Annotated in this window: 69 protein-coding genes (2 of these 69 running past the window's edge); 59 read left to right on the top strand and 10 right to left on the bottom strand. The window is 43.5% G+C overall.

Translation table 11 applies throughout. The features are described from left to right. Both LCL91_RS07465 and pxpB read right to left on the bottom strand, forming a co-directional pair. Positions 1 to 525, bottom strand: partial view of a LamB/YcsF family protein gene (locus LCL91_RS07465; protein ID WP_224881353.1) — the 5' portion only. Its footprint begins 243 nt before the window's first position; the window shows 525 of its 768 coding nt (coding positions 1–525); its start codon is at positions 523 to 525; its stop codon lies beyond the left edge, outside the window. Next, the gene (pxpB, locus tag LCL91_RS07470; RefSeq protein ID WP_224881356.1) at positions 522 to 1247 is read right to left on the bottom strand and encodes a 5-oxoprolinase subunit PxpB; all 726 of its coding nucleotides are present in this window, start codon (positions 1245 to 1247) and stop codon (positions 522 to 524) included. The genes LCL91_RS07465 and pxpB overlap by 4 nt, the downstream gene beginning before the upstream one ends. A 188-nt stretch (positions 1248 to 1435) precedes the next feature. Here pxpB and fliW point away from each other — a divergent pair, with 188 nt between their 5' ends. The 15 genes from fliW to flgL all read left to right on the top strand — a co-directional run bounded on the left by fliW (position 1436) and on the right by flgL (position 11779). After that, complete coding sequence (gene fliW / locus LCL91_RS07475) at positions 1436 to 1885, top strand: flagellar assembly protein FliW (RefSeq protein WP_224881359.1); 450 nt, start codon at positions 1436 to 1438, stop codon at positions 1883 to 1885. Beyond that, positions 1886 to 2119, top strand: a complete 234-nt coding sequence (gene csrA / locus LCL91_RS07480) for a carbon storage regulator CsrA (protein ID WP_224881361.1) — start codon at positions 1886 to 1888, stop codon at positions 2117 to 2119. Positions 2120 to 2247: 128 nt separating this feature from the next. Further along, positions 2248 to 2523 (top strand): VOC family protein, encoded by a 276-nt coding sequence (locus tag LCL91_RS07485; protein WP_224881363.1) that lies wholly within the window; start codon positions 2248 to 2250, stop codon positions 2521 to 2523. A gap of 166 nt (positions 2524 to 2689) precedes the next feature. Then, positions 2690 to 3529 carry a flagellin gene (locus tag LCL91_RS07490; protein WP_224881365.1) on the top strand — a complete coding sequence of 280 codons (840 nt, stop codon included), beginning with the start codon at positions 2690 to 2692 and terminating at the stop codon, positions 3527 to 3529. 443 nt (positions 3530 to 3972) lie between these two features. Then, complete coding sequence (gene flaG / locus LCL91_RS07495; protein WP_224881367.1) at positions 3973 to 4311, top strand: flagellar protein FlaG; 339 nt, start codon at positions 3973 to 3975, stop codon at positions 4309 to 4311. Between the two features lie 108 nt (positions 4312 to 4419). Further along, positions 4420 to 5892 carry a flagellar filament capping protein FliD gene (gene fliD / locus LCL91_RS07500; RefSeq protein WP_224881369.1) on the top strand — a complete coding sequence of 491 codons (1473 nt, stop codon included), beginning with the start codon at positions 4420 to 4422 and terminating at the stop codon, positions 5890 to 5892. Position 5893: 1 nt separating this feature from the next. Beyond that, positions 5894 to 6277 carry a hypothetical protein gene (locus tag LCL91_RS07505; protein WP_224881371.1) on the top strand — a complete coding sequence of 128 codons (384 nt, stop codon included), beginning with the start codon at positions 5894 to 5896 and terminating at the stop codon, positions 6275 to 6277. A gap of 11 nt (positions 6278 to 6288) precedes the next feature. After that, the gene (gene fliS / locus LCL91_RS07510; RefSeq protein ID WP_224881373.1) at positions 6289 to 6663 is read left to right on the top strand and encodes a flagellar export chaperone FliS; all 375 of its coding nucleotides are present in this window, start codon (positions 6289 to 6291) and stop codon (positions 6661 to 6663) included. A gap of 23 nt (positions 6664 to 6686) precedes the next feature. Further along, a complete protein-coding gene (motA, locus tag LCL91_RS07515) occupies positions 6687 to 7505 on the top strand; it encodes a flagellar motor stator protein MotA (protein WP_224881375.1) in 819 nt (272 codons plus the stop codon). After that, on the top strand, positions 7498 to 8268 hold the full coding sequence (motB, locus tag LCL91_RS07520) for a flagellar motor protein MotB (protein WP_224881377.1): 771 nt from the start codon (positions 7498 to 7500) through the stop codon (positions 8266 to 8268). The genes motA and motB overlap by 8 nt, the downstream gene beginning before the upstream one ends. Before the next feature lie 16 nt (positions 8269 to 8284). Next, a complete protein-coding gene (locus tag LCL91_RS07525) occupies positions 8285 to 8716 on the top strand; it encodes a flagellar basal body-associated FliL family protein (RefSeq protein ID WP_224881380.1) in 432 nt (143 codons plus the stop codon). Positions 8717 to 8828: 112 nt separating this feature from the next. Continuing rightward, positions 8829 to 9089: a flagellar biosynthesis anti-sigma factor FlgM gene (gene flgM / locus LCL91_RS07530; RefSeq protein ID WP_224881381.1), complete on the top strand. Its 261-nt coding sequence runs from the start codon at positions 8829 to 8831 to the stop codon at positions 9087 to 9089. Positions 9090 to 9103: 14 nt separating this feature from the next. Then, positions 9104 to 9574, top strand: a complete 471-nt coding sequence (locus LCL91_RS07535; protein WP_224881382.1) for a flagellar protein FlgN — start codon at positions 9104 to 9106, stop codon at positions 9572 to 9574. A gap of 30 nt (positions 9575 to 9604) precedes the next feature. Further along, positions 9605 to 10885: a flagellar hook-associated protein FlgK gene (gene flgK / locus LCL91_RS07540; RefSeq protein ID WP_224881383.1), complete on the top strand. Its 1281-nt coding sequence runs from the start codon at positions 9605 to 9607 to the stop codon at positions 10883 to 10885. A gap of 18 nt (positions 10886 to 10903) precedes the next feature. Next, on the top strand, positions 10904 to 11779 hold the full coding sequence (flgL, locus tag LCL91_RS07545; protein ID WP_224881384.1) for a flagellar hook-associated protein FlgL: 876 nt from the start codon (positions 10904 to 10906) through the stop codon (positions 11777 to 11779). Between the two features lie 40 nt (positions 11780 to 11819). Here flgL and LCL91_RS07550 read toward each other — a convergent pair whose 3' ends face one another. Together LCL91_RS07550 and LCL91_RS07555 are read right to left on the bottom strand one after the other, a co-directional pair. After that, entirely contained in the window at positions 11820 to 12620 is an 801-nt protein-coding gene (locus LCL91_RS07550) for a flagellar hook-basal body protein (RefSeq protein WP_224881385.1), read from the bottom strand. 11 nt (positions 12621 to 12631) lie between these two features. Further along, positions 12632 to 13450: a flagellar hook-basal body protein gene (locus LCL91_RS07555; protein WP_224881386.1), complete on the bottom strand. Its 819-nt coding sequence runs from the start codon at positions 13448 to 13450 to the stop codon at positions 12632 to 12634. Positions 13451 to 13693: 243 nt separating this feature from the next. On the opposite strand from LCL91_RS07555, the gene flgB reads away from it, so the two are divergent. The 33 genes from flgB (at position 13694) to LCL91_RS07720 (ending at position 39014) form a co-directional block, all read left to right on the top strand. Next, complete coding sequence (flgB, locus tag LCL91_RS07560; RefSeq protein ID WP_224881387.1) at positions 13694 to 14083, top strand: flagellar basal body rod protein FlgB; 390 nt, start codon at positions 13694 to 13696, stop codon at positions 14081 to 14083. 5 nt (positions 14084 to 14088) lie between these two features. Further along, positions 14089 to 14529, top strand: coding sequence for a flagellar basal body rod protein FlgC (gene flgC / locus LCL91_RS07565; RefSeq protein WP_224881389.1), 441 nt, complete (start codon positions 14089 to 14091; stop codon positions 14527 to 14529). A 24-nt stretch (positions 14530 to 14553) separates the two neighbouring features. Beyond that, positions 14554 to 14844 carry a flagellar hook-basal body complex protein FliE gene (fliE, locus tag LCL91_RS07570; RefSeq protein WP_224881391.1) on the top strand — a complete coding sequence of 97 codons (291 nt, stop codon included), beginning with the start codon at positions 14554 to 14556 and terminating at the stop codon, positions 14842 to 14844. 21 nt (positions 14845 to 14865) lie between these two features. Then, entirely contained in the window at positions 14866 to 16500 is a 1635-nt protein-coding gene (gene fliF, locus LCL91_RS07575) for a flagellar basal-body MS-ring/collar protein FliF (RefSeq protein ID WP_224881393.1), read from the top strand. Between the two features lie 10 nt (positions 16501 to 16510). Continuing rightward, entirely contained in the window at positions 16511 to 17524 is a 1014-nt protein-coding gene (gene fliG, locus LCL91_RS07580) for a flagellar motor switch protein FliG (RefSeq protein ID WP_224881395.1), read from the top strand. Beyond that, complete coding sequence (locus tag LCL91_RS07585; RefSeq protein WP_224881397.1) at positions 17517 to 18320, top strand: FliH/SctL family protein; 804 nt, start codon at positions 17517 to 17519, stop codon at positions 18318 to 18320. Before fliG ends, LCL91_RS07585 begins: the two co-directional genes overlap by 8 nt. Then, complete coding sequence (gene fliI, locus LCL91_RS07590) at positions 18304 to 19623, top strand: flagellar protein export ATPase FliI (protein WP_224881399.1); 1320 nt, start codon at positions 18304 to 18306, stop codon at positions 19621 to 19623. The genes LCL91_RS07585 and fliI overlap by 17 nt, the downstream gene beginning before the upstream one ends. A gap of 41 nt (positions 19624 to 19664) precedes the next feature. Next, entirely contained in the window at positions 19665 to 20078 is a 414-nt protein-coding gene (locus LCL91_RS07595; RefSeq protein ID WP_224881401.1) for a flagellar export protein FliJ, read from the top strand. Between the two features lie 14 nt (positions 20079 to 20092). Next, a complete protein-coding gene (locus LCL91_RS07600; protein WP_224881403.1) occupies positions 20093 to 20938 on the top strand; it encodes a hypothetical protein in 846 nt (281 codons plus the stop codon). 14 nt (positions 20939 to 20952) lie between these two features. Then, positions 20953 to 22338, top strand: a complete 1386-nt coding sequence (locus tag LCL91_RS22220) for a flagellar hook-length control protein FliK (protein ID WP_224881405.1) — start codon at positions 20953 to 20955, stop codon at positions 22336 to 22338. A gap of 10 nt (positions 22339 to 22348) precedes the next feature. After that, complete coding sequence (gene flgD / locus LCL91_RS07610; protein ID WP_224881408.1) at positions 22349 to 22765, top strand: flagellar hook assembly protein FlgD; 417 nt, start codon at positions 22349 to 22351, stop codon at positions 22763 to 22765. Position 22766: 1 nt separating this feature from the next. Further along, entirely contained in the window at positions 22767 to 23129 is a 363-nt protein-coding gene (locus LCL91_RS07615; protein WP_224881410.1) for a TIGR02530 family flagellar biosynthesis protein, read from the top strand. Positions 23130 to 23202: 73 nt separating this feature from the next. Continuing rightward, positions 23203 to 23958, top strand: coding sequence for a flagellar hook-basal body complex protein (locus LCL91_RS07620; RefSeq protein ID WP_224881412.1), 756 nt, complete (start codon positions 23203 to 23205; stop codon positions 23956 to 23958). A 41-nt stretch (positions 23959 to 23999) separates the two neighbouring features. Next, positions 24000 to 24194, top strand: a complete 195-nt coding sequence (locus LCL91_RS07625; protein WP_098445462.1) for a flagellar FlbD family protein — start codon at positions 24000 to 24002, stop codon at positions 24192 to 24194. A 19-nt stretch (positions 24195 to 24213) separates the two neighbouring features. Further along, positions 24214 to 25197: a flagellar motor switch protein FliM gene (gene fliM, locus LCL91_RS07630; RefSeq protein ID WP_224881414.1), complete on the top strand. Its 984-nt coding sequence runs from the start codon at positions 24214 to 24216 to the stop codon at positions 25195 to 25197. Further along, positions 25187 to 26296: a flagellar motor switch phosphatase FliY gene (gene fliY / locus LCL91_RS07635; RefSeq protein ID WP_224881417.1), complete on the top strand. Its 1110-nt coding sequence runs from the start codon at positions 25187 to 25189 to the stop codon at positions 26294 to 26296. Before fliM ends, fliY begins: the two co-directional genes overlap by 11 nt. An 18-nt stretch (positions 26297 to 26314) precedes the next feature. Further along, positions 26315 to 26896, top strand: a complete 582-nt coding sequence (locus LCL91_RS07640) for a flagellar biosynthetic protein FliO (protein WP_224881419.1) — start codon at positions 26315 to 26317, stop codon at positions 26894 to 26896. Next, positions 26896 to 27579, top strand: coding sequence for a flagellar type III secretion system pore protein FliP (gene fliP / locus LCL91_RS07645; protein ID WP_224881421.1), 684 nt, complete (start codon positions 26896 to 26898; stop codon positions 27577 to 27579). Before LCL91_RS07640 ends, fliP begins: the two co-directional genes overlap by 1 nt. Positions 27580 to 27590: 11 nt before the next feature. After that, the gene (fliQ, locus tag LCL91_RS07650; protein ID WP_098445458.1) at positions 27591 to 27860 is read left to right on the top strand and encodes a flagellar biosynthesis protein FliQ; all 270 of its coding nucleotides are present in this window, start codon (positions 27591 to 27593) and stop codon (positions 27858 to 27860) included. A gap of 2 nt (positions 27861 to 27862) precedes the next feature. Continuing rightward, entirely contained in the window at positions 27863 to 28639 is a 777-nt protein-coding gene (gene fliR / locus LCL91_RS07655) for a flagellar biosynthetic protein FliR (protein WP_224881424.1), read from the top strand. Between the two features lie 4 nt (positions 28640 to 28643). Then, positions 28644 to 29744, top strand: a complete 1101-nt coding sequence (flhB, locus tag LCL91_RS07660) for a flagellar biosynthesis protein FlhB (RefSeq protein WP_224881427.1) — start codon at positions 28644 to 28646, stop codon at positions 29742 to 29744. A 2-nt stretch (positions 29745 to 29746) separates the two neighbouring features. Further along, a complete protein-coding gene (flhA, locus tag LCL91_RS07665; RefSeq protein WP_224881428.1) occupies positions 29747 to 31780 on the top strand; it encodes a flagellar biosynthesis protein FlhA in 2034 nt (677 codons plus the stop codon). After that, positions 31777 to 32910 (top strand): flagellar biosynthesis protein FlhF, encoded by a 1134-nt coding sequence (gene flhF, locus LCL91_RS07670; RefSeq protein ID WP_224881429.1) that lies wholly within the window; start codon positions 31777 to 31779, stop codon positions 32908 to 32910. The genes flhA and flhF overlap by 4 nt, the downstream gene beginning before the upstream one ends. A gap of 1 nt (position 32911) precedes the next feature. After that, positions 32912 to 33775 (top strand): MinD/ParA family protein, encoded by an 864-nt coding sequence (locus LCL91_RS07675; RefSeq protein ID WP_224881430.1) that lies wholly within the window; start codon positions 32912 to 32914, stop codon positions 33773 to 33775. A 30-nt stretch (positions 33776 to 33805) separates the two neighbouring features. After that, the gene (locus LCL91_RS07680; protein ID WP_224881431.1) at positions 33806 to 34591 is read left to right on the top strand and encodes a FliA/WhiG family RNA polymerase sigma factor; all 786 of its coding nucleotides are present in this window, start codon (positions 33806 to 33808) and stop codon (positions 34589 to 34591) included. 14 nt (positions 34592 to 34605) lie between these two features. Next, on the top strand, positions 34606 to 35034 hold the full coding sequence (locus tag LCL91_RS07685; RefSeq protein ID WP_224881432.1) for a DUF6115 domain-containing protein: 429 nt from the start codon (positions 34606 to 34608) through the stop codon (positions 35032 to 35034). Continuing rightward, positions 35031 to 35468, top strand: a complete 438-nt coding sequence (locus tag LCL91_RS07690) for a YaaR family protein (RefSeq protein WP_224881433.1) — start codon at positions 35031 to 35033, stop codon at positions 35466 to 35468. Before LCL91_RS07685 ends, LCL91_RS07690 begins: the two co-directional genes overlap by 4 nt. 156 nt (positions 35469 to 35624) lie before the next feature. Continuing rightward, positions 35625 to 36182 carry a sigma-70 family RNA polymerase sigma factor gene (locus LCL91_RS07695; RefSeq protein ID WP_224881434.1) on the top strand — a complete coding sequence of 186 codons (558 nt, stop codon included), beginning with the start codon at positions 35625 to 35627 and terminating at the stop codon, positions 36180 to 36182. Further along, a complete protein-coding gene (locus tag LCL91_RS07700) occupies positions 36179 to 36325 on the top strand; it encodes a YvrJ family protein (protein ID WP_098445448.1) in 147 nt (48 codons plus the stop codon). Before LCL91_RS07695 ends, LCL91_RS07700 begins: the two co-directional genes overlap by 4 nt. A gap of 2 nt (positions 36326 to 36327) precedes the next feature. Beyond that, entirely contained in the window at positions 36328 to 36570 is a 243-nt protein-coding gene (locus tag LCL91_RS07705; RefSeq protein WP_224881435.1) for a helix-turn-helix domain-containing protein, read from the top strand. A 48-nt stretch (positions 36571 to 36618) separates the two neighbouring features. Further along, positions 36619 to 37323, top strand: a complete 705-nt coding sequence (locus tag LCL91_RS07710) for an ABC transporter ATP-binding protein (protein ID WP_224881436.1) — start codon at positions 36619 to 36621, stop codon at positions 37321 to 37323. After that, the gene (locus LCL91_RS07715) at positions 37320 to 38564 is read left to right on the top strand and encodes an ABC transporter permease (protein ID WP_224881438.1); all 1245 of its coding nucleotides are present in this window, start codon (positions 37320 to 37322) and stop codon (positions 38562 to 38564) included. Before LCL91_RS07710 ends, LCL91_RS07715 begins: the two co-directional genes overlap by 4 nt. Before the next feature lie 81 nt (positions 38565 to 38645). Next, on the top strand, positions 38646 to 39014 hold the full coding sequence (locus LCL91_RS07720; protein ID WP_224881440.1) for a DUF423 domain-containing protein: 369 nt from the start codon (positions 38646 to 38648) through the stop codon (positions 39012 to 39014). A 150-nt stretch (positions 39015 to 39164) separates the two neighbouring features. Here the strand turns inward: LCL91_RS07720 and gerQ are convergent, their stop codons facing one another. After that, on the bottom strand, positions 39165 to 39605 hold the full coding sequence (gene gerQ, locus LCL91_RS07725) for a spore coat protein GerQ (protein ID WP_369522938.1): 441 nt from the start codon (positions 39603 to 39605) through the stop codon (positions 39165 to 39167). Positions 39606 to 39923: 318 nt separating this feature from the next. Beyond that, positions 39924 to 40670 (bottom strand): hydrogen peroxide-dependent heme synthase, encoded by a 747-nt coding sequence (gene hemQ / locus LCL91_RS07730; RefSeq protein ID WP_098445442.1) that lies wholly within the window; start codon positions 40668 to 40670, stop codon positions 39924 to 39926. A 432-nt stretch (positions 40671 to 41102) separates the two neighbouring features. Here hemQ and pta point away from each other — a divergent pair, with 432 nt between their 5' ends. Next, positions 41103 to 42077, top strand: coding sequence for a phosphate acetyltransferase (gene pta, locus LCL91_RS07735; protein ID WP_098445441.1), 975 nt, complete (start codon positions 41103 to 41105; stop codon positions 42075 to 42077). A gap of 42 nt (positions 42078 to 42119) precedes the next feature. Here pta and LCL91_RS07740 read toward each other — a convergent pair whose 3' ends face one another. After that, positions 42120 to 42956: a lipoate--protein ligase family protein gene (locus tag LCL91_RS07740; RefSeq protein ID WP_224881441.1), complete on the bottom strand. Its 837-nt coding sequence runs from the start codon at positions 42954 to 42956 to the stop codon at positions 42120 to 42122. Positions 42957 to 43367: 411 nt separating this feature from the next. On the opposite strand from LCL91_RS07740, the gene LCL91_RS07745 reads away from it, so the two are divergent. From LCL91_RS07745 to LCL91_RS07755, 3 genes are all read left to right on the top strand, one after another. Continuing rightward, positions 43368 to 44600, top strand: a complete 1233-nt coding sequence (locus LCL91_RS07745; RefSeq protein ID WP_224881442.1) for a dicarboxylate/amino acid:cation symporter — start codon at positions 43368 to 43370, stop codon at positions 44598 to 44600. A gap of 162 nt (positions 44601 to 44762) precedes the next feature. Then, positions 44763 to 46076 (top strand): HD domain-containing protein, encoded by a 1314-nt coding sequence (locus tag LCL91_RS07750; protein ID WP_425589666.1) that lies wholly within the window; start codon positions 44763 to 44765, stop codon positions 46074 to 46076. A 170-nt stretch (positions 46077 to 46246) separates the two neighbouring features. Continuing rightward, positions 46247 to 46741, top strand: a complete 495-nt coding sequence (locus tag LCL91_RS07755; RefSeq protein ID WP_224881444.1) for a YwgA family protein — start codon at positions 46247 to 46249, stop codon at positions 46739 to 46741. A 69-nt stretch (positions 46742 to 46810) separates the two neighbouring features. Here LCL91_RS07755 and LCL91_RS07760 read toward each other — a convergent pair whose 3' ends face one another. After that, positions 46811 to 47239, bottom strand: coding sequence for a hypothetical protein (locus LCL91_RS07760; RefSeq protein WP_224881445.1), 429 nt, complete (start codon positions 47237 to 47239; stop codon positions 46811 to 46813). Between the two features lie 173 nt (positions 47240 to 47412). On the opposite strand from LCL91_RS07760, the gene LCL91_RS07765 reads away from it, so the two are divergent. After that, positions 47413 to 48444: an oxidoreductase gene (locus tag LCL91_RS07765; RefSeq protein WP_224881446.1), complete on the top strand. Its 1032-nt coding sequence runs from the start codon at positions 47413 to 47415 to the stop codon at positions 48442 to 48444. Positions 48445 to 48526: 82 nt separating this feature from the next. Here the strand turns inward: LCL91_RS07765 and LCL91_RS07770 are convergent, their stop codons facing one another. Then, positions 48527 to 49843, bottom strand: coding sequence for an NCS2 family permease (locus LCL91_RS07770; protein WP_224881447.1), 1317 nt, complete (start codon positions 49841 to 49843; stop codon positions 48527 to 48529). A gap of 185 nt (positions 49844 to 50028) precedes the next feature. On the opposite strand from LCL91_RS07770, the gene LCL91_RS07775 reads away from it, so the two are divergent. Further along, positions 50029 to 50556, top strand: a complete 528-nt coding sequence (locus LCL91_RS07775) for a YwhD family protein (protein WP_224881448.1) — start codon at positions 50029 to 50031, stop codon at positions 50554 to 50556. 177 nt (positions 50557 to 50733) lie between these two features. After that, complete coding sequence (locus tag LCL91_RS07780) at positions 50734 to 50985, top strand: DUF2164 domain-containing protein (protein WP_224881449.1); 252 nt, start codon at positions 50734 to 50736, stop codon at positions 50983 to 50985. Positions 50986 to 51010: 25 nt separating this feature from the next. On the opposite strand, the gene LCL91_RS07785 is transcribed toward LCL91_RS07780, so the two are convergent. Then, positions 51011 to 53068, bottom strand: a complete 2058-nt coding sequence (locus LCL91_RS07785) for a transglycosylase domain-containing protein (RefSeq protein WP_224881451.1) — start codon at positions 53066 to 53068, stop codon at positions 51011 to 51013. 188 nt (positions 53069 to 53256) lie between these two features. On the opposite strand from LCL91_RS07785, the gene bacA reads away from it, so the two are divergent. The 4 genes from bacA to LCL91_RS07805 form a co-directional block, all read left to right on the top strand. Continuing rightward, complete coding sequence (gene bacA, locus LCL91_RS07790; protein ID WP_224881453.1) at positions 53257 to 54036, top strand: undecaprenyl-diphosphate phosphatase; 780 nt, start codon at positions 53257 to 53259, stop codon at positions 54034 to 54036. Between the two features lie 272 nt (positions 54037 to 54308). Next, positions 54309 to 55136, top strand: coding sequence for a polyamine aminopropyltransferase (gene speE / locus LCL91_RS07795; protein ID WP_159786415.1), 828 nt, complete (start codon positions 54309 to 54311; stop codon positions 55134 to 55136). 2 nt (positions 55137 to 55138) lie between these two features. Continuing rightward, complete coding sequence (gene speB, locus LCL91_RS07800; RefSeq protein ID WP_224881740.1) at positions 55139 to 56017, top strand: agmatinase; 879 nt, start codon at positions 55139 to 55141, stop codon at positions 56015 to 56017. 206 nt (positions 56018 to 56223) lie between these two features. Beyond that, positions 56224 to 56287, top strand: partial view of a DUF1934 domain-containing protein gene (locus LCL91_RS07805; RefSeq protein WP_224881456.1) — the 5' portion only. It continues 365 nt past the right edge of the window; 64 of the gene's 429 nt are visible here — the first part of the coding sequence; its start codon is at positions 56224 to 56226; its stop codon lies beyond the right edge, outside the window.

Here is a 56287-nt window from a genome sequence, read left to right on the forward strand (position 1 = left end):
GTCAGGCTGGTACGTCCTGTCGGCAAACACTTCAGACGCATAAGGTAGTGCAGCGTCCTGCGCAGCGCGAATCAGTTCTGAATTAGCCAGTCCAAAGAGTATAAGCTCTGAATCAAAATCTTTTACAGCCTGCGCAATGGCATTTGCGAGCTCAGGATCCTTCGACGCCATATTGTAAAGCGCCCCGTGCGGTTTCACATGCTGAAGAGGCACTTCATGCGCCTTGCAGAACCCGTGCAGTGCTCCGATTTGATAAAGAACGAGCGAGTACGTATCCTCTGGTGTAATGTTCATATTGCGACGGCCAAAACCAACTAAATCAGGAAATCCAGGGTGCGCCCCGATGCCAACGTGATGCTCTTTCGCCCATTCGACTGTTTTATTCATAATGTGTGGATCACCAGCATGATAGCCGCATGCAATATTGGCGGAAGATACGAGCTCAAGCACCTGTTCATCCTGACCAACCACATAAGTACCAAAGCTTTCCCCAAGATCGCTGTTTAAATCAATGCGAAACGTCATTGTGATTCCTCCCTGCGTTCAAGTTCGTACGTCCCAACCTCAACTTCACGCTGAATGCGCTTAAATTCATCATCTGTAATCGATGTAAACCGTAAATAATCGCCCTGCTCAAACAAAAACGGCTCTTCTTTTCCTGCATCAAAAAGCTTTAGCGGCGTGCGTCCAATAATATTCCAGCCGCCAGGTGAATCGAGCGGGTAAATCCCAGTCTGACTTTCAGCAATGCCAACGGATCCAGCTGGAACGGCCTGTCTTGGATTTTCAAGGCGCGGCATCGCGATTCGTTCATCTAAGTCACTTAAGTAAGGAAATCCTGGTAAAAAGCCGATCATGTTAATGAGATAATCACGCTTTGTATGTAAGTCGATCACTTCTTTGGTGGAAAGGTTGTTGGCAGTCGCGAGATTTTCAAGGTCCGGACCATAGGTGCCTCCGTAAACAGTTGGAATCGTGATCACCGTTTTCGTCTTTTGGTAATGTGCGTCCATTTCATTCGCGATCGGTTGAAGAACGTTCGTGATTTGCTCATATGAAAGCTTCCATGGCTCATAGTAAACGGCCACAGAATCATAGGCTGGCACCCATTCCGTGATCCCAAGGTGCTTGTGGTGATTGAGCTTATTACAAAATGATTGAATGTTATTCGTAAGAGCAGCTGAAATGTCTTCATCAAAACAGCATTTCACTGCTGCTTCACCGAGCGGATAAAAGGTGATTTTCATGACGCTTTCTCCTTTCCTGTTGACCGTAATGTTAATTAAGAATAGACCTTCGACACGATTCTTCTTTTTCAGCGGTTCTCTATTACGGTAAGTTTACCGAAATTTCAAAAAGACAACAAATTATCCATGGAAAAAAGCACTATAGGCCTTATAATGAGGGTACACACTGATCAAAAAAGGAGATCGCTATGAAATTACATACTGCACGCTTTGGAGAAATGGATATCACCGAAGAACGTCTCGTCACGTTTGAAAGTGGCATCCCTGGCCTTGAGCACTTTACAACTTACTGTCTATTACCCGCCGACGACAAAGATGAGTCTCCTTTCTACTTTTTACAATCCACGGAAGAAAGCGGCCTCTGCTTTTTCCTCGCAGATCCGTTTTCCTTTTATCCGAATTATGAAGTAAACCTTGACGATAGCACGCTCGCTCAGCTTAAGCTAACCGATCCAGCCCACGCGCTCGTGCTCTCGATTCTAACCGTTCAAGGGTCACTGAAAGAAGCGACGATGAATTTAAAAGCACCGCTTATATTTAACACTGAAGAACATACTGGAAAACAGCTTGTCCTAAAACAGGAGTATGGCATCAAAGAACCTCTCTTAAAGCAAGTGAACACAGAGGAGGCGGAGTAAATGCTCGTACTTGGACGTAAAAAAGGCGAATCAATTGTCATTAATGATGAAATTGAACTTAAGATTATTAGCATTGACGGTGATACGGTGAAGCTTGGAGTAGAAGCACCGAAGAACATCGCCATCCACCGAAAAGAAGTATATGAAGCGATTCAATCAGAGAATAAGCTTGCCGCGATGCAGGAATTTAGCTTGGAGGATTTGAAGGAGTTTCAGAAGAAAACGAAATTGTAGTAGGAGCTTGACGAGTTTCTTTGAAGGCGTTTATCAAGTGAACATTCGTGTGCGGGATATAAAGAATGCAGTGAACTGGTATGAAGAAATGCTCGCTTCACGTTATGAAGAATTATGGTGGTACCGTAGTGCTCAGAGTTGGAGAAGGGCAGACGGCGATTTGTTTGATTGAGTTGAAGGAAGGGGAAGAGCTTCCTACGGCTGATACGAGCGGGACTTATCTGGTGCTTCATTTAGCGGTGGAGCATGCGGAAACGTTTAAAAGTGAATTGCGAGAGCGTGGCGTTTCAGTTGATGAAGAAGCTGGAGTGGCACATTTTAAGTTTTATGATCCGGATGGAAATGGGCTTGAGACTTATTTGCCTGGACTATATGAGAAGGAAGAATATGCGCATTCAAGATAAATTCTTATTAGGAGTGGAACCGCTATCTTTAGGATGCGGTTCTTTTTTGAATATTTTTCAAAAAGTATTAAACATCCTAAAACGCCTGCCGATAATAGTGGTGTTAGGAAGTCCAAACGGATGTGGATTTTCTTGATAAAACCAATTACATGGAGGTAGATTTTAAATGATTATTAATCACAACTTAGCAGCAATGAATACTTACAATCAGATGGGTGCGAACCAAGCAAATTCTTCAAAAAACATGGCGAAACTTTCTTCAGGGCTTCGTATTAACAATGCAGCTGATGATGCAGCAGGTCTTTCAATTTCTGAAAAAATGCGCGCTCAAATTCGTGGGCTTGATCAGGCTTCGCGTAATGCACAAGATGGTATCAGCCTTTTGCAAACAGCTGAGGGCGGATTAAATGAAGCTCATTCTATCCTGCAACGTATGCGAGAATTGAGTGTGCAAGCAACAAATGATACTAATATTTCAGAAGACAGAACAGCAATTAAAACTGAACTGGATGAGTTAGCAACAGAATTAGAAACAATTAATACAAGAACAGCTTTCAACAAGCAAACTCTTCTTGATGGTAAGACCGGTGATGGTAGTGGGAGTGTCACCCTTCAAGTAGGGGCTAATTCAAAAGAAACCATGGTAATGGATTTTACTCAAAAAGGGATAGATTTAACCGCTGTAATTACCGATGTAAAAGGAGCGATTGATGTTACTGACGCTACTACAACTGATGTAATGTTGGTTGCAGTAGAGACGGCCATCCAAGATGTAAGTGCCGGTCGTTCACAGATTGGAGCTTACCAAAACCGTCTTGAGCACACAATCAATAACCTTGGGACTTCAGCTCAAAACCTAACTGCCGCAGAATCACGTATCCGCGACGTAGACATGGCAAAAGAAATGATGGATTTCACTAAGAACAACATTCTTAACCAGGCGTCACAAGCAATGTTGGCTCAAGCCAATCAAAGTTCTTCTGCAGTTCTTCAACTGTTAAGATAATTGATTGAACAGGGCGTCTTATTCGGTAACGGGTAAGAGCATAACCGGGTGAATTGCTGGAACTTCCTTAAGCTTGATTCCCCACAACGTGACTGGAAACGGTGAGCGTGATGGGTTGAAAAGAATCAAGATTGGATAATCAGCAGCCAAGCTCCTGTCTCGAAAGAGTGGAGAAGGTTCAACGACTAGGATATACCGTCTAAGGCGAAAGCGATGATGATGAAATCCGTAGGGTGGCAAACGCCATTCGAAGTGCCCGGCCCTTTCGAACACGAGAGGTGAAGATATAGTCTATTCTGTATCCGAAAGGAACAGCGGCAAAGCAAGCCAACCAACAGCCGCAAGCTGTACTACAACTTCTACGTTAATTTACTCACAAGGTGGTCTTCAACTGAAGGCCACCTTTTTTAACAACAAATTGATTAGGAATTGGGGATTAACTGATGGAACTAAGAGACGTTTCAACTGCACCTATTGGATCAACTAAATTAACTCAGACAACTAATACTGAACTGTATAAAAAGACCGAAAAGCATAAGGTACAAGAAAAAGTTTTATCAAAAGAAACCGTCGAGAACCACATACAAACTCTCAATACCTATCTGGAACCATCTCAAACCTCACTAAAATTCCAACTCCACGACAAACTAAACGAATACTACGTCCAAATCATCGACACGCAAACTGACGAAGTGATCAAAGAAATCCCTTCAAAAAAGTTCCTTGATCGCTACGCGGCAACGGCTGAGCTGTTAGGCTTTATGGTCGATCAAAAAATCTGAGCGTTTGAACTCTCGATGGAGGGTTCTTTTTTAGGTCTTTTTACACCTTAAACAATTCCCTCCCCCTGCCGATAGTATCAATAGAAGGTATGAACGGAGGAGATGTTCATGAGAATTTCCGGGTTAGCGACGGGGATGGATACAGATCAGATGGTAAAAGATCTCATGATGGCGGAGCGAATTCCGCTCGATAAATTATCTCAGAAGAAACAAACGATGGAGTGGCAAAAGGAATCGTATCGTGAGTTGAATACGATGATGTCGGATATGCGAAGCACGGCCTCATCGATGCGGTTGCAGTCTGGTTACAATGCTTTTAAAACCGTTTCATCTAACACAGGTGCTGTTACTGCGAAAACGACATCTGCTTCTGTTCCAGGTTCTTATTCGGTTACCGTTAACGAACTCGCCCAAAGCGCCAAGTTCACATCAGGACAAGCGATTCAAAATGAAGCGGGCAGTGCGGCGAAGGGAACAGATAAAGTACTTCAAACAGGTGAAGCGGATACGACGCTTCAGCTTACAAATAGCAAAGGACAAGCAGCTTCCATTACGATCACCGCATCAGATACCTTCAAAAGTCTCGCCGAAAAAATCGCCGGTGCGACTGATGGTACAACAGGTGAATCACTTGGCTTACGAGCAAGCTTCGATGACACAACCTCTCGCTTTTTCATTTCATCGAAAGCGATGGGCGGGGATGAGTCATTCACGCTTGGGTTTACTGAACCAACAGTAGAAAGTCGTATTCTCGGTGGCGCCGCGAATACTGCACAGGGGAAATATGGTTCAGTGACGTTTGATGGGATTGTTGTCGATAACCTCAAAACAAACACTACGACGATTAATAACCTAAAGCTTGATTTAATTCAAAAAGGGACTTCCACCGTTTCGGTCCAAAGTGATGTTCAGGCTCCTTTTGACATGATTAAAAATTTTGTTGAGAAATACAACGAGTTCATTGAGAAAGCACAGGGGATGCTGACTGAAAAGCGAAACCGCGATTTCCCTCCGCTCACAGATGCGCAAAGAGAAGATCTTACCGAAAAAGAGATTGAACTTTGGGAAGAGAAAGCGAAAAGCGGGATGCTGCAAAGTGATGCGACGGTTCGTGGGATTGTGAGTGATCTCCGCAATGCCTGGATGTCACCGGTTAGCGGAATCCCTGCAGGAGAGCTTAGTATGCTTTCGCAAGTTGGGATCAACACCGGTTCTTATCAGGATGGAGGCAAGCTTTTTATCGATGAAGCCAAATTAAAGAGTGCCTTAGAACAAAAGCCAGATCAGGTGATGAATCTGTTTACGAGCGGCACAGAAGGCATTGGCGATCGGCTGTATGACTCCGTTAACAAAGGGATTGACCAGCTAGGAAAAAAAGCAGGGACGCCTGGAACGCTTGTTGATAGTAGCTTTCTTTCTACGAGATTAAAAGATTTAGATGAACAAATGGAAAACTGGGAAGATAAGCTCGTGACGATTGAAGATCGATATTGGAAACAGTTCTCTGCACTTGAAACGGCGATGAGTCAGCTCAATCAGCAAAGTGCTTGGGTACAACAAAACTTACTTGGTGGGATGTAAAATGAGAAGAATTGATGCGTTAAATCAACTGCATGTGGTGACAAACCAAATCGCAAAATCACTTGGTGAAATCAAGCCATCCATGAATGAAGATGGGACAGAAAAGCTTGACGGTATTAATTATATGATCACACGTCGTGAGGAAACAATTAAACTATTAGACGAAGCGATGGAGACAGAAGGCAAAGATTGGACGGAAGATGAGCAAGGACTATTACAACAGCTAAGCGCTCTTGAAGAGATGATTCAACCGAAGCTGTCGGAGCTTTATTCAGCTTTTTCGGATCAAATGAGACGTTTCCAGCAAGGAAAAGCAGCATCGAATAATTATAAGTCTAAGACAGCCACATATTCGGACGGCGCCTTTTTCGATCAGCGCAAATAGGAGGAATTTTTATGGCTATGAAAAATCCATACCAAACGTATCAAACTAATGCAGTCGCAACGTCATCGCCTCAGGAATTAACGTTAATGCTTTATAACGGCTGTATCAAATTTATTCGTCTGTCCTCTATTGCGATGGAAAAAGGCGATATGGAAGTGAAGAACACGAATATCATTAAAGCGCAAAACATCCTATATGAACTGCGTTCGTCCTTAAATATGGAAGTGGATCTCTCCCAAACGATGGATGCGCTCTATGAGTATATGATTTCGCAACTTGTAACGGCGAATATTCAAAACGACGCTAGCATTTTAAAGGAAGTCGAGAACTTAGCTGAAGAGTTCCGGAATACGTGGAAGCAAGCGATGGAACAGGCCAAGAAGTAAGTTAAACAAAGAGGGTGAAAGCAATGGAAAAAACATCTCTGTTCGGTGTGCTCCTCGGTTTTTTCGTCTTAGTTGGCGGATTAATTCTCAAGGGTGCGAATCCGGCTGCTCTATTAAATCCCGCTGCCCTCGTCATTATTTTTGTTGGGACAGCGGCAGCACTACTTATTGCATTTCCATTTAACGAGATTAAGAAATTCCCAACATTATTAAAAATTATCTTTTCTAATCAGAAGCTTCTTAGTGAAAAAGAGCTGATTCCGATGTTTCGCGAGTGGGCGACTGTTGCTCGTCGTGAAGGACTCCTTTCGCTTGAAAATAATCTTGAAGAAATTGATGATGATTTTCTAAAAGGCGGCTTCCAAATGGTGATCGATGGTCATTCACATGAAGCGATTGAGGAAATTTTAGTCGAAGATATTGAAGCGATGAAAGAACGTCACAGGATGGGAGCGGGGATCTTTACTCAGGCTGGTACGTATGCCCCGACGCTCGGCGTTCTTGGCGCGGTCGTTGGGCTTGTCGCAGCGCTTAGTCACCTTGGGGATATGGAGCTCCTTGGGAAGTCGATTGCGGCGGCGTTTATCGCAACGCTTTTTGGGATTTTCACAGGTTACGTTCTTTGGCATCCGTTCGCAAATAAGCTGAAGCGTAAATCTAACGCTGAGGCTCGAATTAAAATGATCATGCTTGAAGGGTTACTGGCAGTTCAGTCAGGCGCATCGCCTCGTATGGTAGAAGACAAGCTTCTCGTCTACTTGCCAAGTAAGGAACGAAACCTTGACGATGAAAAGAAATCAAGTCAATCAGAGATGGGCGAAGGAGTAGGCGCAGATGCGTAAGAAGAGACATGAAGAGCATGAGGATCACGTCGACGAAAGCTGGCTCATTCCATATGCCGATATGTTAACGCTTCTACTAGCGCTTTTTATCGTTCTTTTTGCGGCAAGTACGGTTGATGTGAAAAAGTATGAAGCGATGTCTCAATCTTTTCAGGAAGTGTTAAGTGGAGGAACTGGGATTTTAGAAGGCGAGCCAGCAATGCTCGACCCAGAAGATGGTTCCTTTGTCGGTATGACGGATGAGCCGGAGAAAGAAGAGGCAGACGATCCGGAAGAAAAAGCGGTTGAACAGGATCAAAATAAGCTTGAAAAATTACAGGGGCGTATTGATGAGTATATCGCCGATGAGGATCTTGATTCCTACTTAAAAACGAAGCTAACAGAAGAAGGACTGTTGATTACGATTAAAGAAGCAGCACTCTTTCAAAGCGGGAAAGCGGTGTTAACAGGGGGTGCAAAACCACTGGCCAAGCAAATTTCAGATCTTCTCGTTACAGATCCACCGCGTCGGATTACGGTAACCGGTCATACGGATGATCGCCCGATTAAAACGTCACAGTATCCCTCGAACTGGCATTTAAGTTCTGAACGTGCGCTGAATTTTATGACAGAGTTATTGAATAACAAGAAGCTTAATCCAAAGTTATTTAGTTTTACAGGATACGGAGAATATCGCCCAATCGATTCAAATAAAACGGAAGAAGGTAGAGCAAAGAACCGAAGAGTTGAAGTGCTCATTCTTCCATACAACGTAGAAAACTAGAATAAGAGGTGAAAGAATGAAACGAATTCTAATAATCTTCTTAACAGCTCTTGGTATTGTCGGGGCTGGGGCTGCCGCAGCTGTGTTATTTCTCGATATTGATTTAAAAAAAGTGGTGGCGCAGGAAGAGAAAGAACCAACAGCGGAAGAGCTTGCCGCAAGAAGCTTTACGATGGAACCACTCACAACAAATTTATCATCCGATCATTTTGCGATTGTGCAGCTGAACTTGCTAGCCGATCATGAGAAAAGCTATAAAGAACTTGAAGTTCGTAATCCCGAATTAAAAGCGATCGTGATCTCAACGTTAGCCGGTCTTACAAAAGAAGATTTGAAAGGCTCTGAAGGTCTTAAAACGTTTGAAGAATCGATCAAAAACGAAGTGAATCAAGTGCTGCATGACGGAAAGGTCGAACGTGTTCTCGTCACGGACTTTAAAATTCAGTAAGCGGTTAACTTTTTTCAAGAAATTTCCGATAATAACGGTATAATCCTCAAATTCGGGTACGAATAATAGAATAGGAGTAGTATGTTAAACTATCGGAAAGAGGTGACCGGATATGAATATTAATAAACCATCAGCACCACCAATTGTAAACCCTTACCAGAAGCATAATCCTGTTACGAAAGTAGAGCAGGTGAAAAAAGCTCCTCGAGAAGATGAGCTTCAAATTTCAAACAAAGCGAGAGAACTATACGACATGAAGACCGAACAAGAGCGCGAAGCGAAAGTAACGGCCATCAAGAAGCAGATTGAAGAAGGTACGTATCGTGTCGACAGTCAGAAGACAGCTGAGAAGCTGTTTGATCAGTGGTTTTAACAGGAGGCGGCACGATGGGACAGGAACTTTTAGAGGTTATGGGTGAAATGATTCGTCTTCATGAGAAGTTAATCGTTCTTTCTGAAGAAAAACAAGAAGCGTTAGTAGAACGAGACGTAAAGCGATTGACAGAAGTCATGAACAAAGAAAAGGAGCTTCTTCAAAAACTTCGTAGTAGTGAAGAGAAGCGGCAGCAGATTACACATAAGCTTGCAGGTCAAACAGACCAAACGCTTAAAGACGTTTTAGGGTTGTTAAGTCCCCCAGTTAAACGAATGGTCGAAAATCGAGCGGCTGATTTAAAAGAAAAAGCGGAGAAACTTCAGCGTATGAATGACTTAAACGAAGAGTTGTTAAGGGATGGGATGGCCTTTATTCATCATATGATTGGTCATTTAACGACATCAAATCAATCGATCACTTACGGCAGGCCCAACCAGAAGCCACTGCAAACACCGCGAGGATATTTTGATACGAAAGCCTGAGGGATCAGGTTGAGAAAGGAACGGATTTGAATGACGTCTACGTTTCATGGATTAGAAGTCGGTAAGAGAAGTCTCTACACGCAACAAACGGCTCTTACGACAACAGGTAATAATATCTCAAATGCGAATACTCCCGGATATTCGAGGCAGCGAGTGGATATGCACGCAACGTCTTCCATACCGTATCCTTATCAAACTGGTAGCTCATCCTCACAGCTTGGGACTGGTGTAAGTGTTGAATCGATCGAACGTGTTCGTTCTGAATATCTGGACAGTCAGTATCGCGAGCGAAATGGTCAATTAGGAGCTGATTCGACGAAGCTTGAAACGCTTCAACAAATCGAAGAAATGACGAGGGAACCAGGCAACGGACTAAGTGCGTCCCTCGATCGCTTCTTCTCAGCGTGGGAAGATCTTGCTTCAAACCCAGATAGTCTTGCGGCTCGTGCAGTTCTTGTGGAACGGTCAGACGAACTGCTATCGCAGGGGAAAACGTTAAATGATGGGTTAGCGAGTCTATCAGAAAGTTTGAATGACCAAATGACAGCGGTGAATAATCAGATCAATGCCATCTCCTCACAGATTGATAGCTTAAACAAAGAAATTGCGTTAAAACCTGAAGCGAACGAGTTAAAAGACCGACGTGACCTTTTAATGGATGAAATGTCAGGACTGAACGCACAAAATACAGGGAAACTTGAAGGTCTGAAGCAGTCATTAAGCGAAGTGAATAACTTTCAAAGTGATTTAAATGAAGTGTTTAATCAACTCATTAATGGATCTGGTATGAATAACGTGATGACGTCTGGTTTTTCACTAATCAAAGATGCCAACGGTACGATGCAACAAGGAAAGGCGATGTTTGATACAAGTGGGACTGGCGCTACATTTCTTGAAAAAGTCAGTGTGAATCAAGAAGTAAAGGCCAATCCAGCTACGATCGCTGCTTCTTCTACTAATCTTGCAGTGAGTAATGGGGATATCGCCACTAAAATAAGCGATTTAAAAAACGAAACACTTTCGTTTGATGTGGCAGGTTCAAACGTAAAGGCAGAAGCTAGTGTTAGCGACTTTTACGGTATGCTTATTTCAAAAATTGGCGCAAAGTCCCAGGCTACGGAACGATCTGTGGAAAGTCACCAGGCCGTCTTAAAGTCAATTGATCAAAACCGGATGTCAGTTAGTGGCGTCTCGCTTGATGAAGAGATGTCAAACCTCATTCAATTTCAACATGCTTATAATGCAGCAGCTCGCTATGTAAGCACAACTGATGAGCTTCTTGACGTCATTATTAATCGCATGGGCGTTTAGTAGAAAGGAGATCATCATATGAGAATTACACAGCAAATGCTTAGCTCAAACATTACCTCTCAGCTACAGCAGAACCTCTCACGCTATGAAAAAGCGAATGAACAGGTTTCAACAGGGAAAAGAATCAATACGCCTTCTGATGACCCTATTGGTGTTCAGAAATCTTTGAAACTCGCTTCTCAGCTAGCTGATAACGAGCAGTATGAACGTAATACTGATTATGCTCTTTCGTGGATGGAAACAACCGACCAGGCCCTTAACAGTATCTCTAATGCGCTACAGCGGGCAAATGAGCTAGGCTTACAGGCGTCGAACGGAACGAACTCACCAGAGGATCAGCAAACAATTGCGAAAGAAATTGAACAATTGCGCGCTGAGATTCAGGATATTGCCAATACAAAGTTTGATGGAAAGTACATCTTTAATGGACAGAAAACAGATCAACCGATTCAAATTGCAGCGAATGGCGATCTAACGTATAACAACCAGCCACTGATGCAGCGCATGTCTTCTAGTAATACGATTGAAATGAACGTTACGGGAGAAGTGTTTGATGGGAAGGTGAACCTGTTTAAGACATTTGATCAGCTTTCAGGCGCACTAGCGAGTGGGGATCAGGAAGGTGTTAGCAGTGCCCTAGAACAGATTGAAACTGGTAAAGAGCAAGTGTTAAACAGCTGGACTACCCTAGGCGCAAAACAGTCGAGAGTAGAGGGGATGAGTCAACGTTTGAAGGAAGAAAACCTTTCCTTACAAACGCTCGTTTCTAAAAATGATGATGTCGATTTTGCCGAAGCCATCATGAAACTTAAAACCGAAGAAAGCGTCTACCAGGCTTCTCTTGCCGCAAGCGCGAAAATCATTCAGCCATCTCTATTAGACTTTCTTAGATAAACAAAATCCCTCTCACGTGAGAGGGATTTTGTTTGTTGACTTATCTTTTGATCGTATTCGCAAGCCCCATCATTTCATCGGCCATTTTAATCGCCTGGCTCTGGAATTGGAGGAGTCGCTGGGTAGAGATCATCTCCGTTGTTTCATTCGTTAAATCCACGTTCGACATTTCAAGATAGCCCTGTCTTGTTTTATATTCGTCTCCATCTAGCGCGACAAGCTCAAGCTCATCATTCTCTTGAAGAGAAAATTCATTTCCCCCGACGTTCACGAGCGACTGCGGGCGATCGATTTTAGCGATGCTGAGTTGAAACGTTTGGTTATTGCCGTTCGCATCCGTCGCTACTAGTTCTCCGGCTTCAGTGATGCTGATTTCGGATGGATTACGATCAAACGTAATTGCATTGCCGTTCGTATCAAGAATCGCATTCCCACGGCTTGTTACAAGTGAAAATGCTCCGTTCTGATTCTGAATTTCAAAAGATCCGTCTCTTGTATAATTGACGTCTGCCCCATTTTGAACGCGAAAATAGACATTCTCTCCTTCAAGCATCACATCCAGATCACGACCGGTTTCCTGTGCGGATCCTTGCTCATTTCGTAGAGTCGTTAAACCAACTTTTGATCCAAAACCAACACGAAGGTTTTCGGGCGTTTCTCTTCCGGGCTCTGTTGCTTCACCAGTTTGGTTTGCATATGTTTCGGTTAAGAGATTCTGGAACGTCGCTTCTCGACTTTTATAACCTGCTGTATTTACATTAGCAATATTAGTTGCGATCGTATCCATTTTCTTTTGTGTCTGACTAAGTGAAGAAGATGCGGTAGCCATTTGAATATTCAATCGAAATCCTCCTAGTAGACGCGACCGACATCATTGACGGCTTTGTCGATGCTTTGATCGTACGTTTGTAGTACTTTTTGGTTTGCTTCATATAAGCGATACGTGTTAAGCATATCCGTCATCGTTGTCGTCATATCCACGTTCGAGCCTTCAAGGTAGCCTTGTTTTACAGCATATTCGGTGATATCAGTTGTTTGAATATTGATTGGCGCATCAGCTTCATCGCCTTCCCAGGCAAAAACGCCATTGCCTTGCTGTGTGAGGTTAGTAGGGTCATCAGTATAGCCAATCCACATCTGTTGTTCATCTCCATTTTCCTCGATAATCGTGCCACTATCTGTCACAGTGAACGAGTCGCTCGTTAGTTGAATGGGCTGAAGATCTTCGCCAAATACTTGATAACCCTCACTTGTTGAAAGAAAACCCTCCTCATCGACAGAGAAATTTCCATTTCTAGTGTAGCGAATCGCGTTATCTTCAAGACGAACACCAAATAGAAGTAGTCCTTTTTTACTAGTTTCTGCTTCGATTGGAAGATTCTCATCGATAAGAGCCAAATCTGTTTGTTTACGAGTTTCTTTAAGAGATCCGCTTGAAAAATTAGGAATGCCTTCCTGCGTGTAGACGCCAGTTTGGAGGGTGCCAATGGTAGAGTTAGGGGGCGTGTTCGTATTTCTTTCTTTCATTAAGTATTCAGGGAAGGAACGGAAAGTTGCTTCATCCTGCTTAAAGCCTGGTGTTTCAGCATTTGAGAGATTATTCGTTAAGAACTGCTGCTTTCGCTCACTTGCCATCATGCCGGACGTAGCCGTATACATGCCTTTAAACATTTTTTCGCTCCCATCGTAGTACGATCGTACGTGTACTTAGAAAATTATACCTCTATTATACCGCTTAGATGTGGGAAATTTAAGTGAAAAAAGTCGTTTTTTAGGTGAAAACACTCATTTACTATTATTTTTGACAATGCTATGCTAACAATATCGAAAAAAATGTCGAATGAGTATACTTTTGGATTCAAAACCAATATTTACCTCTATAAACACATTTATACAAGGAGTGTGAAAAGCTTCGTGAATGTTTTTCAATCGATCAAACCGCTTGAACAAGCATTAAATGCGTCAATGGTTCAACAGCGAACCATTACGTCAAATATATCAAATGTTGACACCCCTAATTACAAACGACAAACCGTTTCATTTCAAGATAATCTGCAGGAAGCTACGAGGAACCTGCAGAGCTACAAATCAAACCCCAAACATGTCCCATTTAGTAACGAAAAAAATTCATTAAATCCTGTTGTTAAGACGGATCAACGTACGGTAAATCAATCGAATGGAAACAACGTTGACATGGATGTTGAAATGGCAGAACTCGCAAAAAACCAGCTTTGGTACAATGCGATGGTTGAAAAGACAAATAGCCAATTCCGTGATTTACAAACAGCAATTCGAGGGAGCTAATGAAAATGAATTTATTTAATGGATTCAATGCGAGCGCTTCAGCGTTAACAGCAAACCGCCTCCGAATGGACGTCGTTTCCTCCAATATTGCGAATGCCGAAACAACGCGTTCAGAACTTGTGGATGGTGAATGGCAACCGTACAAGCGAAAAGTAGTAGAGCTAGAGGAAAACTCGTTTGAAAGCAAGCTTCAAGCTGCAATGGGGAATGAGTCGCCTTCTGGAGTAAAAGTATCGAACATACAAGAAGATAATGCGCCAAATAAGCTCGTTTATAATCCCGCTCATCCCGATGCGAATGAAGAGGGGTACGTAGAGATGCCGAATGTCGATATGGTGAAGGAAATGGTTGATCTTATGTCAGCCTCACGTTCATATGAAGCAAACGTAACGGCGTTAAACGCCACAAAAAGTATGTATATGAAAGCGCTCGAGCTTGGGAAGTAGAGATGTCGAGGATAGGAGGATTATATGAACACAATTAGTGCACTTCAGCAGCTTCCGGCTCAGGCAAAGTCTCAAGTTTCTTCAGGAGAGGCAACAGCTGATTTTGGTCAAATGCTACAGGATGCGATTAAACAAGTGAATGATAATCAGGTCTCATCAGAAGACATGACAAATAAGCTCGTAACTGGAGAAGTTCAGGATGTTCATGGAGTCATGCTTGCAGCACAAAAAGCCTCACTTTCTCTTAATCTAACAGTAGAAGTGAGAAATAAGGTTATTGAATCATACCAGGAAATCATGCGCATGCAAATGTAGCCAATCAGGGATGGATAAAAGATGAACCAACAACTACTGAACTTTAAAAGTCGCTGGCAGGAAACGTGGGGAAGCTATTCCACAAAAACGAAATGGCTGATTGGAGGAACGTTTCTCGTCACTCTTCTTCTCCTTCTATTCCTTGTTTTTTGGATGTCTAAACCTAATTTAACACCGATTTATTCTAATTTAACGCCTACCGAAGCTGGTGAAATCAAAGGGGCAATCGAGCAGAAAGGGATTCCCGTGGAAGTTTCAACTGATGGAACAACGATCAGTGTGCCAAAGGATCAGGCGTCTGATTTAAAAGTAAGTCTAGCGGCTGAAGGTATTCCAAAAAGCGGTAACGTGAACTACAGCATCTTTAGTGAAAATATGGGAATGGGAATGACAGATCGCCAATTCGATGTTGTAGAACGAGATGCCATGCAAAATGAATTGAGTTATTTAATTGAGCAAATTGGCGGTATTCAGGAATCAAAAGTGATGATTACGCTACCAGCTGAAAGTGTTTGGCTTGATGAAACAGGTGAGACAGCTTCTGCTTCGATCGTCCTGACGAGGGATCCTGGTGCTCAGCTTGACCAGGGTCAAATAACAGGCCTTTATCATCTTATAAGTAAAAGTGTTCCGAATCTCCCTGTTGAGAACATTGTCATCATGGACCAGAACGGAACTGCTTTTGATTACGGAGAAAGTGGCGGTGTTGATACAACTTTATCCGCTTACCAGCAGCAAGAAGATATTCGTAACGGCATTGAAAAAGACATGCAGCAGGAACTCCAACAAATGCTTGGCATGATTCTCGGTCAAGATAAAGTGGTAGTCTCCGTCATGGCTAGCGTTGATTTTACAAAAGAAAAACGCACGGAAGATCTTGTTGAACCTGTCGATGAAGAAACAGGTGAAGGCATTGATATTAGCGTTGAGAAAATCATGGAATCGTACTCTGGCGATCAAGCCGCTGCTCAGGATGGAACGGGCACAGATGAAGGCGAAATTCCAAACTATAACGCAGATGATCCAGATGCCCAGGGTGACGGTTCTTATGAAAAAGTAGAAGACCGCATCAACCGTGAAGTGAACCGCATTCATAAAGAGATCGAAGAAAGTCCTTATCTCATTGATGATATTACGATAAACGTTGGTGTAGAGCCACCTGTGGCTGATGATATCACGACGTTAACTGCAGCTGATATAGAAGATATTCGCACGGTCCTTAAAAATGTTGTCCGTACGTCGTTAAGTGAAAGTGAAGTTCCACTTGATGATGCGGCTCTTGAAGAGCGGATCTCGGTATTTGCGAATGAATTTAAGGGACGGGCCGACTATGAAGAACCAACAGAAGGCATATTTTCAACGATGATGGATAGCGTTCCGGCCTGGGTACTTTATACCGTTGCAGGTGGAGTAGGGATTCTCGTTATAGGAGGAATTTTCCTATTATTCCGACGTCGTGGAGGGAAAGAGGAAGATGACTTTATGGAGTTTGAGGAGTCTTACAGCGCTCCCGAAGACCATTATTTACCGCGTGAAGAGCGTGAAGTCGATCTGACGCCAGAGACACTTGTCGGAAAAGACGAGATTGAGAGTCTTGCAAAAAATGATCCAGAAGAATTTGTGAAACTATTAAGACTATGGATGAAAGAAGAATAGGAGGGGTTGGATGGTGAGCACGACAGAAGAATTAACGGGAACTCAGAAAGCGGCAATCCTTCTTACTTCTTTAGGACCAGACTTATCCGTACAAACCTTTAAACATTTATCGGAAAAAGAAATTGATCAGCTGGCGCTTGGGATCTCAGAACTTCGAAAAGTAGAACCTGATGAGCGTGAAGCCGTTGTAGACGAGTTTATTCAAATGGTTAAAGCAAAAGACTACATCGCGGTCGGTGGCATTGAATATGCACGTCATGTTCTTGAACAGGCTCTTGGGCCGAAGAAGGCAGAAGAGATTTTGACGCGCTTAAAAGCGAACCTAAAAGTAAAACCTTTTGCGTTTGCACGAAAAGCGGATCCCGATCAAATATTAAATATTTTACAGCAGGAGCATCCGCAGACGATTGCGCTTGTTCTTTCCTATTTGGATGCAAAGCAATCGTCTCAAATTCTTTCCTCGCTCCCGCAAGAAAGTCAGGCGGATGTTGCACGCCGCATCGCACTAATGGATAGCACATCACCAGAAGTCATTAGTCAGCTTGAGACAATTATTGAAGGAAAGCTTAACGCAACAGGCTCTCAAGACTATACATTCACAGGTGGAGTGGAAGCGATTGTTCAGGTATTGAGCAGCGTTGATCGAAGCACAGAACGAACGATTTTAAGTTCACTTGAAAAAGATGATCCAACTCTAGCAGAAGAAATTAAGAAGCGGATGTTTGTGTTCGAAGATATCGTGACGCTTGATGATCGCTCCATTCGCCTTGTGATTAGCGAAGTGAAGGATGAAGATCTCTCCATTGCGCTGAAAGTCGCAAGTGATGATGTGAAGGATACGATTTTCAGAAATATGTCCAATCGACGGGTCGATACGGTAAAAGAAGAAATCGAATTAATGGGGCCGCTTCGACTTCGTGAAGTGGAAGAAGCCCAGACGCGCATCGTTTCCGTCATCCGCTACCTTGAAGAAACAGGTGATGTGATGATTGCGCGCGGTGGAGGAGATGATTTGATTGTCTAATGTCATCCGAAAAACCTCTGGCGAAAAGCGAGCCGTTCCAAAGGTGCTTGAACAGAGAACAGTTAAAGAACCAAAACGTAGCCGTATTCTTCCAACGAGGACAATGACGATTGAAGAGAAGAAATCTCAACTTCTTGAAATGATGATTCGTCTTGAAGATCTCTATCATACAATTCGAACGAAGCTTGGAGAAGAAGAAGCGAATGTGCATCATCATTTAGAGAAAAAACAGCAGGAAAAAGAACTCGAGTGGCAGGAAATGACGAAAAAAACTGTGCGAGAAGCGGAAGAAAGCGGGTATGCGGCAGGATATGAAGCAGGCATGCAGCAAATTCATTTCGAGTTCGATCAGCAAAAGAAAGAGATGGAACAAATGGTGAAGGCCGCTTATGACAAGAAAGAAGAGCTCATTCAAAGCGCTGAGCCGTTTCTTCTCTCACTAAGCACGGCCATTGCAAAGAAAATTATTTTAAAAGAATTGGAACAACATCCTGAAGTGCTGCTTGGCATTGTTCAGGATACGCTGAAAAAAGTGCAGGATCGTGGTGAAGTCGTTTTTCAAGTGTCGACAGAAGACTACCAACACGTCTTGCCGATGGTGGACGAGCTAGAAAAACAGCTAGATGTAAACGCAAGTCTTAAACTCGTTCCGATGAATGATTTGGATGTCGGCTCTGGACTTATTCATACGCCAAGTGGATCGTATGATATTTCGATTCATAGCCAGCTTTCTGAAATGAAAAAGCAGCTACTAGCAATGTTTGAGGAGCGTACGATCGATGAGCTTGAACGTTGAACCTTATCTGTCACAAATTCAGGCAATCGAAACCGTTCAGAAATATGGAAAAGTAACACAGGTCATTGGACTGACAATTGAATCGCTTGGACCAGAAGTGAAGATCGGTGAGCTTTGCTACTTGTACCCAGCACCATTAAAGGAGCCAATCGAGGCGGAAGTAGTTGGCTTTCGTGAAAATCGTGTTCTCCTTATGCCGATGCATGATTTATCGGAGATTGGTCCTGGGTGCCTTGTTGTGGCAACAGGACAGCCGCTTGAAGTGAAGGTCGGTTATTCGCTACTAGGTACGATTCTTGATGGACGCGGTAGGCCGCTTGATCAAACAGATCTGCCAGGCGGATTAAAGGCCGTTTCCACAAATCGAAAGCCGCCTAATCCGATGACGAGACCGCGAATTACGACGCCTTTTCAACTTGGCGTTCGCGCCATTGATGGTCTGCTAACAGTTGGGCAAGGGCAGCGGATCGGTATTTTTGCCGGAAGTGGTGTTGGAAAAAGTACGTTAATGGGCATGGCTGCACGAAACTCAGAAGCCGATGTGAACGTGATTGCGCTTATAGGTGAGCGTGGGCGTGAAGTAAGAGATTTTATTGAACGCGATCTTGGTGAAGAGGGCTTAAAGAAATCCGTTGTTGTTGTAGCAACATCGGATCAGCCGCCGCTACAGCGGATTAAGGGTGCATTAACGGCAACGTCAATTGCAGAATTTTTCCGGGATCAAGGAAAAAACGTCATGCTGATGATGGACTCGGTGACCCGATTTGCGATGGCACAGCGAGAAGTAGGACTTGCGATTGGCGAACCGCCTACGAGTAAAGGCTACACGCCAAGCGTCTTTGCTCTGTTGCCAAAACTATTAGAGCGATCAGGGACGGCAGAGGCGGGATCGATTACCGCTTTCTACACGGTTCTCGTTGATGGTGATGATATGAATGAGCCAATTGCCGATGCGGTACGAGGTATTTTGGATGGGCATATCGTTCTGGATCGAAAACTCGCGCAAAAAGGGCAGTATCCAGCTATTAACGTTCCGCAAAGCGTCAGTCGCGTGATGAAAGAAATCGTAACGCCCACACATATGAAATCAGCAGAAGAGTTTAAGCGGCTCCTTTCTGTCTATGTGTCATCGGAAGATTTAATTAACATAGGCGCCTATAAAGCTGGTACAAACAGCAACATCGATAAAGCAATCTCGATTCATCCAGAGATTGAAAAGTATATAAAGCAGGGCATTGATGATCAAGCTTCATTTGAAGAAAGTAAGGAATGGCTACTATCTCGATTTGGAAAGGATGACTAACCATCGCAGCTTTTCAATTCCCATTTCAACGAATTTTGGATGTGAAAGAAAACGAGAAGTCTCAGGCTCAGCTCGAGATGGCGGAGTCGCTCAAAGTACAGGTTGATCTCGAGTACGAAACGCACCAACTTGAAGAAAATATTTATGCGATGCGTGAGAGACTTGAACAGCGACAGTTAGAGGGTCTTCCGATTCTCGAGCTTTTAAAAGTAGAAGAGCATATTGCGTATCTCGAAAAGCAGCTTGAGCGAAAACAACAACAACTGAATCAGGTCGAACACAAGGTAAGCGAGCAACAGGATACGCTTGCTTCAAAAGTAAGAGAAGAAAAAACGTGGCAATCGATTAAAGAAACGCGAAAAGAAGAGTTTTATCATGATCAGAAAATGATTGAACAAAACGAACTGGACGATTTAAACACAGTGCGAGCGTATATGCTGACAAGAAACGGCTAAGAGGAGTGAGAGAGATGCGAAAGCGACAGAAAAGTTCATGGAAAGAACGGATCATTCACGGTTTTCTTTTGCCGCTTGCCTTTATGGCGACCGTACTGCTCGTCGTTCTGCCGTTTCTTGGCTATGATCTGTTCGCAGTGGCAACTTCACTCACAAAAAAGCCCATCGCCTATGTTGAGAACAATTTAACGGCTGAAGCTACTGATCAAAATGAAGAAGAGCTGCTTAAAAAAGAAATCGATGAGAAGGATACCGAAATATCTGGATTAAAAAAGCAGTTGGACGAAAAAGAAATTGAACTAGGGAAGAAGCAGTCTGAGCTTGAATCGCTATCGGAAGAAATGAAAAGCGAATTAGCTGACAAAGAGGAGCGCGAGAAGAAGCTTCAGCAATTAGCAAATACGTATGAAGGCATGTCAGCTTCAAAGTCAGCTTCCATTATGGAAAACCTCACGTTAAATGAAGCTGCTCTCTTACTCGATGCGATGGGAAGTGCAGAGCAAGCGGCTGTGCTCGGTAAAATGAATGCAGCTGTTGCGGCGGATCTTACTATCGCTTTAAGAGATCTTGAAAAAGCAGACGATCCCGAGATTGCGGCAATGCAAGAAAGAATGACGCTTCTCATGAATGCGATTGACCGTGAAGACAGTTCGCTCTCTACATCAGATGTTGCAAAAGACTTATCCGAAATGCCTGAAGAAGAAGCGGCCGGTATCCTTTCGAAGATGGCTCAGACTGAAGAAGAGATAGAAGTAGGACTCTCCATTCTTAAAGAACTAGGAGATGACAAGCGGAAGGCTTTACTCGCAGAAATGGAAGAATCGGTTTCATCTAGTTACGTCGCTAATCTAACGAACTGAGAGGAGGTGAAAAAGTGAACGCCATCCAGTCACTTGGAAAAAACGTGATCGTGCAGCCTAAGCCAACAGCCAATTCAACTAACTTTTCAACTTTGTTAAATGCTTTAGGAGTAAAGGTGGATGAGCAAGAAGCGAGTAGAGAACAAGGAACTGCAGGCGAGAGTGAATTGGAGCAAGGTGATGGAAAAATTCCATACAGTGAAGTTGAAATACCGCTCAGTCTTCTGATGGTAAATAATGCAGTACATTCGTTAGACATTCAAGGTAGCCAAGCGTCCAGTTCGCCTAAGATTCAGGAATCTCGTGAACACGCTGAGACCATACAGGTGAAAAGTGGACGTCAGCAAGGATTCATCTTAACGGGTTTTACGAAGCAGGAGTTAGAGACCATGGAGCAGGTTGGAAAGCAAACACCTCTTGAGTCTGTCGCATCTAAGTTTCCTCTAAGTAATGAAACAAGTGCGCAGTTACAAGAAAAAGCCTTTTTTCATAAGGGAGTAGAAATCGTCCCTGGAGTTTCGAAGCAAGAATGGTTGAAGATGCAGCAAGTTGCAACAAACGTTCTCGATGATCCGTTAGGGGAGAAGGAACTCGAAGCAATGAAGCTAGTTGAAGCTGCGAAGGTCCAAGAGTCAGGCGAGCCACTCGAGATGATCAAGCCAATGACAGCTGAACAACCTTCCACACAAAAAGCTCTTGATCTAAAAGTCGACCAAATCCCTCAGCTAGAAGAGCAAGAAGCTATAGTCGAGGGCGAGCAAAGACCTGTCTTGGAAGAAGGGGAAAAAGCAAGGTACCAAGTTGATCAAACGGAAACTAAACAACTAGAGAATTTGGAGCAACCGTCTGCTGAACCATCACTGATCGATGATGTTCAAACGGATGAAAAGCCAGATGGCTTCCCGCTAGTAAAACAAAGTAATGAAGCAGCCGTTAAAGAAGCACCTGTGCAAGCTCGTTACTTGAACACGGAACTAAGTGAAATGATCACGGAACGCATGCAACTTTCCAAAAATGGTGATGAAACGAACATCAGAATTAAGCTTTCTCCAGAAAATTTAGGACAGCTTGATATTCGATTAACAACATCGGATGGAAAAGTGACCGCGCATATCGTGACCGCGACTGCAGGCGCAAAAGAATTGATCGAATCACAGCTTCATCAGCTTCGTCATACGCTCGTCCAGCAGGGCATTCAGCTTGATAAAGTCGAAGTAGTTCAGCAGTCGCAGGGATCCCAACAATCTTTCATGCAGGATGGACGGGGAGAACAGGGCCAGCAGTTTCAGCAAGGAAAGCAACGCCAGGGAAGAAAAGGCGAATATGAATTAGAAGACAATCCGCTCGTAACAAACGAAAGAGACGAAAGCACGTCCGGTGGAATTAATTACGCCATTTAGGAGGGATAACATGAATACAAGCTCCGTCACAGCCACACAAGCTGTTCAAACGCAAAAGACCGAGCTGCCAGGTCAGCTTGGAAAGGATGATTTTTTAAAAATTCTCGTAGCCCAGCTTTCCAATCAAGATCCGATGCAGCCGATGCAGGACGCTGAATTTATTGGACAGATGGCGCAATTTAGTTCACTCGAGCAAATGACAAACATGAATACGTCGATGAACAAATTTGTTGATCGTCAGTTACAAAGCTCTATGACGGATTATGCGGATTTGATTGGAAAAAGCGTTCAGTGGCAAGAGAATAACGAGGTTAGCTCTGGAAAAGTTCAGGCCGTTTTATACAAAGAAGGCACTGTACTCGCAGAACTTGATAACGGTAAACAAGTAGACGTTTCCCTTTTAGAGCGCATCGAAACGAGGGAATAGCGTGGCAAATATTCAAGTCAATCAGGCATATTATCCGAAGCAACCCATTCAATCGGTTAAAAAGCAGGAAGGCAGTTCTTTTGCAGATCAGCTAAAACAAACGATTGAGTCTCAAGTTTCATTCAGTCATCACGCACAAGTTCGACTCGAGCAAAACGGGATTTCGCTTTCAGATCAGCAGCTCCAACAGTTAAATAACGGAGTGGAGAAAGCGCGAGAAAAAGGATCAAAGGAATCGCTCATGCTGATGAAGGATCTCGCTTTTGTCGTTAGCGTTAAAAACAACAAAGTCATCACCGCCATGAAGCAAGACAACATGGAAAATCAAATCGTAACGAACATTGATTCAGCACTTATTTTATAATGGCCGGACCGAGCAGGAGGCCGATTCGCTGTGGACCGATTGAAGCAGCGACACAATTAGAGGGGGAAACAACTTGTTAAATTCAATGTACTCAGGCGTTTCAGGAATGAGAGGCTTTCAAACGAAGCTAGACGTGATTGGGAATAATATTGCGAACGTGAATACAGTAGGTTACCAGAAAAGTAGAGTGCTGTTTGAAGATATGCTGAGTCAAAGCGTAGCTGGAAACTCCGTTAACTCGATGCAAGTCGGTCTTGGTTCATCTGTTTCTGCCATTAATATGGTCGATAGCCCAGGATCACCGATGACGACAGGTGTTCAGACGGATCTTAGCATTCAAGGAGATGGGTATTTTAGAGTGCAGGCTGAAGGTGGCACTGAATACCTTGCTCGTTCGGGATCTTTTCAGCTAGATCCTGAAGGAAATCTTGTAACAACTCAAGGATACTCTGTGTTAGATAACCTAGGGAATCCAATTGAAAATATTGGCCAGATTTCTAGTATAAATGCAGCTGGACAGATTACATACACAGATAATAATGGCAATCCTCAGCAAACTATCAATTTAGGGATTGGTACAGTTCCAAACCCAGCAGGTCTTAATAAAGTTGGAAATTCCCTCTTTCTTGAAACAGAAAAATCTGGGGTAGCCGCTGAAGGCCTTCCAGAAGGCTCCCGCGTCGTAGCAGGTCAACTCGAAATGTCCAACGTTGATCTAACCGAAGAATTCACGGAAATGATTGTTGCACAGCGTGGCTTCCAGGCGAACTCAAGAGTAATTACAACGTCAGATGAAATCCTTCAAGAAATCGTCAATTTAAAACGATAGGGGGTAAGGGCTGAGGAGTTTCCTCGGCCTGCTCTGTTCATATGATACCGTTAACCAAATTAAATCGAGAAACGATGATGTTAAATGCCATCTATATTGAAACGATCGAATCAACGCCGGATACGATGATTCTATTAACGAATGGAAAACGCTATGTGGTGATGGAGTCAATCGATGAAGTGAAACAGCTCGTGACGGAATTTTACCGTAACATTAACGTACTAGAGAAAAAATAGACGAACGGGGGTGACCATGTTGTCTGATATGCTATCGCCAGCAACTGTCGATGCGCTTCTTGCTGCTATTGATGAACCTGGGCAGAAGAAGCCAATGAAAGAACGTAAAGTACAAACGTATGATTTTAAAAGAGCGCTTCGCTTTTCTCAAGACCATATTCGAATTTTAACGCGTATCCATGAGAATTATGCGCGGCTTATGACGACCTACTCATCCGCTCAGCTTCGGACGATCATTCAAGCCTCCGTTCATTCTGTTGATCAGATGCCATTTGAAGAATTTGTGAAGTCGATCACAGAAAATTCGATTCTTAGCCTCTTTGTTGCTTCCCCATTACAAGGACAGATGGTGCTTGAAGTGGCGCCAGAGCTCGCGTATGCGATGCTTGATCGCATGCTTGGAGGTCAAGGCGTTCAACCGGATAAGCTCTCTCATTTAACTGAAATTGAGACGATGGTGATTGAGCGGATTTTCAGTAAAATTCTTGAAAGCTTTCAAGACGCCTGGACATCCGTTCTTAAGCTGAAAACGGAATTAAAAGAGCTTGAAGTGAATCCGCACTTTCTTCAAATTGTATCACCGAACGAAACAGTCGTAACCGTTACATTACGTGTAACAGTGGGAGAAGTCAGTGGCAATATTCGCCTTTGTCTTCCGCACGTCGTTCTTGAACCGATCATGCCAAGACTTTCCGCTCATCACTGGCTTTCCAATCAAAAAAAGGATCGCGAGCCGCATGAAAGCAAGGAACTTGAGAAGAGACTGAAAAAAACCAATTTAGGCATTGTGGCAGAGCTTGGTCATTCTGAAATAACTATTGAAGAATTTTTGAATTTAGAAGATGGAGACGTCATTCGCTTAAACCAAACGGTGTCTGATCCGCTCATAGTTAAGGTTGATAATCGCGTGAAATTTCACGGACAGCCTGGAACATCAAAAGGCCGAATGGCTGTACAAATCACTGAAGTGAAGGAAGAGGAGGAAATAGGGCATGACGGATGATCGCCTTTCAAAAGAAGAAATCAATGCGTTATTTCATGAAGCAGCCGTAGGGAAGGAGGAAGACGTCGTATCTTTTCATCAGGTTGAAAAGGAAGCGTTGAGCGAGCTGTTTAGCGTCGCAATCGGCAGTCTGACAACTACACTCTCATCTGTTTTTATGCAAGATGTGTTTGTATCGAATGTTGCGATGGAGATTCTTCCTGAAGATCGTTTTCAGCAAGAAGTGTCTCTCCCTTATGTAGAAGCATCAATTCGCTATGAGGGAGCAGCGGCTGGAGAAACGATCATGATGGTGAACCCTCCTGATGCTCAGGATATGGCTGATATTTGGCAAGTAGCCAAAGGCGATGAAGGCGATGAAAGTGTGGATAAAAGCTTAACCGCTGTGATGACAGGCATGATGGACAGCATCCATAAGGGGCTGAGCATGGCTTCAGGCTCTTCATTTTCAGGATCGTTTACGAATCTTCAGGTGGTTTCTGAGTATGCAAACTCCGTCCTTGTCGAAAAAGGCACAGAGCCGATTTATGTCGATCTTACCTTCGAAATTTCAATCGGTTCGATTGTTCACACTGTGGTCCACCACGTGGTACCAGGAAGCGTAGCAAAGCAAATGAGCGAACTGCTCGTCAGTGCGGAAGATCTTCAAGCAGCAGAGCAGGAAGAGATACAGAAGCCAAAAGAGCAGGAGGCCGAATTGCAGCAATCAAAACAGCCTGAACAGGTTAACGAAGAAAAGGAGCCAGCCACTTTTGCCTCACGCGTGAAAGAGCCTGAGCCGAATATCCAAAACGTTCAGTTCACGAATTTTAGCCAGGAAGATCACCCGTATAGTGAGCAACGAAACCTAAATATGTTATTAGATATTCCGCTTCAGGTGACGGTAGAGCTAGGACGAACGAAGCGCATTGTAAAAGACATACTTGAACTTTCTCATGGATCGATTTTAGAGCTAGACAAGCTTGCTGGAGAGCCGGTCGATATTTTGATAAATAGTAAACTCATCGCTAAAGGTGAAGTGGTCGTGATCGACGAGAACTTTGGGGTCAGAGTAACCGATATTTTAAGCGCAGCCGAGCGTTTGTCAAAGCTGCGTTAGAAGGAGTGCTTACTACAGATGAGACAGCATGTGATTAGCATCATGACACTTCTTTTTTGCCTTGTTATCTTTCTGCCTGATCCTGTTGTAGCAGCTGCTAATAACGGTAGCGTGACAGACTGGCTAACGGAAGAGGGAGAGGAGCCTTCTGAACCTCAAAAAGAGCCAGCTGAGGTAGGAGCGAACACGAATATTTTCTTTCTTCTCCTTAAGCTCGTTTTCTACACGATCGTCGTCGTTGGGCTGATCTATTTACTTATTCGCTTTCTATCAAAGCGACAGAAAAATCTTCAACATCATTCGGTTTTTACGCCGATTGGGGGTACGCCGCTCGGTAACAATAAATCGGTTCAACTGGTAAAGGTTGGCGATTCACTCTATATGATTGGCGTAGGCGACAACGTGAATTTGCTGAAGGAAATTGAAGATAAGGATGAAGTAGAGCGCATCTTATCACAGGCGGAAGATCAGAAGTCTGGCTTTTCCTTTATGAATCAAAAGCAAGCGGGCATTCAAGAGATGATTCAGGCAAGTTTAAAGAAACAGCGAAACAAACGGAAAAACGTTTGGGACGATGGCGATGAAGGGGACGATAAGTAATGGATGTGCTCATAAACTTAACGATTCCAGGCCTTGATTTTGGATCAAACGCCACAGAAGATGTGTCCGTCACCATTCAGCTTGTCCTCCTCTTAACCGTTCTTTCGCTTGCCCCGGCCATTCTTGTATTGATGACGTGTTTTACGAGAATCGTTGTCGTTCTTTCGTTCGTACGCTCAGCGCTCGCAACACAATCCATGCCACCGAATCAGGTGCTGATTGGTTTGGCGCTGTTTTTAACTTTTTTCGTGATGTCTCCCGTTCTTTCAGAGATTAATAGTGAGGCGCTACAGCCTTATTTAAATGAAGAAATTGGACAGGAGGAAGCGCTCGATGCGGCTGAACAGCCGATCAAAGAATTTATGGCGGGGCATACGCGGGAAAAAGACTTGGCGCTTTTTTATAAGTATGCAGAGCTAGAGAAGCCGGAGTCCGTAGAAGACATTCGCCTAACCGCACTCGTTCCTGCCTTTGCGATTTCAGAGCTGAAAACAGCCTTTCAAATTGGATTTATTATCTTTATTCCATTTCTCATTATCGATATGGTCGTCGCTTCAACACTTATGGCGATGGGGATGATGATGCTACCTCCGGTTATGATTTCACTTCCGTTTAAAATACTATTATTTGTGCTTGTCGATGGCTGGTATTTGGTCGTCGAATCACTTCTATTAAGCTTCTAAGGAGGACGACGATGACACCAGATATGGTCATTTCACTTGCAGAAGATGCCGTTTATACCGTGATTATTATTTCAGCTCCGCTTCTGTTAATCGCTCTTGGCGTAGGGTTAATTGTCAGTGTGTTTCAGGCGATGACGCAAATTCAAGAACAGACGCTAGCGTTTATACCAAAAATCGTTGCCGTACTGTTAACGATTGTTTTGTTTGGACCGTGGATGCTCACAACGCTACTCGATTACACGACGAACTTATACCAAAATTTATACAGGTTTATCGGCTAAAGATGGAAAGTGTCGTTAACGCTCTGCCCTTGTTTTTACTCGTTTTCATGAGGGCAACGTCATTCTTTATTACCGCACCCATTTTCTCTACAAGAAGCGTTCCAAACCGTTTTAAAGTGGGGCTTGGGTTTTTTATAGCTTTGATTGTAACGGCCGGCTTAGGAGCAGAGACAGATTTAGCACTTGATCTGATGTTTGTTATCTACATTTTAAAAGAGTTATTTATTGGTCTGGCGCTAGGCTTTATTGCTTCTCTCATCCTTTATACCGTACAAGTTGCAGGGGCCTTCATCGATTTTCAGATGGGCTTTGTGATTGCAAATGTTATCGATCCTCAGACGAGAACGCAGGTACCGATTATCGGAAACTTTAAATACATGCTTGCCTTACTCTTTCTCGTGTCTGTTGACGGTCATCATATGATGCTTGACGGACTTGTCAGAAGCTATGAACTTTTACCGGCTAACGCACTTCTTAGTCAAGCGGATAGTCAGTCACTTGCTCGCTTTATCGCTGAAGTATTTGCTGGGATGTTTTTCTCTGCTTTTCAGCTGGCGCTTCCGATTGTTGCTTCTCTATTTCTAGTCGACGTGGCGTTAGGACTACTTGCACGTGCTGTCCCGCAGGTGAACATTTTTGTTGTCGGATTGCCGTTAAAAATCTTTGTTGGCTTCGTCCTTATTCTTGTCACGATCCCAACTTTTTTCTTTTTACTGCGCGGGGTGTTTCAAGAGATGCTGGATACGATGGGCCGGCTTATTCAACTATTGGGTGGGTAGTGTGATGCAAACAACTCGTTTCCGGATGGATCTTCAGTTCTTTTCACAAGAAAAGACAGAGAAAGCAACACCGCAAAAGAAACAAGAATCTCGTAAAAAAGGTCAGGTAGCAAGAAGTGCTGAGATTCCATCCGCATTTATGATGATTGGCGTATTTTTATTTATGTCGTTCATTGGCGGATGGATGATTGATAGTCTTCAATCGATGATTCGAGGCAACCTTGTTCAAATCACGAACTGGACGCTCACAGAGCAAAACGTCGATCGCATGCTAAAAGAAAACGTCTGGCAAGCGGCGCTGATTGCCGCACCACTAATGGGTATCTCCCTTGTCATGGGCGTGCTAGGAAACTATATGCAGGTTGGTTTTCTCGTTTCGACTGATCCGCTCCAGGCAAAGCTTGAACGGATTGATCCGATAAAAGGGGCGAAGAGGATTTTCTCAGCTCGAACGCTCGTAGAACTTTTAAAATCATTAATTAAGATCACCTTTATTTCAGCCGTTACGTTTATTGTCCTTTGGAATAAGCGAGATGAAGTGATGCTTATTTCGCAAAAGTCGATTGGGGAAGCCACCGCCCTTGTAGGCTCACTCATCGTCCAAACGGGCTTAGCTGTAGGAATTCTACTATTATTCCTCGCCCTCTTAGACTATGTTTATCAGAAATATGACTTTGAAAAAAACATCCGTATGTCAAAACAGGACATTAAAGATGAATATAAAAAGAGCGAGGGTGACCCGCTCATCAAATCAAAGATTAAAGAAAAGCAGCGTGCACTTGGAATGAACCGCATGATCTCAGAAATTCCAAATGCGGACGTCGTCATTACGAACCCTACGCACTTTGCCGTGGCGCTTCGGTATGATCCGAAAGAAATGGATAAGCCGACAGTCGTCGCAAAAGGGATGGATTACGTGGCGCAAAAGATTAAGGAGAAAGCTAAAGAGCACGAGATTATTACGACGGAAAATGTCCAGCTTGCGCGTGCGCTTTATCATCAGGTGGACATTGGTGATGGGGTGCCAGAAGAGTTGTTCAAGGCTGTTGCAGAAATACTTGCTTACGTTTATAGCATAAAAGGATACCCGGGAGGAGGGAACTGACGATGAAAATAAAAGATTATGCTGTGCTCGTATCCGTCATTATGATTGTGATCATGATGGTGATCCCGTTCCCTCCGCTCTTACTCGATTTTCTTATTATGATGAACATTAGCCTGGCGCTCACGATCATCCTTGTAGCGATGAATACGAAAGAAGCGCTTCAGTTTTCCATCTTTCCATCGCTTTTATTATTAACAACGCTGTTTCGCCTTGGTTTAAACGTTTCAACAACTAGGTCGATTCTAACGAATAAAACAGGTGGACAGGTGATTGAGACGTTTGGTTCCTTTGTAGTTGGCGGAAGTGTTGTCATCGGACTCCTTGTATTCCTGATTCTTGTGATTATCCAATTCATTGTGATTACAAAAGGATCCGAACGAGTGGCTGAAGTAGCCGCTCGATTTACACTCGACGCGATGCCAGGGAAGCAAATGAGCATTGATGCTGATTTGAACGCAGGTATGATTTCGGATCGCGAGGCGAAAGTAAGCCGAGAGAAAATTGCGCGCGAAGCTGACTTTTATGGGGCGATGGACGGAGCCAGTAAGTTTGTAAAAGGCGATGCGATTGCCGGAATAGTGATTACGCTCATTAACATTATCGGCGGGCTTATTATTGGAATGGTTGTTCACGGTATGCCAGTTGGTGATGCAGCAACGACGTTTACGCTTCTCTCGATCGGCGATGGGCTTGTCAGTCAAATTCCTGCGCTTCTTATTTCAACAGCGACGGGAATTGTCGTGACGCGAGCAGCGTCAGATGGCAACCTAGGATCTGATATCACCTCGCAAATCTTTGCTTATCCGAAGCTTCTTTACGTTGTTGGAGCGGTTGTCGCACTCCTAGGCCTTGCGACACCGATTAATCCGCTTCTCACATTTCCAATCGCAGGGCTCCTCGTCTATGGAGGCTGGACGATGCAAAAGAACCTGGATCAAACGAAAGAAGTCGAATTAGCCGCAGGCGACGAAGAAGTCGAAGAAATGAAAAAGCCAGAAAGCGTGACGAGTCTTCTACAAGTCGATCCAATTGAGTTTGAGTTTGGCTACGGACTTATTCCACTAGCTGATCAAAAACAGGGCGGTGATCTTCTCGATCGCGTCATCATGATTCGCAGGCAAATCGCCCTTGAATTCGGGATTGTCGTGCCTGTTATTCGCATTCGTGACAACATCCAGCTCGAACCGAACGAGTACGTGATTAAAATAAAAGGAAACCGCGTAGCTGGTGGAGAGGTTCGACTGGATCAATACCTTGCGATGAGTAGCGGTTTAGAAGATGAAAGCATAACTGGGATTGAAACGGTAGAACCCGCTTTCGGACTGCCAGCTCTATGGGTAACGGAAGAAATGAAAGATCGCGCCGAGCTTTCGGGCTACACGATTGTGGATCCGCCGTCAGTTGTTTCTACGCATTTAACAGAAGTGATCAAACGCCATGCGCATGAGTTGTTAAGTCGTCAGGAAGTGAAGCACTTGCTCGATAACGTCAGAGAATCCTCTCCAGCTGTTCTAGAAGAACTGATTCCAAATATCCTAACAATCGGTGATGTGCAGAAAGTGCTCATGAGGCTGTTGAAAGAGAAAGTCTCGATTCGATCATTGGATATGATTCTTGAATCGTTAGCCGATAACGGCGTGCGTACAAAAGATACGGATGTATTAGCGGAATATGTGCGTCAGTCATTATCTCGCCAGATCACGTCACAAGTAGCTGTACCTGGTGAGCCTGTGAAAGTCTTAACAGCAGGCGCGCGACTTGAAAAGCGCTTCGCGGAATCGGTTCAGCAATCTGATCAAGGAAGTTACTTAGCGCTTGATCCTGAAACCTCGCAAACCATTTATCAGGAAGTGCTGCAGCAGGTAAGCCGCCTTCAGCAGTCAGGCATTCAGCCTATCCTATTAACATCACCTGCGATCCGCATGTATTTACGGCAATTTCTAGAGCGCTATATGCCTGAGCTCACGATTCTTTCCTATAGCGAGCTAGAGCCTGATGTTGAAGTCCAAAGTGTAGGAGTGATTAATCTACCATGAAAATCAAACGTTATGTTGTCACCCACCTTCGTGAAGCCATGCCCCTTATTCGGCAGGAGCTCGGCCAGGATGCTGTTATTTTAAATACGAAAAAAGTAAAAGTAGGCGGGCTCTTCGGCTTATTTCAAAAACAGCGCCTTGAAGTGCTCGCTGCTCTTGATGAGGAAAAAGTAGCAAAAGAAGAGACAGAGTTTGCCACGCTTTTACAATCAGAAAAGAAGCGTCGGGAAGAGACGCCTGATCGAGTAGAAAAGCAGGGGCCGGACAAACAGCCAGAAGCTGAGACTCAGGTGCTTGGTGAGCTAAAATCGATGAAAGAAATCATGATGCAGATGATGGAGAATGAGCGTTTACCGAAACAGTTAAAGCCAGTACAAGCCTTTTTAGAAGCACAAGAATTCTCGCAGACAATTCGCTCAGGTGTCATGGCGGAACTACTGATTAAATCAAAATCTTATCCAAGTTATACAAAAGAAGATGCTTTTACATGGATGAGACAGGAATTTGCGAAACGAATCAAGAATTATCCTAGTATAAGAAGTGAACCGAAGAAAATACGGTGCTTCGTTGGTCCAACAGGTGTGGGGAAAACAACGACAATTGCGAAGATAGCCGGGCATTTATTATTGAAAGAGCGTCAATCCGTTGGCCTTATCACGTCAGATACGTACCGGATTGCCGCAGTCGAACAGCTTCGAACGTATGCCGATATTCTTGGCATCCCAATGGAAGTTGTCCAGTCTCCAGACGATTTAGGGCAGTCACTTAAACGCCTTTCGACTTGCGACGTCATTCTCATGGACACAGCGGGTCGGAATTACCAACAATATAGCTACATTACTCAGTTAGAAACGCTTTTATCTGGTCAGGAAATGTCAATTACGCTCATGTTAAGCCTGACCCATCGTTATTCTGATATGAGATTGGTTGCTGATAATTTTCAGTCGCTCGGGGTATCGGAAGTGATGATGACGAAGATGGATGAAACGACAGTTCGGGGACCGATTTTTAACTTTATGGAAGATTACAACCTTCCGATTACGATCCTAACCACTGGGCAGAACGTACCCGATGATCTCGTGAGAACGACACCAGAGTCCCTCCTTGATCTGGTGATGGAGGGACGATGAGATGGCTGATCAAGCGAATCAATTACGTCAAGAAGTGAAACGTCGCCTTCATTCTGATTCAAGTAATCGAAATACAAAAGTGATCGCTGTGACAAGTGGAAAAGGCGGCGTTGGAAAGTCGAATGTATCGCTTAATTTTGCCCTTAGTCTTGTTGCGTTAAATAAAAAAGTAGTGATTTTTGATTTAGATGTCGGTATGGCAAACCTTGATGTGTTGATGGGGGTTACGCCGAAAGAAACCATTATGACGATGCTTGAGAAGCAGCTATCACTTGAAGCCGTCGTTGAAACTGGGATAAATGGTCTTCAATATTTATCAGGTGGTCATGGAATCGGAAAAATTCTTACGTTAGACGGCCAGCAATTAAATCATTTTTTTAACGAAGTGGGTTCGCTTCAAGGCAAAGTGGATTATATTATTCTCGATACAGGCGCGGGGCTCACTTATGAAGGGATGCGGTTTCTTCAAGCGGCTGATGATGTTTTTCTTGTCATTAATCCTGAGCCGCCTTCGATTACAGATGGATATAGCGTTCTCAAAGCGCTCAATGAAAAAAATAAACAAGCCTCTGTCAAACTGATCGTGAATCGATCCCTTACGAAGGAAGAGGCTGAACGGACATCCCTTAATTTCCAAAAAGCCTCTGTTCAGTTTTTAAATAAGTCGATTGATTTCCTTGGGGCCATTCCAGATGATCCTTTTGTGCGTAAAGCGGTTATCGCACAGTCACCCTATTTACTCGAATATCCAAATTCGAAAGCGGCAAGGGCAATAGACGAATTGGTTCGATCGTATTTAAACCTTCCTTCTGTTTATAAGCTTGGCGTAAAAGGATTTTTGACAAAGATACTGTTTCATAAATAAGCGGGAAGAATTTTTCAGGTGGTGAACTTCATGAAATCCAAAATGGATAAACAAACAACCGAATATTGGAGAGCGTGGAAAGAGGAGAAGCAGGAAGAGGCGGGCAACCATCTTATTGCGCTTTATCGTCCGCTTGTAGATTTCGCTGTGCAACGATATGCGGCCGCGCTCCCATCTACCGTCCAGCGTGATGACCTTACGAGTTTCGCTTATCAGGGGCTTCTTGATGCACTTGAAAAGTTCGAGCCAGAACGTGATTTGAAATTTGAAACATACGCCGGCTGGCGGATTAAAGGCGCAATCATTGATGGGCTTCGTCACAATGATTGGGTGCCACGCTCCGTTCGTGATAAGGCGCGTAAAATTGAAGAAGCTTATGCGGTTTTAGAACAGCGAAATCAAACATCCAGCTCTGACCGTGATGTGGCGGAGTTCCTTGGGATGACAGTTGAAGAAGTGCAGCGCGTGATTCAAGATGCATCATTATCAACAATGGTATCAGTTGATGAGCCTGTGCAAGAGGATGAGCAGCAAAAAATCGAACGGTATAGCGTGATTGAAAACGAGCATGCCGATTTACCAGAAAAGTATCTACACCACCATTTTATTAAAGAACTACTAGCTGAAACGATTGACCGCTTACCTGAGAAGGAAAAGCTTGTCGTCTCGCTCGTGTATTTTGAAGAATTGACGCTTACTGAGATTGCAAGAATTCTAGGATTATCAACCAGTCGAATTTCCCAGCTACACTCGAGAGCGCTCCTTCGGATGAAGGGTGTCCTCCGCGCTAACAAAGAACATGTTCAATCAATGTAATCGGAGTGATCCTTATGTATCCATTTATTTTTATTAGCATTGCGCTTCATCTTGTGAGCTTTCTATGTATCGTGCTTCTTTTTCTAAAGCAAACGAAGGGAGCGGGACGAGATGAGATTGCGGCTAGTATGGAAGTCTATATCGAACAGCTTGAGGAAGAGAATGATCGTCTCTTAAACGAAGTGAAATCCTACGTTGATAAACGTGAAAACCAGCTGGATACGCGCCTTCGTGTTTTAGAGCAGGCTCGTGCTCCTGAAGTCGAGGAGGCAACGAAACCAGTTATCATTCAGCACCCTTCCGCTCATAATGAACGAAATCAAAAAGCCGTTCAGCTTCACCAGCAGGGCTTTTCGATAGCAGACATTGCGCGGATATTAAGCTGCGGGATCGGAGAAGTAGAGCTAATCGTCAATTTACATGGAAGGTCTGAACAGCGATGAAAATTCAGCAGCACAGCAAACCATCGGTTGATCCTTTAAAGCTAGATTTGTCAAAAGGAAACAAGCAGGTTGCGTTTCAGTCTGTGATTCAGGAGGCTTCTAAAGAGTTGAAAGGGGCTGAACTTCAGCGTCTTCTGCATCAAATTGACCATCAGGGTGAGCTGCTTGGAAAGGAACGAACGTTTCAGAACTTATCTGCCTACAAGAGGATGGTAAAACAGTTTCTTGAAGAAGCGGTTAGCCAGGGCCTTATGCTTTCCGAGAAAAAGAGCATGGATCACTATGGCAGAAGTCGCACGTACAAGCTTGTAGAAACGGTAGAGAACAAGCTCATTGAAATTCAGGAAGAGATGCGAGAGAAAGAGAAGAATGGGATGACCTTATTATCGCTAGTCGGTGAAATAAAAGGCTTGCTTGTTGATCTTTCTCTCTAGTTCGATCGACCTATGTGAAAAAGGAAGTTTTGACTCATGGTTATTTGCATGAGTTTTTTCTATAATTAAAATAAGAACATACGTTCGAAATAGTGGTTGTGATTTTTATCTTTCAGCATACTTTCATTCCTACAGACAGAGAAAGGAGAGGTGAGGATGAAGAATGAATGGCGTTTCGATAAAGTGATGGAGGAGTTAAAGGAAAATCTCTTGTTTCAGTCGTTTATTCAAGAAGAAGCGCATTGGACAAGTTTTATGGAGGCTTATGAAACGCGGGATCGTGAAGCGTTAAACAGACTCAATTCTCTTTTTCATAAGTATTACACGGAAATCCGATTTATTGCTTATGTGACGAAGCTCATTCGTTACACGGCCATTAACTTTGATCGAAAGCGTAGACTTGGGCATCTTCGTTTTCCTCTCACACTTGATCAGCTTGTAGGAGCCTCAGATGCTGCCTGGATTGATTTGATTGAAAGTCCGATAAGTGATGGAGAGCGAGCGTTTGAAGAGAGTCTACAGCAGAAATCCCTTTATCTTGCTTTTAGCAGGTTAACCTCAAAGCAGAAACAGGTGCTAGACCTCTTTTATCGCTTCGAGCTATCTGATACGGAGATTGCTAGAACGGCTGGTATTTCACAGCAAGCCGTGAGCAGAAGGCGTAAACGAGCCCTTGAGAAGTTGAGGGCCACAGGAAAGGAGGGGAGTTCATGAGCATCACAACAGTGATTAACGCGATTATCGGTGATTTAGGATTTCCGATTGTGGTCTCTCTTTATTTGCTCGTTCGACTTGAAAAGAAAATTGATGATCTCACGAATGCAGTGGAGGATAAGGAAACAAACAAGAAGGGATGACTATGGAGAAAAGACTATATACGCTTTTACAGCAGGCTAAGAATGAAGACAAAGAGGGACTGAGTGCAATTCTCGATCAGTTTGAGAAAAAAATCGAAGCAGAGCTCAGGCAAACCCCTGCTCAAAATAGGGATGATCTACGGCAGGAATTAGTGATAAAGGTTATGGAAGCTGTTGAAAAATACCGTGTGGAGGATGTGCCGAACTTTGAACAGTTTATTGAAGCTCAAAAACGGAAGAAATAGGAAACCTCTACCCATTTTATCTCGTATAAAAGGGTAGAGGTGAAGGTAATGTTGAAGGTTGCGATTGAGGAAGCAGGTTACGAAAAAAGAGAGAGTAAAATTCGAGAGATTGCATTCGAAGTAAAGAGTGGGGAGCTGCTTGGGTTACTAGGGTCAAACGGAGCGGGTAAAAGTACAACGATTAAGACGATTCTAGGGTTGTTAAAAGAGTGGAAAGGAAACGTCACGTTTGAGAATGAGACGCGCTATGCTTACGTCCCAGAGCAGCCCGTGTTCTATGACAGCTTAACGCTCTGGGAGCATTTAGAGCTTGCGGCAGCGGCTACGTCACTAGCTGATGAGAGTTGGCAGGAGCGTGCCCAGGACTTGATCCGATATTTTCAGCTTGAGAACGTGGTGCATCATCTTCCATCAAGCTTTTCAAAAGGAATGAGACAAAAGGTGATGCTGATTACCGCTTTTATGCTGCAACCTGACGTCTATATTATTGATGAACCGTTTCTAGGGCTGGACCCGCGCGCGACGAAGGATTTTTTAAAGTTGATTGAAAAAGAACGAGCGCGAGGTGCGGCAATCTTAATGTGTACGCACGTGTTAGATACGGCAGAGCGGGTATGTGATCGCTTTGTTTTACTGTCGAATGGAACGCTTCTTGCAAAAGGGTCGCTTCAGGAAATGCGTGAGCAATCTGGCTTAGAGATCGACAGTTCGCTTCTTGATTGTGTTGATACGTTAATGGAGCAACGAATATGACATCCTTTCAACTTTTACAACAGCGAGTAAGTGACGATCGTCGTTATAAAATTCGTGATTTAAAGGCTGCGCTTGATTGGACGGTTTGGCTCTATATTCTGATTCCGGCGCTCGTGATTGGTGTTGCTTATTACCGCTCCTGGTGGCTGGTGGTACCAGACTGGCTCGCAGTCATTCCTGAGCAGGCGGCTGTATTTCCACTGTTTTTAATCGCAACGACCTGGTCATTCCGGATTTATACAGAAGAAGCGGATCAGGTGTATTTGTTGCAAAGCGCCGTCCTTAGTAAAGGACTGAAGAAGTGGGGGATGGCGCATTCACTTTTGAAAGGAATGCTCGTAACGTTTTTCGGAATTGGTGTTGCTCTTCCATTACTCATAACAGGATGGGGCTGGAGTGTGGAGCGAGTGGCTGTTACAGGGCTATTTCTACTTTTGATAAGTTGGAATGCGAAAACGTGTCGGTATTTTATTGATCTGTTCGTGCCTTCTATTTGGGTGAAGTGGATCCCGGTTGGATGTGTGAACCTGCTTTCCATTGTCATCCTGGTCGTAGTGAGCCAGGTCGGTTGGAAGTTCGAATGGGCAGTTGTTTCCGGGAGCGGGAGTTTGCTTCTTCTGTTGTTTGTTCAGCTACGAGCACGTGTGAAAATGAGGGGAACCTTTTTTCACGAGGCGGTCATCGAGCGGGGGCATAAGCAGAGTATAACGAAATTTTTGATGGGAAACGTTGGGGTAGCTCCGGCGACTCTGTTTGTTCGAAAACAGCCTTTTCTTTTTCGAGGCTCCAAGCGCATACGTAAGAAACGTTTTCCACAGACAAGGATGATCGATCTTTATACGAAATGGTTGCTTCGATCGGTTGGAAAAATGCACTATTACCTACAAGTGATCGGCTGGGGAACGGCAGCGATCCTTTTATTGCCACTCGTTGTGAAAGTGGTGGTGCTTCTGTTTGCACTTTATGCGCTGATCGGGCTATCGAGAGCGGACTGGCGTGAGTTCTCAGAAGGTAGCTATTCTCAGTTATTTCAGTGGGAGACGTCGCTACATGAGGAAGCGGAGAAACAAGCGTTAAAGCTCGTGTCGATGCCGAGTTTTCTCTTGCTCTGTTTCGTAACGGGCTTTTCATTCCCAGGATGGATGGGGCTGTTACTATTTCCGCTAGGCGGTTGGTTTGTTTTTAAAATGGCGCATCGAGGTATGCAAACAGGTAAGTGGCAAGATTCGAAAGGTATATGAACAATTTCAAAATTCGTTGCTTCATTCAAACGCTTTCCGCTATGATGGGAGAGAAGATTCGGACGAAGGAGCGGATAATAGATGAAGCTATTTTTAATTATTGGTGCGATTAATGCGGCGCTTGCGGTTGGACTTGGCGCATTCGGTGCACATGGATTAGAAGGACGACTATCAGAGAAAATGCTAGAAACGTTCAAAACAGGTGTTCAATATCACATGTATCACGCGCTTGGGTTAGTTGGAATAGCTATTGCGGCAGATAAGCTCCAATCTGCAGGATTGATGCAATGGGCCGGCTGGCTGATGTTTGCTGGAATCGTGCTGTTTTCCGGCAGCTTGTACGTGCTTAGCCTAAGCGGAATTAAGATTCTTGGTGCGATCACGCCGCTTGGTGGCGTCGCGTTTATTACAGCGTGGGTTTTGGTTGTGGTTGCGGCGTTTAAGGCGTAGCGTGAGTGTGCAAGTTCGCGGGTTCGCGGGTGCCTGTCACCACCCGCTATATGTCGAAAGTTGGCGGATGGTTGCGGTTTATTGGCTAATTTCTCAGGATATTGGCCAAAACAGAAAGCTGCCGGAATTCCGGCAGCTTTTTCATATCCGCTAACGCGGAGTATATTGCGTTGTTTGTTGAAGAGGGTAATTATACTCGAGCTCTTCATCAAATGTAATATAGTCTAAATAAACCATGAGTAAAATATAACGTTTGCCTGTTTGGGGATCAGAAAGAATGATATGATCTCTTCCCGCTGCTTCGACTACCCCTTTAAACACTTTCGAATTCCATTTCTCACTGTTTTCGAACGTCATGTAAACGGTGGCGATTTTCCCTAAATTCAAGCGCAGGATGTTTTCGATGTAAGATTGCTCTACGGCAAGTTGTGCAGGAAAGCCTACCCCCATGGATGCTCCTTGAACTTGCTGACCTTGACCTGGTAAGCCTGAAGGATACTGTGCCATTTGCCCGCCTTGCGGTTGCTGCGGCATTTGACCATAGCCACCCATGTTTTGTGACTGTGGGGTTTTCCAGTATTGATTATTCATCATAACCCTCCTTAAAGCGTTCTCTTACAAACTGTTGTAAACTTCCGCACATTTGCTTACGGTCGGCTTGGTAAAGCCGTGTGACTTAAAGCGTCCCTCATTCCACTGGTTAAACCGCTAGGCGCACCAGAGTTAGAGAACCAGAGCGAATAGCTAGCAAATAGATGTTTCTGGCACGCAAATAAGAAAGGATAATGCCATGGCTCTACGTAACTCATTGTATGTACGAAATGAAAGAATATGCCTATGAGGAAAAACGCTCGGAGAAACAAAAAAGCTCTCCTGAACACAAAAAAATGTGTTAGAAGAGCTTGAATCTTATACGTATAAGAATTGTGGAAGGCGTTCTTTTGGAAGGTGAGTTCCAACGTAGAAGCTACCAAATTCGCCATAACGAGCACTAACTTCATCGAAGCGCATTTCATAGACAAGCTTTTTAAACTGAAGCACGTCGTCTGCGAAAAGCGTAACGCCCCATTCCCAGTCATCAAAGCCAACAGAGCCTGTGATAATCTGCTTTACTTTACCAGCATAGCTACGTCCGATCAGTCCGTGACTACGCATCATTTCACGACGCTCGTCCATTGAAAGCATATACCAGTTGTCGTTGCCTTCGCGCTTTTTGTTCATTGGATAGAAGCACACGTAAGGAGCTTCTGCTAATTCTGGCTTCAAACGAGCCTGAATGCGCGGATCATTATCAGGATCGCTATCTTTCCCAGCCATATAGTTACTAAGCTCAACGACAGATACGTAAGAGTATTCTTTCACCGTATATTCAGCTAATGTCGTTTTGTTAAAAGCATTTTCAATTTCATTTAACTCTTCCATAGTTGGGCGGAGGAGCATTAACATAAAGTCCGCTTTCTGACCAATAATGGAATAAAGCGTATGACTTCCTTGTTTATGGCCTGCTGTGACTTCCCATTTTTCAAGGAACGTTAGAAATTCATTCATCGCAAGATCACGTTCTTCGCTTGAAAGCTGTTTCCATGCCGTCCAGTTCATAGTACGGAAGTCATGAAGGCAATACCAGCCATCGAGAGTAACTGCTGCTTGATTCATATCTGATTCACTCCTTATCTTTTATCACACCAATAAGGCAGATTACGTTTATACAGCAACTGCCCCTACTGGTCCGATTGGTTCAACTAACCATCAGCGCAACTTAAATAATGCCCGCTCTGATGGAAGTTTTCCTATATCCATTACCTACTATACCAATACTTCTCCCTCTTTAAAAGCGATTGAGAGTGACAATGGGATGAAAAAAGATGCTCAGAAATCGGATAGAAAATTAGCAACAATGTTTAAATACGGTCGCGTTAGCTTATAGTTAGAAGAGAATCAAGAATGAAAGCTACTGAAAGCACCTTTTGATTCGTCTGAAAAATAGAACTTTTATATGAAAGAGCTTACAATCAGGGATTTATTTTCGTTTTGTGGGAAAAAGAGTTATCGTAGGAGTTGGATATTAAAAACAATGAGGTGAAAATAATGAGTGATCTTTTTACAAGCATGAAAGACCAGGTAAAAGCAGGCTATCCGACAATCGTTTTTCCAGAAGGAACTGATGAGCGTGTATTAGTAGCAGCTAACCGTCTTGCAGAGGATGGCATCCTAAAGCCAATCGTTATTGGTGGAGAAAATGCTATTCAAGATAAAGCAACAAGCCTAAATCTTACATTGCACAGTGATCTAACTGTGATGGATCCAGCAACTTATTCTGAAATGGATGCTCTTGTTGAATCATTTGTTGAGCGTCGTAAAGGCAAAGCAACAGCGGAACAGGCGCAGGAAATTCTTCTTAATGTGAACTACTTTGGGACAATGCTCGTTCACACAGGTAAAGCAGACGGCCTTGTAAGTGGCGCTGCTCACTCGACTGGTGATACGGTTCGTCCGGCACTTCAAATTATCAAGACGAAAGAAGGCGTTAAGAAAACATCTGGCGCATTCGTTATGGTAAAAGGTGATGAGAAGTACGTTTTTGCTGACTGTGCAATTAACATCTCTCCTGATAGCAATGATTTGGCTGAGATCGGTGTAAGCAGTGCGGAAACAGCGAAAATGTTTGGCATTGAGCCAAAAGTAGCGATGTTAAGCTTCTCGACAAAAGGATCTGCAAAATCTCCTGAAACAGAGAAGGTTGAAGAAGCAACGCGTCTTGCGAAAGAAATGGCGCCTGATCTTATCATTGATGGTGAATTCCAATTTGATGCTGCCTTCGTTCCAGAAGTTGCTCAAAAGAAAGCACCTGAATCGCCACTTAAAGGCGAAGCGAATGTTTTTGTATTCCCTAGTCTTGAAGCAGGAAACATTGGCTACAAAATGGTTCAGCGCCTTGGTGGCTATGAAGCCGTTGGTCCAGTCCTTCAAGGATTAAACAAACCAGTTAACGATCTTTCCCGCGGATGTAGTGAGGAAGACGTGTACAAGCTGGCATTGATTACTGCAATGCAGAGCCTATAAGATATGAAACTCCCCTGAAGGCATGCCTTCAGGGGAGTTTTTTTAACCGAGCGCTTTTTCATTACGCGTAAAGACGCGCTGGTAATTGTAGTCATAAAGAGAAAGCTCAGGAATTGAAAGATGTGCCGTTGTCATTGAGCCGGCATACGTCTTTAGCGTTTTCAGCGTTTTCATCATCAGATCTGAAACGGTTAATTCTTCTCCGATTAATTCACTTAACGAAGCCATTGTTTCTGGAACAATTTCAGGATAGGTGAATTTCGTTGCTTCTCCGTTCACACCTCGTTTATAAAACTCCTGAATCACAGACGCTCGCTCTGCTCCACTTCCATCTACGCATAAGTAGACTTGTACGGCAACTCCTCCGCGAAGTCTGCGCTGAGAAATGCCGGCGAATTTCTTTCCATTAATGCTTAAATCATAGCGACCAGGACAGTAACTACCAACAATTTCACGGTCTTCGATCGTGACACAATACGGTGATAGTATTTCCTGTACAAAATCGACCATCGCTTCGTACCCTGTATCGATATCAATTTGCTGTTGCTTCTCAGCTAAGACGAGTGAGAGATTTAAGACGCCCGCATCAAGGACAACGGCAAGGCCACCGGAGTTTCTTACGATGACTCGATACCCTAGAGATTTTAAATAGTGAACAGCCTCTTCAAAATAAGGAAGGCGCGTATCTTGTATGCCAAGGACAATCGTATTGTGATGAACCCATGAGCGCAAAATTGGTGGCGATTCGCCGCTTCCAGCGGAATTGCAAAGCGTATCATCCATTGCGAACGATTGGAGGGCATCAAACGACGGGCCAAGGGTTGATTGATCAATAATCCGCCATTTTGGCTGATAAAGAATTGAATCGTTGTTTCCCATTTTCTTACCCCTTTTTCACGTACTAATCGTTCCTATTATAGCAGACGAAAGGAGTTTTAAGACATCATCCAACAGTATTTCCCGGGTGATGACAAAATCGCTGATCCTTTTTACCCAATTTAACCCCTTATTTCCCTATAAAACTTCGATTTCTAAAGAAAAATGGGCGCTTGCGAAAAAAAGGAAATTGCGAGAATTGTCTAAAATGATATAATGATAATTACGGTAGTTTCAAGTTAGCGAGCGAGCGGGTATAGATAGAAAAGAAATGGTAATCTATGTAAGAGCTTTCATGTATGACGATGATCATAAGAAAAATCTACATAAAACAGAAATGAACCAGCATTGTGCGGTCCGTATTATGCACACGATGATGGTATCGAAGTCGATGAGACGAAAGGGGACATGTTTATGAAGCTAACAGTTAAAATTATTGCAGGTCTTGTTCTAGGTATTCTTGTTGGTGTGATCTTTAATCTATTTGCACCAGATGCCTTTGGACCTGTCGATCAATATTTATTTGGTCCTGTTGGGCAAATCTTTCTGAACTTAATTAAGATGCTCGTTGTACCAATCGTATTCTTCTCCATCGTTGTAGGAACAGCCGGAATAAGCGATCCGAAGAAGCTTGGCCGAATGGGCGGGAAAACAGTTGCGTTTTTCCTCGTTACAACAACGATTGCCATCTCGATTGCAATGGCACTTGCTTACTTAATTAAACCAGGTGTGGAAGGATCGTTCTCAGGAAACTCAGACTTTAAAGCTGAAGAAGCACCTCCTGTGTTGGATACAATTATTAATATTATTCCAACTAATCCGATTCAAGCGATGGTTGAAGGAAACATGCTTCAAATTATCGCATTTGCTATTTTCGTAGGTTTTGCCCTTGCGATTCTTGGAGAACGCACGAAAGCACTACGTGACCTGTTTGAACAAGGTAACGACGTTATGATGTATCTTGTTAAAATCATTATGGAAACAGCGCCATACGGTGCTTTTGCACTAATCGCTTCTGCCGTTGGTGGTCAGGGGAAAGAAGCGCTACAATCAATGGGAATGTATTTCCTCGTTGTACTAGGAGCTTTGCTTATTCATTTTCTCTTCACATATGGTAGTGCGATTTACTTCTTATGTAAAGAGAATCCAATTAAATTCTACAAAGCTTTTGCGCCAGCGATGGCAGTTGCTTTCAGTACATCTTCTAGTAGCGGTACGCTTCCAGTTTCAATGAAAACCGCTCAGGAAAACTTGAAAGTACCAAAGCAAATCAGTAGTTTTGTCCAACCGCTTGGAGCGACAATTAATATGGACGGAACGGCGATTATGCAAGGTGTTGCAACGATTTTTATTGCTCAAATTACCGGTGTAGATTTAACCTTTACACAGCTTGTTATTGTTGTAGTTACGGCGACACTCGCTAGTATCGGGACTGCAGGTGTACCAGGAGTAGGACTCATTATGCTCGCAATGGTTCTAAAGCAAGTAGGTTTACCTGTCGAACCGATCGGCTTAATTCTTGCTGTTGACCGTCTTCTTGATATGACGCGTACAGCTGTTAACATTACAGGTGACGCAGCTTGTGCGATGTATATTGCAAAATCAGAAGAAAAACGTGAAGGCAAAAAAGTCGAAACTGTTCTATAACATGAATTAAGAGGGGCACGTGCCCCTCTCTAGATGCAGAATGATTTGACGATCAGCTTTATTCATTTCCATTCTTTTTATCTACCCAAACAACATGAGCCTTCTCCCATCACGACCCGGGAGAAGGTTTTCATTTGTTATGGGGTGGTATATAATGAAGGGATGAATTTGACGGAAGGAGCCTGCCGCGGAATGCTCGAACGATTAAACGAAGAAAAAGTATTTAAAGACCCTGTCCATCGCTATATCCATGTTCGATACCGTTTAATCTGGGATCTGATTGGCACGAAAGAATTCCAGCGTTTGCGGAGAGTTCGCCAGCTTGGAACAACGTATCTCACTTTTCACGGGGCAGAACATAGTCGCTTCAGTCACTCACTCGGTGTTTATGAGATTGTGAGGCGGATTAACGAGATTTTCTCTCAGTATGAGGGATGGGATGAAAAGAATAGGCTGTTAAGCATGTGCGCAGCCCTATTGCATGACGTTGGGCACGGGCCGTTTTCACACTCCTTTGAAAAAGTATTTAACCTTGATCATGAAGATTTCACGCGGATGGTCATCCTAGGTGACACTGAGATCAATAAGGTACTACGAAGGGTGAGCGATGATTTCCCGCTTCAAGTTGCGGATGTCATTGCCAAAACGCATGATAATAAACTTGTGGTTAGCTTAATTTCAAGCCAAATCGATGCAGATCGGATGGACTATCTCCTTCGCGATGCTTATTTTACTGGGGTCAGCTATGGTCAATTCGATATTGAGCGTATTCTACGCGTCATGCGTCCGGGTGACGATCAAATCGTCATCAAGCAAAGTGGTATGCACGCAGTAGAAGACTATATTATGAGTCGCTATCAAATGTACTGGCAAATTTATTTTCATCCTGTGACGCGAAGTGCAGAGGTGATTTTAAGTAAAATTCTTCATCGCGCAAAGGTGTTATTTGAGCAGGGCTATCATTTTCAACATGATCCGATTCACTTCTATTCTCTTTTTAAAGAAAATATTAGTCTTGAAGATTTTTTGAAGTTGGATGATTCTGTAGTAATGTTTTATTTCCAGATCTGGCAGGAGGAGCAGGATCATATCTTGAGCGATCTATGCGAACGGTTTATGAATCGTAGGCTATTTAAATACATCGAATTTAACCCGATGCAACAAATGAATGCGTGGCGAGAGCTACATGATTCCTTTCACGAAGCGGGGATTGATCCTGATTATTATTTAGTGGTTGATTCATCTTCCGATTTGCCGTATGATTTCTATCGGCCCGGTGAAGAAGAAGAACGGTTACCGATACATCTATTAAAACCTGGTGGCGATTTACGTGAGCTTTCGCGTGAATCTGATGTGGTGGAAGCCATCTCAGGTAAAAAGAGAACTGATCATAAACTGTATTTTCCTGCAGACTTTATTCTTGAAGGAAATACAGATGCTACTCGTCGTATTAAGTCATTGCTTCAAATCGATTAGCTGTTCAAAAAGAAAGGCAGTCCTGGCATGAAGTTCGCTTCCGCTACAGGTGATGCTGGTGTGTGTTCAAAAGAAGTGGCGTGGATCGCCTGCAAAGCTTTTGAACCTCATCTGATAGAGTAAGATTGCTTTTTGGACAACCTGTAAAAAGTACATGGGAGGGGTGCAGGTTGCTAGAAGATCACGCGAAAGTGATAGCTGTGTTGAAAGAAGCCGGAGAAGTCATTGGACGTAAGAAACTACAAAAGATCATCTACATTTGCAAAAAGTTGCAGTTTCCATTTAACGAGAAATATCAGTTTCATTTCTATGGTCCTTACTCAGAAGAGTTAACACTTAGAGTCGAGGAACTTTGTAACCTTGGTCTTGTCACCGAAGTGAAAGAAAGTAAAGGAAACTATTACCAATATAAATATGCAGTAACGGAAGAAGGCAATGAATTTCTAGGTCATTATGATTTTGAATTGCCTGATCTTCGTCAGTGTATCAGTGAAATTAATAGCCAGAGCTCCCGTTTTCTTGAACTCGTTTCAACGATTCTTTTTTTCGATCGCCTGACAAAAGAAGAAGTTGTTGAGAAAGTTCATACGATTAAACGGAAGCAAAATTATTCTGAAGATGAAATTGAGCAAGCCTATGCTTTTATGGAAAAGCTTGGCTGTTAGTGCCTTTTTGGCACAATAGATGAATAGACAACAAAAGGTGCCCTTTCGGGGCACCTTTTGTTGTTGAAATTAACCTTTCATCGTTATTTTCTTCTCTCTCGAAGTCAATTTCGTAAAATCAACTTTTCCGAGAATGAATCCAGCGAAAAGAATGATGATCATGATTAGAAAAGAAATAAGGAGTGTACTTAAGTAAGGGAGAAGCAGTTCTGAAATCTCGGGTAATGTACCTGCCATCATAACAACGAGCGTAAAAGAACTAATAATATGGAACGTGATTCCCGCTCCGAGCGCAATCGTTGTTTTTATTTCAAGAAGGGTAGGCAGCCAGTACGTCGAAAGTAGAAGATAAGCTACCAGGATGGTGAGAATTGAAAAGAAGCCAGCTAATCCAGTATGATGATAGCCGCCTGCTGCTAGAAAGATCGTATAAATGAAAGAAGCGAGTAATCCAAGAATAATACTGATCATAATAGGGGAATAAAGGGTTTTTTTCATAGTAAAGCCACCTTTTTTACAAATGTTTCGGATTCATTACATAAATACCCGTCTGAACATTAGTATAATCGTTGATTAGTATCAAAATTTGGAAAAAGAAGTCGAGTAATTTGGGGATTCTTGTCGAATTGAAAAAAGGGTTCAAAAGGCTTATAACGCGGGAGTGAGAAAAAATGAGAGAAGTGAAAGTAGGTTTAGTTGGCTTTGGATTTTCAGGGGCGACGTTTCATGCCCCTGTCATTGAAGCGGTAGAAGGATTAACAATTTCAACAGTCGTTTCTTCGAATGCAGACAAGGTCCATCGTTCATTACCAGAGGTGAAGGTTGTGTCGTCTGTGGAGGAGTTGTTAACCGATCAGGAAATCGAGCTAGTCATTATCACAACACCAAATGAGTTTCATTTTCCAATGGCCAAACAGGCTCTTGAAGCAGGAAAGCATGTTGTTCTTGAAAAGCCATTCACTGTTAGTGTAGAAGAAGGGGAGCGTCTCATTGCGGTTGCAGAAGAAAGTCACCGTTTGTTAAGCGTGTACCATAACAGACGATACGATAGTGATTTTCTCACGATTCAACAGCTTGTAAAGGAAGAGAAGCTTGGATCGGTTATCACTTACGAAGCTCATTACGATCGCTATCGTGCGGAGGTACGTGATCGTTGGCGAGAGCAAGACAAGAAAGGATCCGGCATCCTATTTGATCTCGGTTCCCATTTAATTGACCAGGCGCTCACCCTTTTTGGAAAACCAGATAGCGTTTATGCGGATATTATGGCCCAGCGCGTAAAAGGCAAAACGGATGACTACTTTCACCTGATTCTGCATTATGGAAAAAAGAGAGTGATTCTTCATGGTGGCTCTCTCGTAAAAAAACATGGGCCACGTTATCAAATTCATGGAATAAAGGGTTCGTTCTTAAAATGGGGCATTGATCCTCAAGAGGAAGCGTTGATAGCGGGAAGAGTTCCAGGGGACGCAGGTTGGGGAGAAGAAGCGCCAGAGCAGTTCGGTGTGCTGACGAATGAAGAAGGTAATCACGTGGTGAAGAGCTTACCTGGATCTTATCAAACGTACTACGCGGAAGTTTATCAGGCGCTGATAGAAGATAGCGCGCCAACGGTCACTGCTGAAGAAGCGCTCAATGTTATGAAAGTGATTGAGCTTGCCTTCAAGAGTAGTGAAGAGAAAAAAGTAATGCATTGGGTATAGGTCGTCATTTGGAAGGGCGTTACCTGTATGAATGGATGTTTAGAAGGTAAAAAAAGCTCCGCCCAGTGGGCAGAGCTTTTGATTATGCATGAGGCAGAAAAGCAAGTTGATAGAAGAATAGTACGGCGAAAAGGTACAGAAGCGGATGAACGTCACGCCATTTTCCTTTCACAACTTTTAAAATAGGGTACGTAATAAAGCCAAGAGCGATTCCTGTTGCAATACTTGCAGTTAGTGGCATTGTGAGAATGATTAAGAAAGCTGGGAATGCTTCGTCAAACTCACTCCAATCGATTTTGCCAACGGCGCCAATCATTAAGCTTCCGACGATAATGAGCGTTGGTGCTGTAATCGCCGCAAGACCTGATAGAGAGCCGACGAGTGGTCCAAAGAACGCAGAGATAATGAACAAGACTGAAACGACGACAGATGTTAGACCAGTTCGACCACCAGCTGCAACGCCTGCAGAGGATTCAAGATAAGCACTTGTAGGGCTTGTTCCAAAAATGGCTCCAACTGTTGTACCGATTGAGTCAGCAAGAAGTGCCTGACGTGCACGCGGCATTTTCTTCCCTTTCATTAAACCAGCTTGTTCAGCAACGCCAACCATCGTACCGGTTGTATCAAATAAAGTAACAAGTAAGAAGGAGAATACAACGGCGTATAAGCCGTATTCAACCATATCTTTAATTGCCTGAAGTGGGCTTCCGAAAATGAAGAATTCAGGAGCCGAAGGTGTTTGCATGAAGCCTTCTTTAAATTCAAGCTGTCCTGTGAAGATCGCAATCACCGCAGTCACGATCATGCCGAAGAATAATGCCCCAGGAACGTTACGGGCCATGAGAATAAGCGTAATGATCAGGCCAACAAGTGCTAAAAGCACTTCAGGAGAATGCAGGTTTCCAAGACCAACAAGGTTTTCTTCATCAGCTACGATAATGCCTGTCATGCGAAGGCCGATAAACGCAATGAATAAGCCAATTCCAGCTGTGATACCAAGCTTAAGATTTGTCGGAATGGCTTCAATTAGCTTCTCACGGAATGGGGTTAGAGAAAGAATAATAAATAATAATCCCGCAATGAAAACAGCGCCAAAGGCGACTTGATAAGATACGCCTGCCTGTCCACCTACGACGGAAAATGCGAAGTAAGCATTTAGACCCATACCAGGTGCAATTGCAATTGGGTAGTTTGCGAATAAACCCATCCATAGTGTTCCGACAACAGCTGCAATAATCGTTGCGATAAAGACGGTATCGAACGGAACCCCTGTTGAGGATAGGATAATTGGGTTAACAATTACGATATATACCATTGTCAGGAAAGTAGTTAATCCTGCAAGAAATTCTGTTTTAACGTTTGTTCCATTTTCTTTCAAGCGGAAAAAGGAGTTAAACATGGTAAGACCTCCATTAAATACGAACGTTTTTTAAGCACAAATACTATAATATTCGTAATAAACGCATTTGACAAGGGGTAATCTAAAATCAATTCCGATAAAACGTGAATGGTTGTAACATGAATCCGTTCAGGTAATTGTGATAAAATGATAGCGGACATTGCGATTGAAGGAGGTACTAAGAAATGGCAAATGAAGAAAAAAAGAATCCGAAAAAGAAGCCTTCAACAGGTTTTAACATTTTAAGTGGTGATTCTACTGACGGACACGGAGGTTATGGAGTAGGTACGATTAACCTCGATAACGTTTCACCTGTCATTATCGATCCGACAACGGACGAAATTTATGTAGATGTAGGTGCGCTTCATGCGCGTAGTGCTCTTGAAAAACGCAAGAAGCTCGTAAAGACGCGTGAAGAAGTGCCGGATGGTCATACAGCGTGGATCGTATGGGTGACCCTTCAACGCACGGAAGAAGGACCACACTATCATGGCATCGGCGCATGTGAATTTTTCTTTAATGCAGAAGCGAAGCGCGCATGGAAAAGTATGCCAGAGCATGTGAACAATATGGATAAATCCATGAAGGGTAAAGTCGTAGTCGACCATATGGATGCTAAATCAAAACAAATGCTACGTAACTATTTAATTGAGTTTGATAAAGAAGTCTATGAACGTTCCAGTGACGAAGTGAAAGCAGGACTTCAAGACTAACTTTGAGTTGTTTTCTGACGAATTGATAAAATCCCTTGAGGTTTCCTGAAACTGAGCGTAAACTTATGGTTACGCAACACATATAGCTAGGACCCAAAACAGCCCGGGGAAGTTTCCCCGGGTTGTTCTGGTTCTAGGGAACATTTCGTAAGCGTTTGCTTAGAAAGGGTGAGCTAGGTGTATCAAATCTCACGTGCGAAAAAGAAAGAATTAGTTGAGCGCATCCAAGCATTTTTCTATGAAGAAAGAAATGAAGAAATTGGCGATCTTGCCGCTGAAAACGTGTTGCATTTTGTGATGTCCGAAATCGGTCCAACACTTTACAACGCTGGCATTTCTGACGCAATTGGTATGACAGAACAAAAGTGGATCAGTATCGAACAAGACCTTGAGGCGTTAAAGAAGCCAGATCCAGAAGTGAATCGCTAAGAAAGACGGGTGTAGCACCCGTCCTTTATCTAATCCAATTAAAGAACCGATCGAAAATGCCTTTTTTCTGCTTTTCTTTCTCTGAAGAAGGAGTTCCGGGATGATCTTCACACAGGTGTGAAGGCTCAGTTCCTTCTATATAATAAGTTAACCGCTTCACAGGGCAATTGTCAGTCGCGATCAGCCCTGTTTGAGGGTCAACTTCTATCCCAACCACATTATCTGGTTTCTTAAAATCAGTCGCTTTTTCCTCAGCTAGCGCCTCTTCGATAAAATTTGCCCAGATCTTTTTCGTATAAGAGCCATCGTTACGATGATTCAATTTCTCTCCTTTATCGTATCCAACCCAAACCGCTGCGGTAAGCTGCGGTGTGAATCCTACCATCCAACTATCTGTAGAAGTTGACCCCGTTTTGGCGGCAGCCGGTCGCGTTAAGAGGTGATCAACGCCAGATCCCGTGACGCGCGTGTAATCATTGAGTGATTCATCGAAGACGCCGGTCATCATACTGGTCGTCACAAAAGCGGCATCAGGATCCAAAACTAGCTCAGATTGTGATGAATGCTCATAAATCACTTTGCCATCGCGATCCTTTACTTTCTCGATGTAGTAAGGAGAAACGCTATAGCCACCATTTGCTAGCATGCTATATGCTTCTGTCATTTCCATCATCCCAACAGGCTTTGTTCCAAGCGCAAGAGAAGGGATGGCCGATAGTTTACTTGTAATTCCAAATGATTTTGCCGTATTAACGAGCGTTTTTTCCTCCAAAAACATATGTGTTTTTACCGCGACAACGTTATCAGAAAGAGCTAAAGCTTGTGCAAGAGTAATTTCCTCATTTGCATAAACATCTCCATAGTTGTGTGGAGAATAGGTTTTCTTTTCGTTATCATAGTAGAAAGTTGTTGGCTCACTTCGCACAAGCGTTGAAGGCGTGAAGCCATTTTTGACAGCCGCATAATACAACAGCGGTTTAAACGTGGAACCTGGCGTGCGCTTTGCCATCGTGGCACGATTAAATTTACTTTCTGAATAATCACGGCCACCGATCATCACCTTAACGGCTCCTGACGTCGGCTCCATGGCGACGAGCGCTGCCTGAATGTCGCTTTTTGGGTCAATGGAGGAGGCTACCCATTTTTCTGCTGCTTTTTGCATCTGAGCATCAAGCGTCGTATAAACGTGGAGCCCGCCTTGCTCAATGACACGCTCATCAAGTGAAAGCACCGATCGTAATTCCTTTTTTACTTCCTGAGCAAAATAAGGAGCGATGTCGGACTTCGTTTCTTCCGTGAACGTTTGGAGCGCCATATTTTCTGTTTCTGCTTCCAGTGCTTCCGCTTCAGATAGCACATCGTTCGACACCATCGCTTGGAGAACGGTGCTTTGTCGTTCCTCTGCCCGCTCGGCATCGGCATAAGGAGAGTAATAGCCAGGTCCTTTTGGAATACCAGCAAGCATAGCTGCTTCTGCAAGAGAAAGTTCCTCTGCTGTTTTGCCAAAGTACGTTCTTGCCGCAGACTCAATTCCGTAAGAGCCGTGTCCATAATAAATCGTATTTAAATACCCTTCAAGAATCTCTTCTTTTGAATAATGAACCTCAAGCCGGTAAGCGTAAAAGGCTTCTGCAATTTTTCGTTTCCACGTTTTATCATGTTCTAAAAAGAGATTCCGCGCATATTGCTGTGTAATGGTACTAGCTCCTTGAACTTTTGCCATTGCTTTTAAATCAGCTAGAATGGCCCCGCCGATCCGTTTAAAATCAAACCCCATATGATCGTAGAAATGCCTGTCTTCAATGGCGATTGTTGCATCAATCACGTTGGGAGAAATATGTTCAAGGTCAACCCAATAGCGGTTCTGACCATCTTGATTTGATTCGCTTATAACCGTTTCATCATGATCATAGTAAATCGTTGTTTGTGGAACTTGAAGTTCGGGAGCTCCCATAAACACCGTTAGCAAATAAAGCATCCCGATAGACATCCCGATTAACACGATGCCAATCATCATTAATTTACTTAGAAGCATGGTCCATCGCTTCCAATAATGGAATCGCTCATCCTTGAGCCATTTCATGTGGTTCACCCCCACATCGTCTTAAATCTAGTATGTAACAATCTAGAAACTCTTAAACACGTTTCCCGATGAAAGATACTTGTTTTTTCAAAACGAACGACGGTAGCAATAAGTTTAAAAAATAGTTGTCCAGTTTTTGAATAAAGTGAACTATACTAAATCTTAATGGAGAGCGGGGAGAGAAACGTATGGAGATTATGATTGCCATCATACTTGGGATTGTAGAAGGACTAACAGAATTTTTACCAGTTTCATCAACGGGGCATTTGATTTTAACAGGATACTGGCTCGATTTTACTGGAGAGAGGGCAAAGACGTTTGAAATCGTCATTCAACTCGGGTCAATTCTTGCGGTGGTTGTCATGTATCGAAAACGATTTGTTTCGTTATTATCACCAAAATCAAGTGAAGGGTTAACCCTTGTTCATCTCATCCTTGGTATGATTCCAGCTGTAGTAGCAGGCTTCCTTCTTCATGGGTTTATAAAAAGTTATCTGTTCTCGCCATATACCGTTGTCATAGGACTGATTGTTGGTGGTGTGTTAATGATTTTCGCTGATCTAAAAAAGCGTGCCCCTGTTAGTTCAAGTTTAGATGACTTAACGCTGAAGCAAGCTTTCTCGATTGGTCTCTTTCAATGTTTAGCACTGTGGCCAGGTTTTTCACGGTCAGGCGCCACGATTTCAGGAGGCGTCTTACTAGGAACAAATCATAAAACAGCGGCTGAATTTTCGTTTATTTTAGCGGTTCCGATGATGGTGGCGGCAAGCGGATATGATTTATTGAAAAGCTATGAGTTTTTATCCGTATCTGATCTTCCGATATTTGCGACAGGCTTTTTGGCAGCCTTTGTTGTTGCGCTTTTCGCTATTGTAACATTTATTAAATTCGTGGAACGCGTCCGGTTGATCCCTTTTGCGATCTATCGATTTGTACTCGCTCTCTTTGTTTGGATGGTGTTGTTTTAGCGCGAATGGAAGAGGGGCAAATTCATTACTGTTAGAAACAAGAAATGAATGTAGAAAATTCTCTTGCTTTTTACGCAGAGTCGACTATACTTTTCTTGTGCTTTAAGAAACTTTTAAAAAGGGCGAAAGGATAAGGAAAACGATGGCTTCCGTTTGGTGGCAAGCTTTCCTGATGCTTAGATCCATTTTTTTGCTACATACTAAAGGTGTTTGGACCTATGCGGTTCGGGAACGGTCTTAGTGTAGCAATTTGACATAGAGGAGTGGTTTACATGGAATTATGGTACACAGAGAAACAGACAGAAAGCTTTGGCATTACGGCGAAAATTAAACAGACGTTGCATACAGAACAAACGGACTTTCAGCGTCTGGATATGATTGAAACAGAAGAGTTCGGAAACATGCTTGTTCTTGATGGTATGGTTATGACAACAGAAAAAGATGAGTTCGTCTATCATGAAATGGTCGCTCACGTACCGTTATTTACGCATCCGAATCCAAAACACGTTCTTGTTGTTGGCGGTGGAGATGGTGGCGTTATTCGTGAAGTATTGAAGCACCCATCTGTTGAAAAAGCAACGCTCGTTGAAATCGATGGCAAAGTGATCGAGTACTCGAAGAAATACTTGCCTTCTATCGCAGGAGCATTAGATAACGAGCGTGTTGAAGTGCTCGTTGATGACGGCTTTATGCATATCGCGAAAAGCGAAGGCGAATACGACGTGATTATGGTCGATTCAACGGAGCCGGTTGGACCAGCTGCAAAGCTTTTTGAACGTGGCTTTTATGAAGGTATTTCAAAAGCTTTAAAAGAAGACGGTATTTTCGTTGCACAGACGGACAACCCATGGTTTAAAGCAGACTTAATTACACAAGTATCCAAAGACGTAAGAGAGATTTTCCCGATTACGCGCGTTTACACAGCGAACATTCCTACTTACCCAAGCGGTCTCTGGACATTTACGATTGGTTCGAAAAAGAACGATCCGCTTGAAGTACCTGAAAGTCGTTTCCATGAGATTGACACAAAGTACTATACAAAAGAGCTTCACACGGCTAGCTTTGCACTTCCAAAATTCGTACAGGATCTCATTAAATGAGCATGAAGTTCGATGAAGCTTATTCAGGTAATGTTTTTATCCTAAGCCATCCGTCTTTTGATGAAAGTAACGTTGTGATCTACGGTATGCCGATGGACTGGACGGTTAGCTTCCGCCCAGGTTCTCGCTTTGGGCCAGGTCGGATTCGTGAGGCTTCTCTCGGCCTTGAAGAATATAGTCCTTATGCCGATCGTCATCTTGAAGAAATTCGGTACTTTGATGCAGGTGATATTCCACTTCCATTCGGAAATCCACAGCGAAGCATTGATATGATTGAAGAATACATCGATTCGTTGCTTGAAGCTGGAAAGTTTCCACTTGGTATGGGTGGCGAGCACCTTGTGACGTGGCCAATCCTTAAAGCATTTCATAAGAAGTACGATGATCTTGCGTTGATTCACATTGACGCCCATGCCGACTTGCGTGAGGAGTACGAAGGCGAACCGCTTTCTCATTCCACACCTGTTCGTAAAATTTGTGGGTTGATTGGTGCAGAGAACGTGTACTCGTTTGGAATTCGCTCTGGCATGCGTGAAGAGTTTCAATTTGCGAAAGAGTCAGGCATGCACATGCATAAGTTCGACGTTGCGGAGCCTTTGAAAAAGGTTCTTCCAACGTTAAAAGGACGCAACGTGTACGTTACGATTGATATTGATGTGCTTGACCCTGCTCATGCGCCTGGAACAGGCACCGCTGAAGCGGGAGGCATTACGTCCAAAGAATTACTTGAAGCGATCGCGGCGATTGCCGGTTCGGAAATAAACGTGGTCGGAGCCGATCTTGTTGAAGTGGCTCCAGCATATGATCCATCTGAACAAACGCCAATTGCGGCTAGTAAATTTATCCGTGAAATGTTACTTGGCTGGACGCATAAGAAATAAGACGTAGAGGCTGTATTCGATCTGAATACAGTCTTTTCTTATTGGAAAGAATGGAAGAACTTTTAGTTATACCATTTCAGTAAGTCCCCTCTCATTGTGACAAAAAGCGTCACACTGAGATTGGCCTTAAGCTTGTCGGGGGTGGACAAGGCCCCTCCGCTTTTCTTATAATAAGAAAGTTAATGATTTAGTGAGGACGTGAAGTGATGAGTGATCATCCGATTGAAATAACGATTGATTCCCGGATTCAGTCAGGGAAAGAGAAAGAGT

The sequence above is a fragment of the Guptibacillus hwajinpoensis genome (assembly GCF_020171785.1).
Classification (GTDB): Bacteria; Bacillota; Bacilli; order Bacillales; family Guptibacillaceae; genus Guptibacillus; species Guptibacillus sedimenti.

Bases quoted from the DNA above. Each gene is read 5' to 3' on its own strand.
- pxpB (WP_224881356.1), bottom strand. From the start codon at position 1,247: ATGAAAATCACCTTTTATCCGCTCGGTGAAGCAGCAGTGAAATGCTGT.
- fliW (WP_224881359.1), top strand. From the start codon at position 1,436: ATGAAATTACATACTGCACGCTTTGGAGAAATGGATATCACCGAAGAA.
- csrA (WP_224881361.1), top strand. From the start codon at position 1,886: ATGCTCGTACTTGGACGTAAAAAAGGCGAATCAATTGTCATTAATGAT.
- LCL91_RS07490 (WP_224881365.1), top strand. From the start codon at position 2,690: ATGATTATTAATCACAACTTAGCAGCAATGAATACTTACAATCAGATG.
- flaG (WP_224881367.1), top strand. From the start codon at position 3,973: ATGGAACTAAGAGACGTTTCAACTGCACCTATTGGATCAACTAAATTA.
- fliD (WP_224881369.1), top strand. From the start codon at position 4,420: ATGAGAATTTCCGGGTTAGCGACGGGGATGGATACAGATCAGATGGTA.
- LCL91_RS07505 (WP_224881371.1), top strand. From the start codon at position 5,894: ATGAGAAGAATTGATGCGTTAAATCAACTGCATGTGGTGACAAACCAA.
- fliS (WP_224881373.1), top strand. From the start codon at position 6,289: ATGGCTATGAAAAATCCATACCAAACGTATCAAACTAATGCAGTCGCA.
- motA (WP_224881375.1), top strand. From the start codon at position 6,687: ATGGAAAAAACATCTCTGTTCGGTGTGCTCCTCGGTTTTTTCGTCTTA.
- motB (WP_224881377.1), top strand. From the start codon at position 7,498: ATGCGTAAGAAGAGACATGAAGAGCATGAGGATCACGTCGACGAAAGC.
- LCL91_RS07525 (WP_224881380.1), top strand. From the start codon at position 8,285: ATGAAACGAATTCTAATAATCTTCTTAACAGCTCTTGGTATTGTCGGG.
- flgM (WP_224881381.1), top strand. From the start codon at position 8,829: ATGAATATTAATAAACCATCAGCACCACCAATTGTAAACCCTTACCAG.
- LCL91_RS07535 (WP_224881382.1), top strand. From the start codon at position 9,104: ATGGGACAGGAACTTTTAGAGGTTATGGGTGAAATGATTCGTCTTCAT.
- flgK (WP_224881383.1), top strand. From the start codon at position 9,605: ATGACGTCTACGTTTCATGGATTAGAAGTCGGTAAGAGAAGTCTCTAC.
- flgL (WP_224881384.1), top strand. From the start codon at position 10,904: ATGAGAATTACACAGCAAATGCTTAGCTCAAACATTACCTCTCAGCTA.
- LCL91_RS07555 (WP_224881386.1), bottom strand. From the start codon at position 13,450: ATGTTTAAAGGCATGTATACGGCTACGTCCGGCATGATGGCAAGTGAG.
- flgC (WP_224881389.1), top strand. From the start codon at position 14,089: ATGAATTTATTTAATGGATTCAATGCGAGCGCTTCAGCGTTAACAGCA.
- fliE (WP_224881391.1), top strand. From the start codon at position 14,554: ATGAACACAATTAGTGCACTTCAGCAGCTTCCGGCTCAGGCAAAGTCT.
- fliF (WP_224881393.1), top strand. From the start codon at position 14,866: ATGAACCAACAACTACTGAACTTTAAAAGTCGCTGGCAGGAAACGTGG.
- fliG (WP_224881395.1), top strand. From the start codon at position 16,511: ATGGTGAGCACGACAGAAGAATTAACGGGAACTCAGAAAGCGGCAATC.
- fliI (WP_224881399.1), top strand. From the start codon at position 18,304: ATGAGCTTGAACGTTGAACCTTATCTGTCACAAATTCAGGCAATCGAA.
- LCL91_RS07600 (WP_224881403.1), top strand. From the start codon at position 20,093: ATGCGAAAGCGACAGAAAAGTTCATGGAAAGAACGGATCATTCACGGT.
- flgD (WP_224881408.1), top strand. From the start codon at position 22,349: ATGAATACAAGCTCCGTCACAGCCACACAAGCTGTTCAAACGCAAAAG.
- LCL91_RS07625 (WP_098445462.1), top strand. From the start codon at position 24,000: ATGATACCGTTAACCAAATTAAATCGAGAAACGATGATGTTAAATGCC.
- fliY (WP_224881417.1), top strand. From the start codon at position 25,187: ATGACGGATGATCGCCTTTCAAAAGAAGAAATCAATGCGTTATTTCAT.
- LCL91_RS07640 (WP_224881419.1), top strand. From the start codon at position 26,315: ATGAGACAGCATGTGATTAGCATCATGACACTTCTTTTTTGCCTTGTT.
- fliP (WP_224881421.1), top strand. From the start codon at position 26,896: ATGGATGTGCTCATAAACTTAACGATTCCAGGCCTTGATTTTGGATCA.
- fliQ (WP_098445458.1), top strand. From the start codon at position 27,591: ATGACACCAGATATGGTCATTTCACTTGCAGAAGATGCCGTTTATACC.
- fliR (WP_224881424.1), top strand. From the start codon at position 27,863: ATGGAAAGTGTCGTTAACGCTCTGCCCTTGTTTTTACTCGTTTTCATG.
- flhB (WP_224881427.1), top strand. From the start codon at position 28,644: ATGCAAACAACTCGTTTCCGGATGGATCTTCAGTTCTTTTCACAAGAA.
- flhA (WP_224881428.1), top strand. From the start codon at position 29,747: ATGAAAATAAAAGATTATGCTGTGCTCGTATCCGTCATTATGATTGTG.
- flhF (WP_224881429.1), top strand. From the start codon at position 31,777: ATGAAAATCAAACGTTATGTTGTCACCCACCTTCGTGAAGCCATGCCC.
- LCL91_RS07675 (WP_224881430.1), top strand. From the start codon at position 32,912: ATGGCTGATCAAGCGAATCAATTACGTCAAGAAGTGAAACGTCGCCTT.
- LCL91_RS07680 (WP_224881431.1), top strand. From the start codon at position 33,806: ATGAAATCCAAAATGGATAAACAAACAACCGAATATTGGAGAGCGTGG.
- LCL91_RS07685 (WP_224881432.1), top strand. From the start codon at position 34,606: ATGTATCCATTTATTTTTATTAGCATTGCGCTTCATCTTGTGAGCTTT.
- LCL91_RS07690 (WP_224881433.1), top strand. From the start codon at position 35,031: ATGAAAATTCAGCAGCACAGCAAACCATCGGTTGATCCTTTAAAGCTA.
- LCL91_RS07695 (WP_224881434.1), top strand. From the start codon at position 35,625: ATGAAGAATGAATGGCGTTTCGATAAAGTGATGGAGGAGTTAAAGGAA.
- LCL91_RS07700 (WP_098445448.1), top strand. From the start codon at position 36,179: ATGAGCATCACAACAGTGATTAACGCGATTATCGGTGATTTAGGATTT.
- LCL91_RS07705 (WP_224881435.1), top strand. From the start codon at position 36,328: ATGGAGAAAAGACTATATACGCTTTTACAGCAGGCTAAGAATGAAGAC.
- LCL91_RS07710 (WP_224881436.1), top strand. From the start codon at position 36,619: ATGTTGAAGGTTGCGATTGAGGAAGCAGGTTACGAAAAAAGAGAGAGT.
- LCL91_RS07715 (WP_224881438.1), top strand. From the start codon at position 37,320: ATGACATCCTTTCAACTTTTACAACAGCGAGTAAGTGACGATCGTCGT.
- LCL91_RS07720 (WP_224881440.1), top strand. From the start codon at position 38,646: ATGAAGCTATTTTTAATTATTGGTGCGATTAATGCGGCGCTTGCGGTT.
- gerQ (WP_369522938.1), bottom strand. From the start codon at position 39,605: ATGAATAATCAATACTGGAAAACCCCACAGTCACAAAACATGGGTGGC.
- hemQ (WP_098445442.1), bottom strand. From the start codon at position 40,670: ATGAATCAAGCAGCAGTTACTCTCGATGGCTGGTATTGCCTTCATGAC.
- pta (WP_098445441.1), top strand. From the start codon at position 41,103: ATGAGTGATCTTTTTACAAGCATGAAAGACCAGGTAAAAGCAGGCTAT.
- LCL91_RS07740 (WP_224881441.1), bottom strand. From the start codon at position 42,956: ATGGGAAACAACGATTCAATTCTTTATCAGCCAAAATGGCGGATTATT.
- LCL91_RS07745 (WP_224881442.1), top strand. From the start codon at position 43,368: ATGAAGCTAACAGTTAAAATTATTGCAGGTCTTGTTCTAGGTATTCTT.
- LCL91_RS07750 (WP_425589666.1), top strand. From the start codon at position 44,763: ATGAATTTGACGGAAGGAGCCTGCCGCGGAATGCTCGAACGATTAAAC.
- LCL91_RS07760 (WP_224881445.1), bottom strand. From the start codon at position 47,239: ATGAAAAAAACCCTTTATTCCCCTATTATGATCAGTATTATTCTTGGA.
- LCL91_RS07765 (WP_224881446.1), top strand. From the start codon at position 47,413: ATGAGAGAAGTGAAAGTAGGTTTAGTTGGCTTTGGATTTTCAGGGGCG.
- LCL91_RS07770 (WP_224881447.1), bottom strand. From the start codon at position 49,843: ATGTTTAACTCCTTTTTCCGCTTGAAAGAAAATGGAACAAACGTTAAA.
- LCL91_RS07775 (WP_224881448.1), top strand. From the start codon at position 50,029: ATGGCAAATGAAGAAAAAAAGAATCCGAAAAAGAAGCCTTCAACAGGT.
- LCL91_RS07785 (WP_224881451.1), bottom strand. From the start codon at position 53,068: ATGAAATGGCTCAAGGATGAGCGATTCCATTATTGGAAGCGATGGACC.
- bacA (WP_224881453.1), top strand. From the start codon at position 53,257: ATGGAGATTATGATTGCCATCATACTTGGGATTGTAGAAGGACTAACA.
- speE (WP_159786415.1), top strand. From the start codon at position 54,309: ATGGAATTATGGTACACAGAGAAACAGACAGAAAGCTTTGGCATTACG.
- speB (WP_224881740.1), top strand. From the start codon at position 55,139: ATGAAGTTCGATGAAGCTTATTCAGGTAATGTTTTTATCCTAAGCCAT.